This window comes from Acinetobacter sp. WC-141, from assembly GCF_000313935.1.
GTDB lineage: Bacteria > Pseudomonadota > Gammaproteobacteria > Pseudomonadales > Moraxellaceae > Acinetobacter.
Map to the genome: position 1 here is coordinate 115,344 of NZ_AMSS01000050.1, position 57,671 is coordinate 173,014.

At 40.1% G+C, this 57,671-nt stretch carries 56 protein-coding genes (2 of these 56 cut by a window edge); 13 read left to right on the forward strand and 43 right to left on the reverse strand.

The window, feature by feature from the left end:
* Nucleotides 1–366, reverse strand: the 5' end (the start) of a protein-coding gene (locus tag ACINWC141_RS10185) for a heme oxygenase-like domain-containing protein (RefSeq protein ID WP_009390766.1). It extends 498 nt beyond the left edge of the window; 366 of the gene's 864 nt are visible here — the first part of the coding sequence; it begins with the start codon at nt 364–366; the stop codon falls past the left edge of the window.
* 323 nt (nt 367–689) lie between these two features.
* Between ACINWC141_RS10185 and ACINWC141_RS10190 the strand changes: the two genes are divergently transcribed.
* Nucleotides 690–1,262 (forward strand): TetR/AcrR family transcriptional regulator, encoded by a 573-nt coding sequence (locus tag ACINWC141_RS10190; protein WP_009390751.1) that lies wholly within the window; start codon nt 690–692, stop codon nt 1,260–1,262.
* A 273-nt stretch (nt 1,263–1,535) separates the two neighbouring features.
* Here ACINWC141_RS10190 and ACINWC141_RS10195 read toward each other — a convergent pair whose 3' ends face one another.
* The 5 genes from ACINWC141_RS10195 to ACINWC141_RS10215 form a co-directional block, all read right to left on the reverse strand.
* A complete protein-coding gene (locus ACINWC141_RS10195; protein WP_009390861.1) occupies nt 1,536–2,096 on the reverse strand; it encodes a TetR/AcrR family transcriptional regulator in 561 nt (186 codons plus the stop codon).
* A 603-nt stretch (nt 2,097–2,699) separates the two neighbouring features.
* Nucleotides 2,700–4,754, reverse strand: coding sequence for a bifunctional diguanylate cyclase/phosphodiesterase (locus tag ACINWC141_RS10200; RefSeq protein ID WP_009390830.1), 2,055 nt, complete (start codon nt 4,752–4,754; stop codon nt 2,700–2,702).
* Between the two features lie 459 nt (nt 4,755–5,213).
* The gene (gene ilvC / locus ACINWC141_RS10205; RefSeq protein WP_003654954.1) at nt 5,214–6,230 is read right to left on the reverse strand and encodes a ketol-acid reductoisomerase; all 1,017 of its coding nucleotides are present in this window, start codon (nt 6,228–6,230) and stop codon (nt 5,214–5,216) included.
* A gap of 32 nt (nt 6,231–6,262) precedes the next feature.
* Nucleotides 6,263–6,754: an acetolactate synthase small subunit gene (gene ilvN / locus ACINWC141_RS10210; protein ID WP_001215920.1), complete on the reverse strand. Its 492-nt coding sequence runs from the start codon at nt 6,752–6,754 to the stop codon at nt 6,263–6,265.
* A complete protein-coding gene (locus ACINWC141_RS10215; RefSeq protein WP_009390847.1) occupies nt 6,754–8,478 on the reverse strand; it encodes an acetolactate synthase 3 large subunit in 1,725 nt (574 codons plus the stop codon). The genes ilvN and ACINWC141_RS10215 overlap by 1 nt, the downstream gene beginning before the upstream one ends.
* A 533-nt stretch (nt 8,479–9,011) precedes the next feature.
* Here ACINWC141_RS10215 and leuS point away from each other — a divergent pair.
* The 6 genes from leuS (at nt 9,012) to ACINWC141_RS10245 (ending at nt 18,040) form a co-directional block, all read left to right on the forward strand.
* Nucleotides 9,012–11,636, forward strand: coding sequence for a leucine--tRNA ligase (gene leuS, locus ACINWC141_RS10220; RefSeq protein ID WP_009390798.1), 2,625 nt, complete (start codon nt 9,012–9,014; stop codon nt 11,634–11,636).
* Between the two features lie 27 nt (nt 11,637–11,663).
* Nucleotides 11,664–12,173, forward strand: coding sequence for an LPS-assembly lipoprotein LptE (locus tag ACINWC141_RS10225; protein WP_009390692.1), 510 nt, complete (start codon nt 11,664–11,666; stop codon nt 12,171–12,173).
* Nucleotides 12,174–12,191: 18 nt separating this feature from the next.
* The gene (gene holA, locus ACINWC141_RS10230; protein ID WP_009390791.1) at nt 12,192–13,181 is read left to right on the forward strand and encodes a DNA polymerase III subunit delta; all 990 of its coding nucleotides are present in this window, start codon (nt 12,192–12,194) and stop codon (nt 13,179–13,181) included.
* 107 nt (nt 13,182–13,288) lie between these two features.
* Entirely contained in the window at nt 13,289–14,626 is a 1,338-nt protein-coding gene (locus ACINWC141_RS10235; protein ID WP_009390736.1) for a MacA family efflux pump subunit, read from the forward strand.
* Between the two features lie 2 nt (nt 14,627–14,628).
* A complete protein-coding gene (locus tag ACINWC141_RS10240) occupies nt 14,629–16,623 on the forward strand; it encodes a MacB family efflux pump subunit (RefSeq protein ID WP_009390666.1) in 1,995 nt (664 codons plus the stop codon).
* Nucleotides 16,624–16,645: 22 nt separating this feature from the next.
* On the forward strand, nt 16,646–18,040 hold the full coding sequence (locus ACINWC141_RS10245; RefSeq protein WP_081400106.1) for an efflux transporter outer membrane subunit: 1,395 nt from the start codon (nt 16,646–16,648) through the stop codon (nt 18,038–18,040).
* A 68-nt stretch (nt 18,041–18,108) separates the two neighbouring features.
* Here ACINWC141_RS10245 and ACINWC141_RS10250 read toward each other — a convergent pair whose 3' ends face one another.
* The 3 genes from ACINWC141_RS10250 to orn all read right to left on the reverse strand — a co-directional run bounded on the left by ACINWC141_RS10250 (nt 18,109) and on the right by orn (nt 20,503).
* On the reverse strand, nt 18,109–18,912 hold the full coding sequence (locus ACINWC141_RS10250; RefSeq protein ID WP_009390813.1) for an enoyl-ACP reductase FabI: 804 nt from the start codon (nt 18,910–18,912) through the stop codon (nt 18,109–18,111).
* Between the two features lie 137 nt (nt 18,913–19,049).
* Nucleotides 19,050–19,781, reverse strand: coding sequence for a Bax inhibitor-1/YccA family protein (locus ACINWC141_RS10255; protein WP_009390706.1), 732 nt, complete (start codon nt 19,779–19,781; stop codon nt 19,050–19,052).
* 155 nt (nt 19,782–19,936) lie between these two features.
* Nucleotides 19,937–20,503: an oligoribonuclease gene (gene orn, locus ACINWC141_RS10260; protein WP_009390807.1), complete on the reverse strand. Its 567-nt coding sequence runs from the start codon at nt 20,501–20,503 to the stop codon at nt 19,937–19,939.
* Nucleotides 20,504–20,628: 125 nt separating this feature from the next.
* On the opposite strand from orn, the gene rsgA reads away from it, so the two are divergent.
* The 4 genes from rsgA to secB all read left to right on the forward strand — a co-directional run bounded on the left by rsgA (nt 20,629) and on the right by secB (nt 22,954).
* On the forward strand, nt 20,629–21,690 hold the full coding sequence (gene rsgA / locus ACINWC141_RS10265) for a small ribosomal subunit biogenesis GTPase RsgA (protein WP_009390770.1): 1,062 nt from the start codon (nt 20,629–20,631) through the stop codon (nt 21,688–21,690).
* 98 nt (nt 21,691–21,788) lie between these two features.
* Nucleotides 21,789–22,205, forward strand: a complete 417-nt coding sequence (locus tag ACINWC141_RS10270; protein WP_004794673.1) for a rhodanese-like domain-containing protein — start codon at nt 21,789–21,791, stop codon at nt 22,203–22,205.
* An 11-nt stretch (nt 22,206–22,216) separates the two neighbouring features.
* Nucleotides 22,217–22,474 carry a glutaredoxin 3 gene (grxC, locus tag ACINWC141_RS10275; RefSeq protein ID WP_009390671.1) on the forward strand — a complete coding sequence of 86 codons (258 nt, stop codon included), beginning with the start codon at nt 22,217–22,219 and terminating at the stop codon, nt 22,472–22,474.
* Between the two features lie 27 nt (nt 22,475–22,501).
* The gene (gene secB / locus ACINWC141_RS10280; RefSeq protein ID WP_009390836.1) at nt 22,502–22,954 is read left to right on the forward strand and encodes a protein-export chaperone SecB; all 453 of its coding nucleotides are present in this window, start codon (nt 22,502–22,504) and stop codon (nt 22,952–22,954) included.
* A 69-nt stretch (nt 22,955–23,023) separates the two neighbouring features.
* On the opposite strand, the gene ACINWC141_RS10285 is transcribed toward secB, so the two are convergent.
* From ACINWC141_RS10285 to ACINWC141_RS10445, 33 genes are all read right to left on the reverse strand, one after another.
* Nucleotides 23,024–23,680 (reverse strand): 4'-phosphopantetheinyl transferase family protein, encoded by a 657-nt coding sequence (locus ACINWC141_RS10285; protein WP_009390691.1) that lies wholly within the window; start codon nt 23,678–23,680, stop codon nt 23,024–23,026.
* A 24-nt stretch (nt 23,681–23,704) separates the two neighbouring features.
* A complete protein-coding gene (locus tag ACINWC141_RS10290) occupies nt 23,705–24,139 on the reverse strand; it encodes a hypothetical protein (RefSeq protein ID WP_004794675.1) in 435 nt (144 codons plus the stop codon).
* An 11-nt stretch (nt 24,140–24,150) separates the two neighbouring features.
* Nucleotides 24,151–25,377: a beta-ketoacyl-ACP synthase gene (locus tag ACINWC141_RS10295; RefSeq protein WP_009390735.1), complete on the reverse strand. Its 1,227-nt coding sequence runs from the start codon at nt 25,375–25,377 to the stop codon at nt 24,151–24,153.
* Nucleotides 25,377–26,102 carry a 3-ketoacyl-ACP reductase FabG2 gene (locus ACINWC141_RS10300; protein ID WP_009390701.1) on the reverse strand — a complete coding sequence of 242 codons (726 nt, stop codon included), beginning with the start codon at nt 26,100–26,102 and terminating at the stop codon, nt 25,377–25,379. Before ACINWC141_RS10300 ends, ACINWC141_RS10295 begins: the two co-directional genes overlap by 1 nt.
* Before the next feature lie 23 nt (nt 26,103–26,125).
* A complete protein-coding gene (locus tag ACINWC141_RS10305; protein WP_009390898.1) occupies nt 26,126–26,551 on the reverse strand; it encodes a hotdog family protein in 426 nt (141 codons plus the stop codon).
* Nucleotides 26,551–27,753: a beta-ketoacyl-[acyl-carrier-protein] synthase family protein gene (locus ACINWC141_RS10310; protein ID WP_009390742.1), complete on the reverse strand. Its 1,203-nt coding sequence runs from the start codon at nt 27,751–27,753 to the stop codon at nt 26,551–26,553. Before ACINWC141_RS10310 ends, ACINWC141_RS10305 begins: the two co-directional genes overlap by 1 nt.
* On the reverse strand, nt 27,750–28,295 hold the full coding sequence (locus tag ACINWC141_RS10315) for a DUF3261 domain-containing protein (protein WP_009390803.1): 546 nt from the start codon (nt 28,293–28,295) through the stop codon (nt 27,750–27,752). Before ACINWC141_RS10315 ends, ACINWC141_RS10310 begins: the two co-directional genes overlap by 4 nt.
* Nucleotides 28,296–28,297: 2 nt before the next feature.
* Nucleotides 28,298–29,593: an NAD(P)/FAD-dependent oxidoreductase gene (locus ACINWC141_RS10320; protein WP_009390719.1), complete on the reverse strand. Its 1,296-nt coding sequence runs from the start codon at nt 29,591–29,593 to the stop codon at nt 28,298–28,300.
* Nucleotides 29,594–29,622: 29 nt separating this feature from the next.
* Entirely contained in the window at nt 29,623–31,938 is a 2,316-nt protein-coding gene (locus tag ACINWC141_RS10325; protein ID WP_009390678.1) for an MMPL family transporter, read from the reverse strand.
* Entirely contained in the window at nt 31,913–32,542 is a 630-nt protein-coding gene (locus ACINWC141_RS10330; RefSeq protein WP_009390796.1) for a LolA family protein, read from the reverse strand. The genes ACINWC141_RS10325 and ACINWC141_RS10330 overlap by 26 nt, the downstream gene beginning before the upstream one ends.
* Nucleotides 32,542–32,970, reverse strand: coding sequence for an acyl-CoA thioesterase (locus tag ACINWC141_RS10335; protein ID WP_009390721.1), 429 nt, complete (start codon nt 32,968–32,970; stop codon nt 32,542–32,544). Before ACINWC141_RS10335 ends, ACINWC141_RS10330 begins: the two co-directional genes overlap by 1 nt.
* A 9-nt stretch (nt 32,971–32,979) precedes the next feature.
* Nucleotides 32,980–34,515 (reverse strand): HAL/PAL/TAL family ammonia-lyase, encoded by a 1,536-nt coding sequence (locus ACINWC141_RS10340; protein WP_009390732.1) that lies wholly within the window; start codon nt 34,513–34,515, stop codon nt 32,980–32,982.
* A 1-nt stretch (nt 34,516) separates the two neighbouring features.
* Nucleotides 34,517–35,443, reverse strand: a complete 927-nt coding sequence (locus ACINWC141_RS10345) for a lysophospholipid acyltransferase family protein (RefSeq protein WP_009390734.1) — start codon at nt 35,441–35,443, stop codon at nt 34,517–34,519.
* A gap of 2 nt (nt 35,444–35,445) precedes the next feature.
* Nucleotides 35,446–36,186, reverse strand: a complete 741-nt coding sequence (locus ACINWC141_RS10350; protein WP_009390860.1) for a glycosyltransferase family 2 protein — start codon at nt 36,184–36,186, stop codon at nt 35,446–35,448.
* Between the two features lie 2 nt (nt 36,187–36,188).
* Nucleotides 36,189–37,853 (reverse strand): ApeI family dehydratase, encoded by a 1,665-nt coding sequence (locus tag ACINWC141_RS10355; protein ID WP_009390811.1) that lies wholly within the window; start codon nt 37,851–37,853, stop codon nt 36,189–36,191.
* A 9-nt stretch (nt 37,854–37,862) separates the two neighbouring features.
* Entirely contained in the window at nt 37,863–38,417 is a 555-nt protein-coding gene (locus tag ACINWC141_RS10360) for a COG4648 family protein (RefSeq protein WP_009390862.1), read from the reverse strand.
* On the reverse strand, nt 38,414–38,668 hold the full coding sequence (locus tag ACINWC141_RS10365; RefSeq protein ID WP_080649511.1) for an acyl carrier protein: 255 nt from the start codon (nt 38,666–38,668) through the stop codon (nt 38,414–38,416). Before ACINWC141_RS10365 ends, ACINWC141_RS10360 begins: the two co-directional genes overlap by 4 nt.
* Nucleotides 38,669–38,673: 5 nt before the next feature.
* Nucleotides 38,674–38,934, reverse strand: a complete 261-nt coding sequence (locus tag ACINWC141_RS10370; RefSeq protein ID WP_009390745.1) for a phosphopantetheine-binding protein — start codon at nt 38,932–38,934, stop codon at nt 38,674–38,676.
* Nucleotide 38,935: 1 nt separating this feature from the next.
* Nucleotides 38,936–39,739, reverse strand: coding sequence for a lysophospholipid acyltransferase family protein (locus ACINWC141_RS10375; protein ID WP_081400101.1), 804 nt, complete (start codon nt 39,737–39,739; stop codon nt 38,936–38,938).
* Entirely contained in the window at nt 39,724–40,338 is a 615-nt protein-coding gene (locus tag ACINWC141_RS10380) for a beta-ketoacyl synthase chain length factor (protein WP_009390733.1), read from the reverse strand. The genes ACINWC141_RS10375 and ACINWC141_RS10380 overlap by 16 nt, the downstream gene beginning before the upstream one ends.
* 196 nt (nt 40,339–40,534) lie before the next feature.
* Entirely contained in the window at nt 40,535–41,944 is a 1,410-nt protein-coding gene (der, locus tag ACINWC141_RS10385) for a ribosome biogenesis GTPase Der (protein WP_009390858.1), read from the reverse strand.
* Between the two features lie 187 nt (nt 41,945–42,131).
* Nucleotides 42,132–43,277, reverse strand: coding sequence for an outer membrane protein assembly factor BamB (gene bamB, locus ACINWC141_RS10390; protein ID WP_009390750.1), 1,146 nt, complete (start codon nt 43,275–43,277; stop codon nt 42,132–42,134).
* On the reverse strand, nt 43,277–43,975 hold the full coding sequence (locus ACINWC141_RS10395; RefSeq protein WP_009390863.1) for a YfgM family protein: 699 nt from the start codon (nt 43,973–43,975) through the stop codon (nt 43,277–43,279). Before ACINWC141_RS10395 ends, bamB begins: the two co-directional genes overlap by 1 nt.
* A gap of 27 nt (nt 43,976–44,002) precedes the next feature.
* Entirely contained in the window at nt 44,003–45,295 is a 1,293-nt protein-coding gene (gene hisS, locus ACINWC141_RS10400; RefSeq protein WP_009390769.1) for a histidine--tRNA ligase, read from the reverse strand.
* A complete protein-coding gene (gene ispG / locus ACINWC141_RS10405; RefSeq protein WP_004698760.1) occupies nt 45,292–46,407 on the reverse strand; it encodes a flavodoxin-dependent (E)-4-hydroxy-3-methylbut-2-enyl-diphosphate synthase in 1,116 nt (371 codons plus the stop codon). The genes hisS and ispG overlap by 4 nt, the downstream gene beginning before the upstream one ends.
* A gap of 21 nt (nt 46,408–46,428) precedes the next feature.
* Nucleotides 46,429–47,220, reverse strand: a complete 792-nt coding sequence (locus ACINWC141_RS10410; RefSeq protein WP_009390759.1) for a helix-turn-helix domain-containing protein — start codon at nt 47,218–47,220, stop codon at nt 46,429–46,431.
* Nucleotides 47,211–48,011, reverse strand: coding sequence for a type IV pilus biogenesis/stability protein PilW (pilW, locus tag ACINWC141_RS10415; protein ID WP_204389104.1), 801 nt, complete (start codon nt 48,009–48,011; stop codon nt 47,211–47,213). Before pilW ends, ACINWC141_RS10410 begins: the two co-directional genes overlap by 10 nt.
* A gap of 15 nt (nt 48,012–48,026) precedes the next feature.
* Nucleotides 48,027–49,262, reverse strand: coding sequence for a dual-specificity RNA methyltransferase RlmN (rlmN, locus tag ACINWC141_RS10420; RefSeq protein WP_009390728.1), 1,236 nt, complete (start codon nt 49,260–49,262; stop codon nt 48,027–48,029).
* A 123-nt stretch (nt 49,263–49,385) separates the two neighbouring features.
* On the reverse strand, nt 49,386–49,817 hold the full coding sequence (gene ndk / locus ACINWC141_RS10425) for a nucleoside-diphosphate kinase (protein WP_003654870.1): 432 nt from the start codon (nt 49,815–49,817) through the stop codon (nt 49,386–49,388).
* Nucleotides 49,818–49,930: 113 nt separating this feature from the next.
* A complete protein-coding gene (gene iscX / locus ACINWC141_RS10430) occupies nt 49,931–50,131 on the reverse strand; it encodes a Fe-S cluster assembly protein IscX (protein WP_009390748.1) in 201 nt (66 codons plus the stop codon).
* 99 nt (nt 50,132–50,230) lie between these two features.
* Nucleotides 50,231–50,782 carry a phosphatase PAP2 family protein gene (locus tag ACINWC141_RS10435; RefSeq protein ID WP_009390670.1) on the reverse strand — a complete coding sequence of 184 codons (552 nt, stop codon included), beginning with the start codon at nt 50,780–50,782 and terminating at the stop codon, nt 50,231–50,233.
* Between the two features lie 24 nt (nt 50,783–50,806).
* Nucleotides 50,807–52,096, reverse strand: a complete 1,290-nt coding sequence (locus ACINWC141_RS10440) for a glycosyltransferase family 4 protein (protein ID WP_081400103.1) — start codon at nt 52,094–52,096, stop codon at nt 50,807–50,809.
* Between the two features lie 137 nt (nt 52,097–52,233).
* Complete coding sequence (locus tag ACINWC141_RS10445) at nt 52,234–54,417, reverse strand: carboxy terminal-processing peptidase (protein ID WP_009390682.1); 2,184 nt, start codon at nt 54,415–54,417, stop codon at nt 52,234–52,236.
* A gap of 192 nt (nt 54,418–54,609) precedes the next feature.
* Between ACINWC141_RS10445 and nagZ the strand changes: the two genes are divergently transcribed.
* Nucleotides 54,610–55,629 carry a beta-N-acetylhexosaminidase gene (gene nagZ / locus ACINWC141_RS10450; RefSeq protein ID WP_009390873.1) on the forward strand — a complete coding sequence of 340 codons (1,020 nt, stop codon included), beginning with the start codon at nt 54,610–54,612 and terminating at the stop codon, nt 55,627–55,629.
* An 80-nt stretch (nt 55,630–55,709) separates the two neighbouring features.
* Nucleotides 55,710–56,552, forward strand: a complete 843-nt coding sequence (locus ACINWC141_RS10455) for a class I SAM-dependent methyltransferase (RefSeq protein WP_009390772.1) — start codon at nt 55,710–55,712, stop codon at nt 56,550–56,552.
* Between the two features lie 55 nt (nt 56,553–56,607).
* Here ACINWC141_RS10455 and ACINWC141_RS10460 read toward each other — a convergent pair whose 3' ends face one another.
* On the reverse strand, nt 56,608–57,671 hold the 3' portion of the coding sequence (locus ACINWC141_RS10460) for an alpha/beta fold hydrolase (protein WP_009390826.1). The gene runs 250 nt beyond the window's last position; the window shows 1,064 of its 1,314 coding nt (coding positions 251–1,314); its start codon lies beyond the right edge, outside the window; the stop codon is at nt 56,608–56,610.

The following is a 57,671-nucleotide window of genomic DNA, read 5'->3' on the forward strand; positions in this document are numbered from 1 at the left end:
TCTAAAACCGAATTCATCAAGTACATTTAAACTTAATAATACCCGTGGAAACATTTTAGCTCCAGAATGGAGTTTTGGTTCCAGTTGTTTTGTTTGGAACTGCGCTTGTAATAAAGCATCAGTAAAAATCTGTACAATTGCATGACGATATTCTAAATGAATATGAGTTAAAGTATTCTTATCTAGATATCCATTATTTAACATTTCAATTGCAGGGTGTTTACAAACTGGTAACTCAGCAATTTTATTTCTTAACTGTTTGAGAAACTTTAGATTTTCATCCCATTGTTGTGCAGGAATACTATTTCTCATCCCCTGCAATGCTTTTTCTCGTGGATTATTAAAATCTTCAAATTTTTTTGACATAATCATTCTCAATAAAAAGTTTTTTCTTATAGTTAAGTTGGGGATTCCCTTTATTTCAAGTTGCATTCAATTGCTAAAATAAAATTTATATACCCATCCTTAACAAGCTGATATTATGTCTATTAACTCAACAAATCAATGGATTAATTAATAATATTTAAAAAAGTAAATTATTGCCAATTAAATACATAAAATATTATTTTTTAAGATTAACCAAACTATTGAATAAATATGATTTTTTAAATATCATAAAATAAGTTTTATTTAAGCTTTAACACATACAATAGCAAAGTTAATCAAAAATATTCGCGATGGTGTACCCAATGACAAAAAGAGAAAATATTATAACAACAGCAACATCCCTTTTTAACCAAAAAAGCTATACATCTGTTGGTGTTGATAAGATTATTGCTGAGTCCAATGTTGCGAAAATGACTTTTTATAAGTACTTTTCGTCTAAAGAAAACTTAATTGAAGTGTGTCTTCACGAAAGAAATTTAGAAATCCAATCTTCAATTTTTGAAAAAATTAATAATATTAACAATCCGTTAATTAAAATTAAAAGTATTTTCAATTGGTATATAGATTGGATTAATACAGATGATTTCAATGGTTGCTTATTTAAAAAAGCGACTATAGAAGTTCTACAAATGTACCCGTCCGTTAAAGATCAAGTTAATGAATATCGAGACTGGATTTACAAATTGGTTTTCTCAACATTTCTAGAATTAGAAATCAAAGATGCCCATACGCTTACCAGTCTTTTTCTTAATATTATTGATGGCATCATTATTGATGGCACAATAAATAAAACAAAAATTAATTCTGAGCAAACATGGTCTTATATCAACAAACTTATTAATTTTGAAGCAACCCAAGCGTATGCAGCCGCTTAACATATCAATTTAATAATTTTTTAGGTGTTTTGTAGAAGAATTAAAATATCATTAAAAAAATGAGTAGAGCATGAACTACAGCTCTACTGATAAAACTTATCTAACTTATTTCTACAACCCTACAAAAGCAAAGCCTTTGCTAATTTAAATGCATGAGCTATTGTCAGCTTTTTCATTTTAATTTTTAAACCTATATATTTGAGTAGTTTCAATAAAAGATTTATTAAGAATAACTAAATTTTTACTGAGTATAAATATATACTTTATATATTATTAAACCATAGCGATATTCTTTAAAATATATTCTAACAATACCTCTCTATCATCCACACTGTTGTCACCCAAAAGCTGAACCATTGCCCCGTCAATCACAAATAAAAACATATATGCATCTTTTTTTGAGGCATTTGGAATCTTGGTCAAAAGCAATGTATAAATTTCATTAATCAGCCAGTTTCGGTATTCAACTACAACCTGATAGGCTTTTGGATATAGCTTTTCAATTTCAAAAATAGCCTTAAACGGCAAATGGTAAAGACCCTCTAAGTTGGCATGTAAAAAGAAAATTCTTTTAAGTTTTTCATGCAGGGTTAAATCTTCATGTGTGTAAATAACCGAAGACACCTCTTCTTTAAGTGCATCTTTTTGAAAGGTCAGGCTCATTTCAATGAGTCGTGCTTTAGAGTGAAAGTAGTTATAGAAAGTTGCTTTAGGAATTTTAGACAGCTCAATAATTCGGTCTACTCCTACGTTATGAAACCCATGTCTATTAAAGAGATATCTTGAAGTGTGAAGCACGCTTAAAGCACGAGAAGAGAGATTTAAATGTGGCATATATTGACCGTTATAAAATAAATTTTTGTTGTATCTAAATGAGATAAGACTGCCGCAGTTCTAACAAGCAAAAAAGGCATACGAAGGCCCTAAGATAGCCCTAGCGCATCTCAAGTTTTATTGTTGATATGATTTTTTAGTCGTGACGAACTAAAGTCTGAAAACTCAAAAGTGATCAAACCCTGTTAACGACTAATCTGGTGGTATAAAAATAGTATGCATAGCCAACTCCTTAACTTGGGAGTTCTGCCAAAGCATTAATTTAGAATTATGGTGGCAGAACGAGCAAGGGTTAGCAGACTGATAGTAAGAACCAGCACACCCAAAGGTGTCCCTCACTCGCCCTACCGCAGCAAGCGAGGGACGATTGTATACATAAGACTACTCCTCAGAAGGAATAATCTGATGCTCTTACTATGCGGTCTGCTAAAACCGGCTGGCAATGTAGGCCAGCAGGCAAAGCATAATCTGAGAGTTTAGAAGTGTCAATGTGGAATTTATGCCAAGTTTTTAAATTTCTTATTATTTTTCATTAGATTAACTAAATTATGGTTTTAGATATTATATAATTTAGTATTTTTATAATTTAATTTAATTTTTAGTTTATGCAAAATGAGCGCCTTGAGACTCAATGAGTTGATCAACCTGAACAGGCATTCCTAATAAATAACCTTGGAATTGCTGGCATCCTAAACGGGTTAAAATCTCGACCTGCTGCTGAGTTTCTACCCCTTCTGCCGTTACGGTTAAACCTAACTTTTTAGCTAAATGAATAATACTTTCTAGAATAACTTCTTCTTTTGAACCTGGTTTTAAATCAACAATAAAGCCACGGTCAATTTTCAATTCATCTACAGGCAAATCTTTTAAATACAAGAAGCTCGAATGCCCTGTTCCAAAATCATCAATGGCAACTCGAATTCCCATGTCACGTAGCCGCTCACAGGCTCGAATACTCAAATCGATATGCCGCATTGCGGTTGATTCAGTAATCTCAACAATTAAGTGGTGAGGTTGAATTTGATATTTTTTTAATAATGCTTCGAGCGTACTAAATAATTTTTTATTTTCAAATTGTAGGGCCGATAAGTTCACAGCGACTGGATAAAATGGTGTGTTGGTGCGTTCCCATTCCTGAATTTGCTGGCAAGCTTGCTCAAGTGCCCAATATCCCATTGGAATGATCAAACCAGTCTTTTCCGCACCTTCTATAAACATATGCGGAGTAAGTATGCCTAAGGCTGGATGGTTCCAACGGATAAGTGCTTCAACACCGCAAACTTCAAGATTCGTATTAAATTTTGGTTGGTAATATAAGATGAACTGTTTTTCTTCTACTGCTTTATAAAGATCATTGATCAGTTTTGACTGACTTCTTGTTTCTTGTTGATGGGTTGAATAACTAAAGATGGTATATGTGTTCCGGCCTTGTTCTTTAGACATCAACATGGCGGCATCAGCGTTCATGAGTAAGTCCTGAACATTCTGTCCATGCTCAGGAAAGAGCGCCACGCCCAAACTTGCAGAAATATTAATTTCCTTGCCAGAAATTTGGTAACTTTCTTGAATCAGTTGTAAAACCTTCTCGGCTAAAACAACCGCTTCTTCTGCATTTGTATTTTCTGCAATAAGCAAAAACTCATCGCCACCGATTCTAAGCAGTTTACATTTTTCATTGAGTTGCCAATGTAAACGGTTCGCCATTTGAATGAGTAATTGGTCACCGACATGATGTCCAAAAGCATCATTTACCGATTTAAAACGGTCTAAATCAATATATAAAAAAGCAATTTTCTGGTCTTTATATCGATGATCCGAGAGTAATACTTCTGCATAATCAACTAAATAAAGGCGGTTTGGTAATTTAGTTAAATTGTCTTGTATCGAGAGGTTTGCTAACTCTTTATTGGCCTTACGCAATTCTAAATTTTGTTGAGTGAGCCGCTGCTCCAACATCGCAACAATAAAACTTGCTACGAGCACCAAACACGTGACTAAAATAATCGTAAATAATAGTAGGTCATGTTCAGCCTGATATTGGCTAATAAATTTATCAGTAATATTCGTCGCAATGAGCGCCGTATAGTGCATCCCCATAATACTTAAGGTCATCATAACCGAAAATGCGATTTTTAAAGTGAGGCGATGACGTTCGGTATCTTTTAATTTATAGGCCAATAAAAATGCCAGTCCGGAACCGCTCATCGCAATTAATATAGAAAATAATAGCAAAAAAGAGGTGTAATCTTTTTTATAGATATTAATATTCCAGCCCAACATACTGATGTAATATGAAGCCGAAATTCCAATTCCCATAATAATAGAGCTTAAAATGAGTCGGAATAAAGGGAGCGTAAAACGCGAAGTCAACCACATGGCAATGCACGATAGCAGTGCGCTAATGGCAAATGAAACTGTAATCAAAGGAATATTCGAGTTGACTGATTCAGACAGATGATAAGCTTGTATACCGATAATATGAACAATACTAATTGCTGATGCGAGTAATAAGCCGTTGATAAATAAAATTAAGGACTCAAATTTCTTATAGTTTTTTTTAAATATTAATTGCTCCATGGAAATTACGAGATAACAAATCAAGCCAGCTGCAATAAAAGAGCCGACGATCAATGTGCTATCGTAATCAACATGACCCATATTGGACTTCCATGATTATTCAATACTTTTTTTTATTTTGTTCAACTCATTGCCCAAAATACAATTAAACATGTTAAAAAATTTCGTAAATTTGACTTTTTTAGTCAGTTATAAACAATAACATTATCTATCTTTTGGTCAAGTATTTTTTACTTTATAAATCAATAGAGTAACCAAAAATTAAGCAGCCAATTATATGAAAAATATAGAATTTCTATAATCTATTCAAGTTGACCAAATCGCCCTTTTTCATATTAAAACAAAAACAGTATAAAAAAGACCCTGCACTAAGCAGGGTTCTTTTCAAGCTTTAGAAAAAGAAGATTAGTTCTTTTCTTTGTCTACAATTTTGTTCGCTTGAATCCAAGGTATGAACGAGGACTAGTAGAGCACCGCTCTGCCCGAGTGCAAGAGCGAAGTTTTACTTCGCTAACGCACGTTTCAAGCTAAAGAAAAAACTTAGTTTTTCTCTTTGTCTACGATTTTGTTCGCTTGAATCCAAGGCATCATCGCACGTAATTTATTACCAGTTACTTCAATACCATGTGCAGCATTTTGACGACGACGAGCAGTCATAGATGGGTAGTTTAATGCACCCTCTTGAATGAACATCTTCGCGTATTCGCCAGATTGAATACGTTTCAACGCATTACGCATTGCTTCACGAGACTGTTCGTTAATTACTTCAGTACCAGTTACATATTCACCGTACTCAGCATTGTTAGATACTGAGTAGTTCATGTCAGCGATACCGCCTTCGAACATCAAGTCAACGATCAATTTAAGTTCGTGTAAACATTCGAAGTAAGCCATTTCTGGAGCATAACCAGCTTCAACTAAAGTTTCGAAGCCCATTTTCACGAGTTCAACTGCACCACCACAAAGAACTGCTTGCTCACCGAATAAGTCAGTTTCAGTTTCTTCACGGAATGAAGTTTCGATAATACCAGTACGGCCGCCACCTACGCCTGAAGCATAAGAAAGAGCAACGTTACGTGCATTACCAGAAGCATCTTGGTGAATTGCGATAAGGTCAGGAACACCTGAACCACGTTGGTATTCAGAACGAACTGTGTGACCAGGTGCTTTCGGAGCAACCATGATTACGTCTAAGTCTTTACGTGGAACAACTTGGTTATAAAGAATTGAGAAACCATGAGCAAATGCAAGAGTTGCACCTTCTTTGATGTTTGGCTCAATCACGTCACGGTAAAGTTGTGATTGGAATTCATCTGGAGTCAAAATCATTACGAGGTCAGCTTGCTTAACAGCAGCAGGCACTTCTGCAACTTTAAGACCAGCATTTTCAGCTTTCTTCCAAGAAGCTGAATCTGCGCGTAAACCTACAGTTACGTCTACGCCAGAGTCTTTAAGGTTAAGTGCATGAGCATGACCTTGAGAACCGTAACCAACAATCGCTACTTTCTTGCCTTGGATGATTGATAAGTCACAGTCTTTATCGTAAAAAATTTGCATTTGTGTTCTCCGCTAAAATACTTTTTAAAAAATTAAATGGCTAATACTTTTTCGCCACGGGCGATACCAGATACACCTGAACGAACGACTTCTAGAATAGTGTTTTCTGCAAGTGCATCGATAAAACCATCTAATTTTTCAGTTGTCCCTGCTATTTGAATGGTATAGGTAGTTGGTGTCACGTCTACAATTTGCGCACGGAAAATATCCGCTGTTCGCTTAATTTCAGCACGTGAAGCACCTAACGCTTTTACTTTAATCAACATCAGTTCACGCTCAATGTGTGAACCTTCTGATAAATCTACTACTTTTACAACTTCAACAAGTTTGTTGAGCTGCTTTGTAATCTGTTCAATCTTATGGTCATCACCATAAGTGGTTAACGTCAAACGTGATAACGTTGGGTCTTCGGTTGGAGCTACATTCAACGTCTCAATGTTATAGTTACGTTGACTGAATAAACCTACCAAACGAGAAAGCGCACCAGCTTCATTTTCAACGAGTACAGAAATAATATGTCTCATTATGTACGCTCCCCTTTACCTAACCACATATCCTTCATGGACTGACCTGCGATCAGCATTGGATAAACATGTTCCGTACGATCAACCATAACATTAATGAATACACATTTATCATTAATTGCCATTGCCTCAGCAAGCTTAGACTCTAGTTCATCAGCATGATCAATTTGAATACCAACATGACCATATGCTTCCATTAACTTGCCAAAGTCAGGTAACGATTCAACATATGAGCTTGAGTGACGGCCTTCATAGTTCATATCTTGCCACTGTTTAACCATACCTAAAGCACGGTTATTCAAGCACAAGATCTTCACGTTCATGCCGTATTGCTTACAAGTTGAAAGCTCCTGAATACACATCTGAATTGAAGCTTCACCAGTAATACAAACCACTTGTTGATCAGGGAAAGCAAGCTTCGCAGCCATTGCATAAGGTAAACCTACGCCCATGGTGCCCAATCCGCCTGAGTTAATCCATTGACGTGGACGTTTGTACTTGTAATACAACGCGCCAAACATTTGGTGTTGACCCACATCAGAAGTAATGATGGCATCACCATTGGTCGCTTTATATAAAGCTTCAACAACTTGCTGTGGCTTCATTGTGCCATCAGCTGGTGTTTCATACTTCAAGCCATGAACTTTACGCCATTCATTAATTTGATCCCACCATGCAGCAATTGCTTCAGGATTAGGCTTAGACACATTCAATTGTTTCAATTGCGTCAACATTTCCTGAAGTACAGGCTCAACCGCCCCTACAATTGGAATGTGCGCCATGATCGTTTTTGAAATGCTCGCCGGATCAATATCAACATGGATAACTTTTGCATTCACACAGAATTTTGCAGGGTTATTGGTTACTCGGTCATCAAAACGAGCACCAATTGCAAGAATGACATCAGCATTATGCATCGCCATGTTTGCTTCATAAGTACCGTGCATTCCCAACATGCCCACAAACTGTGGGTCATCGCCAGGGAAGCCACCAAGACCCATAAGTGTATTTGTCACTGGGTAGCCCAACAAATGAGCCAACTCAGTCAATAATGCTGATGCATTACCTTGAACAACACCACCACCCGTATAAATTACAGGGCGCTTTGCACTTAAAAGTTCATCAATCGCTTTGCGAATTTGACCAGAATGACCACGTGAAGGTGGCTGATAAGAACGCATCTTCACTTTTTCAGGATATTCGTACGCAAATTTTTCTGCAGGATTTGTCGCATCCTTAGGAATATCGACCACAACTGGGCCAGGGCGACCACTAGATGCGATATAAAATGCTTTTTTGATAATTGCAGGAATTTCACTTGCGTGACGAACTTGGAAGCTGTGTTTCACGATAGGACGTGAAATACCCACCATATCAGTTTCCTGGAAAGCGTCTTCACCAATAAGATGTGATGCAACCTGGCCAGACAAAATCACCATTGGGATTGAGTCCATATAAGCTGTTGCAATTGGAGTCACAGTATTAGTTGCGCCAGGTCCAGAAGTGACCAGTACTACGCCAGTCTTACCTGTAGCACGCGAGTAAGCATCTGCCATATGACCAGCAGCTTGTTCATGACGTACGAGGTAATGATTAATTTTGTCTTGTTGAAATAGCGCATCATAAATATGTAATACAGCGCCGCCTGGATAACCAAAAACATGTTCAACGCCTTCGTCCGCAAGAGCACGAACGAGCATTTCACCACCAGATAAAAGTTCCAACGTGATTCACCCTAAAATCTTTATCACTATTTATGGAAGGCACAAATAGTGTTTCATTCATTGAATTGTCTGCACTGTTATAGCACACATATTGTCTAGTTTTCGTTGCAATAGAAAAATTTCTGTTTTTCAGCCGTATAAGCTTTTTTAACATTAATAAAGCATGTCTGGATATACATACTTTAAGTAAAATCAATCTCTCGGCTAGAGAGAATGTCTATTACAAAACATGACGGTTATTCGAAGGGTGATCAAATAATCGCATATAAAACTAAAGGAGCATTTTTGTTGTTTAATTCACTAAAGTCAAGATTAAAGAAACACTTTTCTATGATTATTTTTTAACTGTCTATTTTTTCATCTTATTTGATTTTTCCACTTTTCTTTTTTTATGACTGCCCTGCTTTTTTCAGGTTTATTCCTGTTTAATTTTTAGCGGAAAATAAATCCATCCCAAAACTGCATTTTTGTCGATTTTGCGCTATGCTGTGCAACAATCTTTAATATCAATTTTTGTTGTATAGCTTACGTCTATGACTATTTCTCACATTGACCCCGAATATCAAGCAAACACGATTGAACCATCAGTTCAACAAGATTGGGAAAATCGTAAAGTCTTTAAAGTTGCCGACACTGTCGAAGGTAAACATCGCTACATCCTGTCAATGTTTCCTTACCCAAGCGGCAAGCTGCATATGGGGCATGTGCGTAACTATACAATTGGCGATGTAATTAGCCGTTTTTATCGTTTAAAAGGTGAAACTGTGCTCCAACCTATGGGTTGGGATGCATTCGGTTTACCAGCGGAAAACGCTGCAATTGCCCATAAAGTTGCTCCGGCAAAATGGACATTTGAAAACATTGCCTACATGCGTGACCAATTAAAAAAATTAGGTCTATCTGTAGACTGGGACCGCGAGTTTGCAACCTGTACACCAGAGTACTATCACTGGGAACAATGGTTATTTGTTCAGCTTTATAAAAAAGGCCTGATCTACCGTAAACTTTCAACAGTAAACTGGGATCCGGTTGACCAAACAGTTTTGGCAAACGAACAAGTTGAAAATGGTCGTGGCTGGCGTTCAGGTGCATTGGTTGAAAAACGCGATATTCCAATGTACTACTTCCGTATCACGGATTATGCACAAGAATTATTAGACGACCTTGACACATTACAAGATGGCTGGCCTCAACAAGTGTTGACCATGCAACGTAACTGGATTGGTCGCTCTACTGGCATGGAAATTACTTTCCCATCTGCCAATACAGAAATCTATGCTGATGGCTTAACTGTTTATACAACACGTGCTGACACTTTAATGGGTGTGACGTATGTTGCTGTTGCAGCAGAACACCCTCTTGCGCTTAAAGCTGCTGAAAACAACCCTGAATTGGCTGCATTTATCGAAGAATGCCGCATGGGCTCAGTTGCTGAAGCGGACTTGGCAACAGCCGAGAAAAAAGGCATGGCAACAGGCTTGTTTGTAAAACATCCTGTAACTGGTGAAGAGCTTCCTGTTTGGATTGCAAACTACGTATTAATGTCTTATGGCTCTGGCGCGGTAATGGCTGTGCCTGCACATGACGAACGTGATTTTGAATTTGCAAACAAGTTCAGCTTGCCAATTAAACAAGTGATTGATGCCAAAGGCACTGACGATGCAGATTACTCTGCAACTGAGTGGCAAGAATGGTACGGTTCTAAAGAAGGTAAACTTGTTAACTCTGGCGAGTTTGACGGCTTAGAGTTCCAAGCTGCGTTTGACGCATTCCTTGCGAAATTAGAACCACAAGGTTTAGCAAATTCTAAAGTTCAATTCCGTTTACGTGACTGGGGTGTTTCTCGTCAACGTTACTGGGGTTGTCCAATTCCAATGATTAACTGTGACACTTGTGGTCAAGTCACAGTTCCAGAAGACCAACTTCCTGTTGTATTACCAACAGACGTTGTACCAGATGGTTCAGGCAATCCACTTAACAAAATGCCTGAGTTCTATGAAACTAAATGTCCTTGCTGTGGCGGCGATGCTCGTCGTGAAACAGATACTCTAGATACATTCGTAGAGTCATCTTGGTACTACGCACGCTATGCTTCTCCTGACTTCACTGGCGGTATGGTTAAACCTGAAGCTGCTCAAAACTGGCTTCCTGTAAACCAATACATCGGTGGTGTTGAGCACGCAATTCTTCACTTACTTTATGCACGTTTCTTCCACAAATTAATGCGTGATGAAGGCGTAGTACAAGGTAACGAGCCATTTACTAACTTGTTAACTCAAGGCATGGTGCTTGCAGATACGTTCTATCGTGAAGCAGAAAATGGTAAGAAAACTTGGTTCAACCCTGCTGACATCGAATTAGAGCGCGATGAGAAAGGTCGTATTCTTTCTGCAAAATATTCAGGTGACGGTCAAGAAGTTGTCATCGGCGGACAAGAAAAAATGTCTAAGTCGAAAAACAACGGTATTGACCCACAAGCGATTATTGATCAATACGGTGCAGATACTGCTCGTGTATTCATGATGTTCGCTGCTCCACCAGATCAATCTTTAGAATGGTCTGATGCAGGTGTTGAAGGTGCAAACCGTTTCTTGAAACGTGTATGGCGCCTTGTAGCTGGCTTCCTTGAAAAAGGCAACTCAGCTTCTACAATCGATACAGCTAATTTATCTAAAGAAGCTCAAGATTTACGTCGTAAAACACACGAAACCATTCAAAAGGTAAGTGATGATATTGAACGTCGTCATGCATTCAATACTGCGATTGCTGCTTTAATGGAGTTATTAAATGCAAGCAACAAGTTTGAAGCAAAAGATGACAACGACATTGCTGTAGAGCGTGAAGCGATCACCACACTTTTAACTTTGCTTGAACCGTTTGCACCGCATTTAAGCCAAACTTTATTGGCTCAATTTGGTACAGATGTAACTAAAGCAACCTTCCCTGAAGTGGATGCTTCTGCGTTAACACGTAATACGCAAACGATTGTTGTACAGGTTAACGGTAAACTTCGCGGTAAACTTGAAGTTTCTGTTGATATTTCTAAGGAAGATCTATTAGCTCAAGCTAAAGCTCTACCTGAAGTTCAACAATTCTTAACTGGACCAACAAAAAAAGAAATTGTGGTTCCAAATAAATTAGTTAACCTCGTGGTTTAATTAAAATTATTGATGAGAGGATCAAGCATGCACTTAGCCAAACGTTTAGCCGCTGTTGTTTTAACCTTAGGCCTTAGTGCAGGCTTAGTCGGGTGTGGATTTCATTTAAAAGGAACCAACCCGACTGCGACTCCGCTTGTTTATAAAAAGTTAAGCCTTGAATTACCAGCTAAAACTGATGATTTGGAAACGCAGTTAAAAGTATATTTGGCTGCCAATGGTGTTCAATTCAGCAATGATAATGATGCCTATGTACTCCGTGTTTTAGAGTACACACCACGTCGTCAGCTTTTAAACGGAAAACTGACAGAAGTATTATTACGCTTAACTGTAACCTTCCAGATTGAAGATCGTCAGGGTAATAAAATTACTGAACCACGCTCATTAACTGCATCTCGTAGTTATCAATATGACTTGGCAACAGTCAACACTGAAAATCAGCAAGAAAGTTACTTACAACGTCTTGTGATTGATGATATTGCACAACAGATTACTCGTCAGATTTCAGCAAATCGTTTACCAAAAGCTCAGCCTTAATCTGTATTTTTGCCCGCAATGAAAATTGACTATTTACAAGCCTTAAAACGTACTCCGGAAGCTCGGGGTGCGTGGATTTTGCATGGGCAAGAGCCCTTACTAGAACAAAATTTATTAGATGCTTTTCGCAAAAGCTGGCAGCAACAAGAAGTTGAAAGACAGCGTTATGATATTAGTAGCGTGAGCGACTGGAAAAATGTCTTTAACGCACTGAATAGCTTATCTTTATTCTCTCAGCAGCTTGCTATTGAAGTACATGGCAATATAAAACCTGATGCGAATGGCTTAAAACAACTTAAAAGTTATATACAACATAATGAACACAACCTGCTGTTAATTGTTTTACCCAAACAAGATAGTAGCAGTTTAAAATCTGCTTTTTTTCAAGTTGTTGAAGCAAATGGCGTAGTTGTTTCCTTAACAGCAAATTACCCACAAGACCGTCAACGTATTTTAAACGTAGAAGCAGAAAAGCTTGAGATCGAGCTCGATAACGATGCTTGGCAGTGGTTAATGCAACATCATGAGCACAATTTGCTCGCAGCTAAAAACAGCTTGATGCGTGTAAGAGATACCTTTCCAGATCAAAAACTGATTTTGATTGAGCATTTATATGCTTGTCTACAAGATCAGTCACGCTATACCACCTATGATTTAAGTGATGCATTATTAGAAGGCAACCTTGGCCAATCTATTAAGATTTTTCAATATTTAATTGCAGCAGGCGAACCTGATAGTCTGATTTTATGGACTTTAAGTAAAGAAATGCGCTTGTTAATGCAATTGTTTGAACAGCCTCATAATGCCTTACAGCTTGGCATATGGAAAACAAAGGTGGGTTTATATCAACAAGCTTTGAGAAGATTAAATCCACAACAGTTTTTAGGCTGGTCTACCCTGCTATTGCAAATTGATGCAGCAATTAAAGGAATGTCGAACGAAAATGCAGAACATTTAATGCAGCAAGCGATTGCTGAATTATGTGGGAAAACATTATTTATACATTAATTCGGCTGAATCATTTTTCTTCATTCCTGAAATATCATAAAAATTCACGTTTTATCCTCATTTCGCTTTTATACTTAATTAAATTTTAAACTTTTCGACCTCTCGCCATGCCAAAAATAAAGCCAATCAAACTTGTTATTATCATCGTCTGTATAGTCATTATTGCTGTATTAGCGTGGAAGTTTTTAAAACCTAAACAACAGCAGCCCCAATATATTACTGCTGAGGTGACACGTGGGGATATTGAAAATAATGTACTTGCGACAGGAACACTTGATGCAACCAAACTTATTAGTGTCGGTGCACAGGTATCAGGTCAGGTCAAAAAGATGTATGTACAACTTGGCGATCAGGTTAAGCAAGGCCAACTTATTGCACAAATTGACTCAACCACCCAAGAAAATAGTTTAAAAACTTCTGATGCAAATATTAAAAATTTAGAAGCACAGCGTCTTCAACAAGTTGCTTCTTTAAATGAAAAACAACTTGAATACCGTCGTCAGCAACAAATGTATGCGCAAGATGCAACACCACGTGCAGATTTAGAATCGGCCGAGGCAAGCTATAAAACAGCTCAGGCACAAATTAAAGCTTTAGATGCGCAAATCGAATCTGCAAAAGTTACAAAATCTACGGCACAAACCAATATTGGTTATACGCGTATTGTTGCGCCAACTGATGGTACAGTGGTCGCAATTGTGACCGAAGAAGGCCAAACCGTAAACGCCAACCAAAGCGCACCAACCATTGTCAAAATTGCAAAATTACAAAACATGACGATTAAAGCGCAGGTCAGTGAAGCTGACATTATGAAAGTTGAAAAAGGACAACAGGTTTACTTTACAACTTTAGGTGATGAAACTAAGCGCTACGCAACGTTACGTCAGATTGAACCTGCTCCTGACTCAATTTCAAGCGAATCAACAAGTAATACAAGCTCAACGACCAGTTCAGCTGTTTACTATAATGCCTTATTCGATGTGCCAAATACGGATGGTAAATTGCGTATTGATATGACAGCACAAGTTTATATCGTATTAAATTCAGCTAAAAATGCCTTACTCGTTCCGTCATCTGCACTGAGCTCTAAACAATTTTCAGGCCAAAGAAAATCAGGTCAATCTACAGATAAAGCTGCTTCGGTTCCAAGTACAGAACGCAAACATCAAGGTAATGGTGCTCGTTTAGAACGTTTAAATTTAACTGCTGAGCAAAAACAATTAATTGAACAAGGCAAATTAACTTTAAGTGTTGTACGCGTATTACAAGCTGATGGTACAACCAAACCGAAACAAATTTTGGTTGGTATTAACAACCGTGTAAATGCACAAGTGCTTGCCGGATTAAAACAAGGTGACCAAGTTGTGATTGCAGATAGTTCAGAAAATTCTGCTGCTTCTGCAAATAGTGGTAATAACCGTCGCCGTGGCCCAATGGGAATGTAAGCATGACAAAACAAGCTTTGCTTGAAGTCAGCAATCTGGTCCGGGAATTCCCTGCTGGCGAAAGCACAATACAAATTTTAAAAGGGATCGACCTTACTATTTATGAAGGTGAACTGGTTGCCATTGTTGGACAGTCTGGTTCTGGTAAATCAACCCTCATGAATATATTAGGTTGTTTGGACCGCCCTACTAGTGGTAGTTACAAGGTGAGTGGGCAAGAAACCGGAAAACTTGAACCAGACCAGCTCGCTCGACTACGCCGTGAATATTTTGGTTTTATTTTCCAGCGCTACCATTTACTCGGTGACTTATCTGCTGAGGGTAACGTTGAAGTTCCAGCGGTTTACGCAGGTGTTACACCTTCTGAGCGTAAACAACGTGCAACGGCCCTACTTACCGAATTAGGATTAGGCACTAAAACACTTAATAGACCAAGCCAACTTTCTGGTGGTCAGCAGCAACGTGTTTCGATTGCCCGTGCGCTGATGAATGGCGGTGACGTTATCCTTGCGGATGAACCAACGGGGGCGCTCGACTCTCATAGTGGTGTTGAAGTGATGCGTATTTTGCGTGAACTTAATGCCGCAGGTCACACTATTATTTTAGTCACCCACGATATGCAAGTTGCAAAAAATGCGACTCGTATTATCGAGATTAGTGACGGAGAAATTATTAGCGACCGTCCTAATGTTCCTGATCAAGCAGCAGAGCCCATTAAATCTGATCCAGATGCTGCTCCAGCATTACAAGGGAAACAGAAGAAAGGCAAAAGTATTTCTGCATGGCGCTCGACTTTAGACCGCCTGTCAGAAGCATTCCAAATGGCTTTACTGTCTATGAATGCCCATCGCATGCGTACTTTTTTAACCATGCTTGGGATCATTATTGGTATTGCCTCTGTTGTTACGGTGGTTGCGCTAGGCAAAGGTTCTCAACAACAAATTTTAAGTAATATTAGTAGTCTCGGAACCAATACGATTACGGTATTTCAAGGCCGAGGATTTGGTGACAATTCTAAAACCGCCAGTTTTAAAACCTTGGTGCCTGCCGATGCTGATGCATTAATGACCCAGCCGTATGTCAGTGCTGTCAGCCCAATGGTCAGCACCTCAAAGACCATGCGTTATCAGCAGAATGAAGCAAATGCGACCATTAATGGTGTGAGTAACGATTATTTCGATGTAAAAGGTCTTGTTTTTAAAGATGGACAAACTTTTGATCAGCGTAGTGTTCGTGATCGCTCACAGGATGTTGTGATTGATACCAATACTGAAAAACAATTCTTTAGTGACGGTACCAACCCAATTGGCCAAGTGGTACTACTTGGTAGTGTACCAGCGCGTATTATTGGCGTTGTAGAACCACAAACAAGTGGTATGGGTTCAGACGATACTTTAAATGTCTATATGCCCTATACAACCGTAATGAGCCGTATGCTGGGTCAGTCTAATGTACGCAATATCGTGGTCCGCATTAATGACAAATATTCAACTACAGCCGCAGAAAATGCGATTGTAAACTTATTAACCCAGCGCCATGGTGCACAAGATATTTTCACCATGAACAGTGACAGTATCCGTCAAACTATCGAAAAAACAACCAGTACCATGACTCTTCTAGTTTCAGCAATTGCCGTAATTTCACTGGTCGTTGGTGGTATTGGGGTGATGAATATTATGTTGGTTTCTGTGACTGAACGTACTCAAGAAATTGGCGTGCGTATGGCTGTGGGTGCGAGACAAAGTGATATTTTGCAGCAATTCCTGATTGAAGCAATTTTAGTGTGTTTAATTGGTGGTGTGCTTGGCGTCTTGCTATCGCTTGGCCTTGGACAACTCATTAATAAATTTGCCGGCGGGAACTTTAGCGTGGCTTATTCAAGCACCTCTATTATTGCAGCATTTGTCTGTTCAACACTGATTGGTGTCGTATTTGGCTTCTTGCCTGCCAAGAATGCCGCGAAACTTGACCCTGTTGCCGCACTATCACGAGAATAAGGAAAATTGCATGTCTTTCTCTATGACTAAACTCAGCACAGCACTTCTCCTCACGAGTTCTCTTGTAGGATGTGCAGCTGTAGTAAAAACCCCTTATGAAACACCTGCGGTACAAGTTCCGGGTAGTTTTCAATATGACACAGCAAAAGCAAAAAACATGTCTGCCGATCAATATTCTGATCGTTGGTGGACGCTTTTCAACGATGCACAGCTTAATCAGCTTGTAAGCAATGTATTAGAACGTAACAGCGATTTAGCAGTTGCTGGCATTACCTTAAAACAAGCCCGTCTACAAGCTGACCTAACAGCAAATAAACAAGGCTTACGTACTAACTCTAGTGTTTCAACTGGACACTCTTTTGATTTGAACTCAGGAGATGACAGTTCTAAAGGGCTATCAATGAGTGCGGGTGTAAGCTATGAGCTTGATTTGTTTGGTAAGCTTGCACGTCAAACTGAAGCAAGCAAATGGGAAGCTTTGGCGACTGAACAAGACCTGCAAGCCACTGGGCAAAGTTTAATTGCAACCACTGCTAAACTTTATTGGCAACTGGGTTATCTAAATGAGCGCTACACAACTGCACAGCAAAGTCTAGCAACCTCTCAAAAGCTTTATGACTTGGTACAAATTCAATATAAAGCTGGTGCTGTTTCAGGTGTAGATCTGACTCAAGCAGAACAATCAGTACAAAGCCAGAAAGCGAGTTTAAGCCAGATTGAACAACAATTGGTTGAAACACGAACGGCTATTGCGGTGTTATTGCATGAGCCATTGCAACAATTAAACATTCAAGAGCCAAAGCGCTTACCACGCACTGCTCTACCTGCAATTGGTGCTGGTTTACCTGCTGATATTTTATCGCGTCGTCCCGATTTACAAGCCTCTGAGCTTCGTTTGAAAAAGGCGCTAGCGACTAAAGATGCAACTAAAGCAAGCTACTACCCATCAATTAGCTTAACCAGTAGTTTGGGCTCAAGCAGTACATCGTTGACAGAACTGTTACGTAACCCTGCCCTAACTTTAGGTGCAAGTTTAAGCTTACCATTTTTGCAATATAATGATATGAAGAAAGATATCGCGATTAGCAATCTGGATTATGAAAAAGCGATTATTCAATATCGTCAAACGCTTTATCAGGCTTTTGCTGATGTCGAAAATGCTTTATCGAGTCGTACCGAACTGGATAAACAAGTAGCCTTACAAGAACGTAATGTTGAACTTGCAGAAAAAACTGAACGTTTAACTGAAGTCCGCTACCGTTATGGTGCTGTTGCTTTAAAAACACTTCTCGATGCTCAGCAAACCACACGCACCGCAAGATTAAGCCTTGTTGAAACCAAACAAAGTCAATACAACGCGTATGTCACCCTCATGCAAGCTTTAGGGGGTTCCTCTGTAAAAGAACTTCCTCAATAACTTGCACCAATTTAAAAAGCCGTAGTCCTTCAACTACGGCTTTTTTATGGCTGAATAAATTTTAAAACTTATTCATCATCCATCATAGATTGGCTCATACCTACAGTATTGAAACCAGCATCTACATATAGAATTTCACCAGTAATACCTGAAGCCCAAGGTGAGCAAAGGAACAATGCAGCATTACCCACTTCGTCAATGGTTACATTGCGTTTTAACGGAGCAACTTTTTCATTGGCATCTAACATTTTACGGAAAGATTTAATACCAGAAGCAGCCAAAGTACGGATTGGACCTGCAGAAATCGCGTTTACACGAATACCGTCAACACCCAAGCTTGATGCCAAGTAGCGAACACCCGCTTCTAAAGAAGCTTTTGCCATACCCATAACGTTGTAGTTAGGCATAACGCGCTCAGAACCTTGATAAGTCAAAGTCAACAAACAACCTTGGCGAGCTTGTAATAATGGTTTTGCAGCACGTGCCATTGCAATAAAGCTGTATGCACTGATGTCATGAGCAACTTTAAAACCGTCACGGTCAGTCACGTCAGTAAAGTCACCATCAAGCGTATGTGCAGGAGCAAAGCCAATAGAGTGAACTACGCCATCTAGACCGTCCCAATGTTTTGCAAGTTCTGCAAATGCATTGTCAATTTCACTATCAACTGCAACATCACATGGAAACACAAGCTTAGAACCGAATTGCTCAGCAAACTCATCCACACGTTTTTTTAATTTTTCGTTTGGATAAGTAAACGCAAGCTCTGCACCTTCACGGTGTAATGCTTGGGCAATACCAAAAGCAATTGATAATTTACTAGCAACGCCTGCAATCAAAAAGCGTTTACCTACTAAAAGTCCTTGTGTCATGCCGATCTCACTCAAAACAATTTAAAGCATAATGCCAATATTCAACGTTTTTCGAAATTGCATAATGCATCTTTTTTCAAAAATCGCACGAAAAAAAATCGCTCCACATGAGGAGCGACTTCTAGATGAATATAATCTTAGTCGTCAGATAACAAACCAATCAAACGTAAAAAAGAGATATACATCCAAACTAAAGTTGAGAGTAACGCAATACCACATAACCACTCCATAAACTTTGGAGCACGGTAAGCTGCGTTGGTTTCAATTAAATCGAAGTCTAAAATCAGGTTAAGTGAAGCAATGACTGCAATAAATGCAGCAAAACCAATGCCTAACCAGTTACTTTCAAAAATATAAGGAATGCTTGAACCAAACGCTAAACGCATGATCATCTGCACAATAAATACAAGAAAAATAGCCAAAGACGCAGAAATCACGACTGACTTAAATTTTTCCGTTGCACGTACAATCTTAAATTTATATAAACCAAACATCACCAAAGTCGTAACGAAGGTTGCTAATAAGGCCTGTAACGGTACACCTGGGTATTTCATTTGAAAAGTAAATGAAATACCACCTAAAAATGCGCCTTCAAAGAGTGCATATGGAATTGCCAAGGTGGGTGCAGTCGTCGGTTTGAATGTTGCAATTAAGGCTAAAACCAATCCGCCAATTGCACCAACAATTGAAGCGGCGTAAGCAATACCCACATTTGCAGTAAAAGCTGCGTATAAAAATAAAGCAATGCCCACAGTCGCTGCAATGACTGTCAACATAATAGATTTTTGAATCGCACCTTGCACAGTCATCGGTTGACTATAGTCACTGACCGTTTCAACACGCGTCAGTATCGGATTATTACTTTGCATAAATGCTCTCTTTTTATAATAAAAAAATTTAAAACATCATTTTAAGCAAAATGAATATGAAAGCCAAATCAGAGGGTCGGCATTATTGTAACAATGTCCTTTAAACAGTAAAAAAGGAGGCAATAGCCCCCTTTCATATCACTTGGGCAAAGTTATTAATCTTTACCGTCAGTGTTCATAATAAAAAAGTATTCACGGTAATATTTCAACTCGGAAATCGAATCACGAATATCATCCATTGCCAAATGTGATGCATTCTTTTTCAGACCGCTCATGATTTCAGGACGCCAGCGTTTTGAGAGTTCTTTTATCGTAGATACATCAAGATTACGATAGTGGAAGTACTGCTCTAGTTCAGGCATAAGACGGTGTAAGAAACGGCGATCCTGACAAATCGAGTTACCGCACATCGGTGAAACTTTTGGATTGACCCATTTTTTTAGGAATTCTAAAGTCTGTAACTCAGCATCACGAGCTGTTAATTTGCTGCGACGAACTCGTTCAACCAACCCAGATTGCCCATGTTGGCGGGTATTCCACTCATCCATTGCATTTAAAATACGGTCAGGCTGATGAACGGCTAAAACCGGACCTTCGGCAAGTACATTTAAATGATCATCTGTAATAATTGTTGCGATTTCAATAATTTGGTCATTATCGGTATCTAAACCGGTCATTTCCAAATCAATCCAAATTAATCGTGTATTTAAAGTACTGCTCATGTATGTACGTTCTAAAATGCCGTAAAAACATCAATAGTAGCAAATTTCTTGCATCTGCGCTGTAATTCTATAGCCGCTTCATGCTATTTTTGCCATCTTCAAACAGTGGTTTTTTTGGGATATGAATGGCTTTAATTCGTAAGCGTCGTTTAACTGAACAACAGCAACGTCGTATTGAAAAACAGCACAAAACTCGCCAAGAAGAGGCCGATACTTCACAAGATTTGGACGGACTTGTTGTACAACATTATGGTCGCCAACTCGAAGTACAGGCACTCTCTGTACCTGAGCATCACCCAGAAAAACCTCAAGTCGCCGAAGGAGAACCAGAACCCTTCTGGAAACCTATCGAGCTCAAAAGTGTATGGCGCTGCCATACTCGAACAAACCTTGAGTTACTTGTGACTGGTGACCGAGTTAAATGGCAAGCTGACCCAAACACGGGGTTAGGCATTATTACAGCCATTCACCCTCGTACCTCTTTACTTACCCGTCCAGACCGTTATCACAAGGTTAAACCAGTTGCAGCAAATATCAGTTTGATTGTAATTGTATTTTCTCCACTTCCTGAGCCTGCGCCAACGTTAATTGATCGATATTTAGTTGCTTGCGCAGATGCTAACATTCCGGCACTTTTAGTCTTAAATAAATCTGATCTATTAACCGAGAATGACCCAATTCTTACGCTATTAGAAGAATATAAAACTTTGGGTTATGAAGTGATGATTTGTCAGTCTAAACAGGGAGATATTTCTGCTTTATCTGAACGTTTAGATGGTGAAACAGTAGCTTTCGTTGGACAATCAGGTGTAGGGAAAAGCTCTTTAATTAATGTGCTCATTCCAGATGCAGAGCAAAAAACAAATATTATTTCTGAAAACTCTGCACTCGGTCAGCACACAACCACCTCTACACGTTTAATGAATTTCGGTAAAAATGGCGCGTTAATTGACTCTCCGGGAATTCGTGAGTTTGGACTTTGGCATCTTGATTTAGAAAAAATTCGTATGGGCTTTCCAGAAATTGAAGCACATTTGGGTTCTTGCCAATTCCGTAATTGCACCCATACCCATGAAAAGAACTGTGGGTTAAAACACGCTGTAGAATCTGGTGAAATTTTACCACGGCGCCTAGATAGCTTTTTGCGTTTAAATGATGAGATTCAAGAAGCACAGCAAAAAAACTAATTTTCTGCCCGCTTTGCCCTTGAAGTGGTGATTTTGATCACCATCTATATACGCTATACTCTAGGTCAATTTTGTTTTTAATTTTTTTTAGGTGACTTGTGGAACGCTGGTTAGAGTTTATGGGGAATCACCCCATTTTGTTTGGTACGCTCGGAGTCTTGGTCGTGTTGTTCTTCATTTTTGAAGGTCAACGTAACGGTCGTAAAATTTCACCACAGTCGCTTGGTATTTTAGTGAAAGCGAAAAATGCCATACTCATCGACTTGCGCGATAGTAAAGACTTCCGTGAAGGTCATATTAGCGGCAGCCGCAATATTCCTTTCAGTCAAATTGCAAGTCATGCTGATGAATTAAAAGCAAGTGACCGTCCATTGGTATTTATTTGCAATCTGGGGCAAGTTGCTGGTAGTGCTTTGCAAAAAGTTGCTCACCATGACAGCTATCGTCTTGATGGCGGTATTAGTAACTGGAAAGCACAAGGCTTACCTCTTGTTAAAAGCAAACCAAAAGCTTAAGGAGAATTATTATGGCTGCAAATGTCATTGTTTACTCAACTTCTGTATGCCCGTATTGCGTTCGTGCTAAACAGTTACTTGAGCGTAAAGGTATTGCTTACAAAGAAGTAAATCTTTCTGTCGAAGCACCGGAAGTACGTGTTGAATTAATGCAACGCACTAATCATCGTACTGTCCCACAAATTTTTATTAACGATCAGTTTATTGGTGGTTTTGACCAACTTTATGCTTTAGAGCGTGAAGGTAAACTCGACGAATTATTGGCTTAATCTCGCATCCATATTAAGGAAAAAACAATGAGCGAAGAACAACAAGTTCAACCACAATTAGCTTTAGAGCGTATTTATACAAAAGATATTTCTTTTGAGGTTCCTGGGGCGCAGGTTTTTACGAAACAATGGCAACCTGAACTCAATATCAATCTTTCTTCTGCTGCAGAAAAAATTGATCCAACTCATTTTGAAGTTTCTTTAAAAGTTGTGGTACAAGCCAATAACGACAACGAAACAGCGTTCATTGTAGATATCACTCAATCAGGTATTTTCTTGATTGATAACATCGAAGAAGACCGCTTACCTTATATTTTAGGCGCTTATTGCCCAAATATTTTGTTCCCGTTCTTACGTGAAGCGGTAAATGATTTAGTGACTAAAGGTAGCTTCCCACAGTTACTTCTTACACCAATCAACTTTGATGCAGAGTTCGAAGCTAATATGCAACGTGCTCAAGCTGTTGAAGGTCAAGCTTAATTTTATAGCTTGCTCTAGACTAAAAAAACCGCGTAATTCGCGGTTTTTTTATGTCTGCTATTTCGCTTATTAAGCATCAAGTGAATGAAGCTGTATTGTAGGAAACTGAAAACCACGGCAAGATAATTCTGAGCGCCATGCCACTGTTAGAATCATGTTACCCACAACGAAGTTTTGATAAGCAAATGTCCCGATCAGTGGATGAGAACATATTCCGCCACGGTCTGTAGGATGTGCTTGAGTATTTAAAGTATTTAAATCTAAACGGATACCAAGGCCTGAAGCTTTTAGAACAGCCTCTTTAGTCGTCCAGACTTTAAACCAATATTCTCTATCTTGGTCTAGACTTTGCCATGTTGCATATTCATCAGGATGAAATGCATGCTGAGCTAGAGCTTCCAAACGTACTTTACGGTCTAACTCTTCGACGTCTATACCGATATCTTTAACATGCTGACTCATCGCTAAAGCATAATACTGTTGGCTATGAGAGTGATTAAAATCTAAATCGTGATTCAATAAATATGGTTTGCCATGTTCATGCTTTGCAAACTCTAAATCCGTTATTGTAATTTGTAATTTCTGCGCTATAAGCTCATTTCTAATATCATGTATTTGCTGTTTTTTATAATGATTAAATGTACGAAAGTCCGGGAAATCTTGTTTAGATTTTAAAAGAAGCTGGGACAATGTTTGTGTATAGACTTCAATATTACGCTTAGACATTGTCCCGACCTTACTTAAAATTAATTAGAATTTAACCACGTCGCCTTTTAAGGTAACACCCGCCATCATGGCACCTTTATAGCAATCGTAAGTTGTCGTACTTGTAGTTTCATTGGCTTTAAAATAGCTCACAATATTGGTAACAGCATTTGCACCTTGTGCTTTAGCATTGTTTTGCATTTGGATCAGTGCTGAACGTAAAACCCAGTCACAAGACGTTGCTGCTGACTTACCAAAACCATTGGTCTTTTTATTGGTCACCGCATCTTTTTGAATAATTTTACCGCCAGACTTTGTACCCTTTAAATAAAACTTTACTGAACCATCTAAAGTCCCATCTGCAACTGCACGGTCTACAGCTTCTTTAAAATTTAACTGATGTACTTCATCTCCAGCCTGAACAGTTGCAGTAAAACCCGCACTTAGCATTGCTACAAATAAAAGTTTTTTATTTAACATTGTTGTGTTCCTTATTGTTTAACACGTTTAAAAATAAGCGAAGTATTAATTCCGCCAAAAGCAAAGTTATTGCTCATAATAATGTTCGCATCCAAATTTCTCGGCTGCTGAACGATATAATCTAGATCACCGCACAATGGATCAATTTCATCTAGGTTTAAAGTTGGAATAAAGCGGCCACGATTCATCATTTCAATGCTCAGCCAAGCTTCAATAGCTCCACACGCCCCCAGCGTATGTCCAAAGTAGCTTTTTAAAGAGCTGATCGGTTTACGTCCTAAAACTGTTGCTGTCGCCTGACTTTCAGCCACATCCCCCTGATCAGTTGAGGTGCCATGCGCATTTACATAAGCGATGTCCTTCGCTTCTACAGATGCATCTTTCAGGGCTAATTGCATACAACGGCCCATCATCTCAGCATCTGGTTTGGTTACATGTTGGCCATCAGTATTGCTACCATAGCCAATCACTTCTGCATAAATATGAGCACCTCGAGCTTTGGCATGTTCATATTCTTCTAAAATTAAACAGCCTGCCCCTTCACCAATCACTAATCCATCTCGCTTAGCATCAAATGGACGTGGTGTTTTTTCTGGTTGGTCATTCATTCCACTAGTCGCGAACAATACATCAAAAACTGCCGCACCTGCTGCACTGAGTTCCTCTGCACCACCCGCAATCATGACCTGTTGTTTGCCATATTTAATTGCTTCATAGGCTTGCCCAATGGCCATAGAACCAGAGGTACATGCACTTGAGGTCGGTAAAGTTAACCCTTTTAGGCCAAAATATACGGTCATGTTTACCGCGCTTGTGTGGGCCATCATACGGATATAGGTTGTTGCATTGATCTTACTCATGCTCTGATGAAGTAACATGCTCGCAAATTCACCCACGGCATCTACACTACCCGCAGATGAACCAAAAGCAACCCCGGCTTCGCCACTAGATAAAATTTCGTGTCCAAGCAAACCAGCATTTTGTAAAGCAGTTTCGGCACAAACCACAGACATTAAGGCCACGCGTCCCATGCCACGGGTAACTTTACGGTTAAAATGTTTTGGGACATGGAATGTTTCAACAGGGCCAGCAAGCTTAGTCCGAAGGTCAACATATTGCTCCCACTCTGGCATGTAGCGTATACCACTTTTAGCAGCGTCAAATCGAGCAAAGATCTCATCGGAAGTTTCACCTAAAGAGGTAATTCCTGCCATTCCCGTCACGACCACACGTTTCATCAGATGAGTCCCCCATTTACAGAAATAACCTGTCGAGTTACATAAGAGGCTTCATCTGAACACAAGAATTTCACCACGCTCGCCACCTCATCGACCTGTCCCATGCGTTGCAACGGAATCATTTTAAGCGCATGTTCTTTGACTTCATCTGTCACCATTTCAGTTTCAATGAGCCCTGGTGCAACACAATTCACAGTAATTTTTCGCTTCGCCAATTCGAGTGCCAAGGCTTTAGTCGCACCAATCAGACCTGCTTTTGCAGCACTGTAGTTGACCTGACCACGGTTACCCATAATCCCAGAAACTGAAGATAAGGTGACAATACGACCACCTTTACGTAAGTGAATCATTGGCATAACTAATGGTTTTAATACGTTATAAAAACCGTCTAATGAGGTTGAGATAACTTCATCCCAATCTTGATCGGTGAGTGCTGGGAAAGCGCCATCATGAGTAAGACCAGCATTCAAAACAACACCATAGAATGCGCCATGCTGCTCTACATCTTGTTCTAAAATCTGTTGAACGGTTTGGCGTTCAGTTACATCAAACATTAGATAATGGCTATTTTGTCCTAACGCTTGAATCTCTTGTACAACTTGCTCAGCATCAGCCTGACGCGAACGTGCATGCACTGTTACATCAAAACCACCCTTTGCCAGTTGTAAGGCAATCGCTTTCCCAATTCCTCGACTTGAACCCGTTACTAAAATTCGTCTTGTCACAATGTATTCCTAATTCTTTGTGGTTATTCAAATGGTGATTCTGTTGGCTCAAATACACTTAACGTTGCCTGAATGCAGTGCTCAGCATATTGAATTTCACAGGAAAATTGCCCAAGGCCTTCATGAAAATATTGTTGTTCTATTTGAATGATCAATCGTGAACCCAAGGCGAAATAAGGGATCGGCAAATTTAACTTACGCGTTCCCAATAAAAAACCGATTTTTGGCGCTTCTTTTGACTGCTGACCTTGCCAGCCTGAATAAGCACTAATTGTTTGTGCCATAATTTCAATGCTTGCCCATGTCGGCAAACCTTCTGCTTCACAAAACATGAGCTCTGGCGTAATCGTAAGTTCTGCTTGCGCCCGCCCTTCTGCAAACTCGGTTAAATGGTCAATAAATACCATCGGTTGTTCATGAGGAATATATTGAATTGCATCTAGTTTCATCAGGGCTTCACTCCAAAAACAAGACTAATATTACTTCCGCCAAAAGCGAAAGAATTACTCATGACATAGCGGATGGGCTGTTTTAGCTCAGCATCTTGCACATAGTTTTGGTCGGCCAATTCTGGATCAACCTCAACATTTTGATGTAAAGGCAACCAATTTTGATCTTTTAAAACTTGCTCACAAATAAAAGCTTCTATGGCACCAGCAGCGCCGAGGCAATGTCCAGTTTTATGTTTTGTACTACTTAAAGCAACTTGGTAATCACCAAAAACTTGTCGTACAGCCTTAATTTCCATTGCGTCATTTTGTGGAGTTGCTGTTCCGTGCAAGTTGATATAACCAATCTCTAGAGCTGAAATTTGAGCCATATCTAATGCACGTTGCATAGCTAAAGCGGCACCTTCACCTTCAGGATGCGGGGCCGAAATGTGCCATGCATCCATAGATTCACCCGCTCCTATTAACATGACAGGTGCTTGTTCTTTACTTAGTACAAAAAACGCAGCGGCTTCACCAATATTAATACCATCACGGTTTACACCGCAGGGTTGGCAAACATGTTCAGATAAACTCTCTAGGCTATTAAATCCATTTAGGGTCAACTTGCACAAGGTATCGACGCCACCAACCAGCACAACATCGGCTAAATCTGCGTGAAGTAATCTCTGCCCTGCGGCTAATGCTTTAGCGCTTGAAGAACAAGCTGTTGAAATCGTATAGGCTGGCCCTTCCCATCCTAAGTACTGCTGCAATGCTTTCGCTAAACAGCTCATTTCTTGGGGATAATGAGATATCGATAGATCGGTTTGCCCTTGAAAATATTGCTTAAGCAATAATTCATTATCTGCAATACCAGAAGTGGATGTGCCCACCACAATGGCCAAACGTTTATTTTCAAAGGATGCCGTATAGGCTTTTAACTCTGTTTCAATTTCAGATAATGCGGTTAATGCAAAACGTAGATTACGTGAATCTACAGACTGTAAAGCATGAGGTACGCTCGAACATAATGGATGCGTATATTGTCCCACCCAAACATCACGATCAGCGATTAAATCATCTCGCAAACTCAAGGTTTGCTGCGGCTGTTGTAATGCCTGTTTAATTTGATTAAGTTCGCAGCCTAATGCAGATAAACCAACACTAAATTGTATGCCTACTGCCATTGGAGCTGCATTTTCTGAAGGTAAATGTTTCATGGCGTAGAACTTTCTTCTGTCTGCAAGGTGTTCTCAATCGAACTCAGCGTCATGGTATAAGGGACTTGTTCATTAATCAATTCAATGCTTCCTTGCCCCTGTTTAAGCTGCAACACAGGTTGCCTTTCAATATAAACAACCTGCTTGTCTGCTTGTTGTTTCATCTCTACAGCTTGTTGTCCTAAATGTGAAAATTGAGGATATGTTGCGAACAAAAGGTCACGTACCACAAACTCAAAAGGCAATAAACGCATTTGATCAATACGCTGTTCAACATGAACCCGATGCCCATCAAACTGTAACTTAAATAATTGCTGGCCTGTCAGGCTTAAAGCGACCATATCCAGTACAGCACCTTTTTGCTGTTGATATAACAAGAAGCTAAAACTTTGCTGCTTCCACTGAACTTCAACTTGATCTTGCCTTTGATAAGTCTGAGCCTGCCATAGAGGACTTTGTAGCCCTTTGGCATGTGGCATGACCTGACAACCATTTAAAAATAAAAAGCTGCTGAGTAATATCGTTGCCCATTTGCGCTGCATGGTTATCCCTCAAGTACCTGTTCTTGCGTCAAGCCTTCACGACAATATTCTGCCAAGGTGCTGAGTCTACGCTTAGCATTTTTATGAATCGGATTTTTTTCATCCCACGCATAACCAGCCAATAATGAAGAAATCATACGGCGAATACCTTCATTCTGATTTTGCGAGAACACCACATCTTGGAACTCGCCTTCGTACCATGATTCAACATAGGCACGAAATACCTGAATACCACGGCGTAATGGTTTTTCATACTCTTGTAACCAGTCAACTTGCTCACCTTGTAAAACTCGTTCAACCAAAGGAACCGCCAAACTTGAAGATTTAAGAGCAATCGTCACACCTGATGAAAAGACTGGATCAAGAAACTCACCCGCATTACCTAATAGCGCATAGTTGCGATCTGCCAAGTGTTTTACATTTGCTGAGTAGCCCACTAAAGTTCGCACTGGTGTATCAAACTTTGCACGGTGCAAAACATGTGACAAGCTTGGTTCATCAGCCAAAATACGTTTGAACATTGCTTCAGGTTCATTATCCGAAGCATTTTCGACCGTGTATTTGTCAAAAAAGTCTTGTTCTGCAACGATACCAAAAGAAGCCCGTCCGTCTGCAAATGGAATGAGCCAATACCATGCGCGATGATCTTTTTCATGCACAGTAATTAAAATTTTATTGCGGTCAAACTCCGGATCATCGGCAATACCATCTTCAATATGGGTAAACAGCGCACGTCGTACTGGAAAATTTGATGGGCTCTCTAAATCTAAAAGCTTTGGTAAAATGCGTCCAAAACCACTCGCATCTAACAAAAATTTAGTTTGAATCTGATAACGCTGTTGCTCTTCATCTAATACAGTAAGCAAAGGCTGTTCAGATGCAACATCAACATCTAAAACCTCATGTCCAAAACGAATGTCTGCGCCATAAGCTTGAGCTTGTTTTGCAAGCAAGTTATCGAAATCTGCACGACGAACTTGCCAAGTCGTTCCCGGCCCATCCGTAAATTTTTCTGTAAAATCATAAAAACTACGCTGTTTGCCACGTAAAAAAGCTGCCCCATTTTTAAATTGAAAAGCATACTGCTCAACATGCTCACGGACTGTTTCTAATAAGCCAGCCTCTTCTAAAAACGCCATAGACTGCGGTAGCAATGACTCACCTATCGAAAAACGAGGGAAATACTGTTTTTCAATGACTGTAACGGTATAGCCCTTTTTTCGAAGAAGTGCAGCAGCAGAACTACCTGATGGCCCAGCCCCAATAATCACGACATCAATTTTTTCTAAAGTGCTCATAGCACAACTTCCTTTTTAATTTATTCAAATTATGAATGGTCTTGTAAATTCACGATATGTTTTTCATCTGCGGGGGTTAACAACGTCGCATAGATAAATGAGAAAATAACTCCAAATAAAACCGTTAAACCAAAACAATGAATTGCATAAGTATGGCTAAATGAAAGTAATCCAAAGCCGAGTAAGGTCGACATCATACATAAAAATAATGCCATTCCAACCACTTGCGGGTGATCATGTCCATGTCGGTAGAAAATTGCATAATCGACGCCGATCCCAATAATCAGGAAAGTCGCCATAATACTAAACAGGTTAATCTCCACACCTAACCATGCTTGAACAGCAAAAGTGCTCAGTAATGCCAAACTGACTGGCAAAACCAAAGGCACAATTGAACTTAGACCATAAATAAGCGCTAAACCAACCGCCAGACCAATTAAGGCATAAATGAGAAGATGTTGAGCCTGTACTCGATGTTCAGCAAACATTTGCGACATTTCGGTAATGGGTTGCTGGAAATGTATGTGATCATTCTGAAGTTGCTTTAACGCTTCAGGTTGTTTCACCCCTGTCACCATCACTAATCGTTCATTAGCTTGAGGCTGTAAAAAAGCTAAAGGGTGATCTTTAAATACAGCAAAATCTAATAGTGGTTGTGTCGCCAGTTGCTGTTGCCACTGTAAAACATCATTAAGATTTAGCCCCATGCTTTGTGCATATTGCTGCAAAGTCGCTTTTGGAATATTTCTTAAGAGTTGTACATTCTGTTGTTGGGCCGCCAATGGTGGAATCCATTGTCCCAGAGCTTGAAATGCACTGATTTTCCCTTGTGACTGTAACTGTTGCAAATGTCCAATCAGTTGCTGCTCTTGTTGCTGCATTTCATTTGCAGATGCTGCACGCACCACAAAATAATCACTACTTTGTTGCTGGCCAAATTGCCCACGCACTGCTTGGTCCTGCTGCTTTAAACTCGCGTCCATACCTTGTAAGTTACGGATGTCATCATTACTTTTAAGATAGAAAAGACTCGCTGTACCTACGACTAAAATGACTGCAATCAAGCCATAACGTATCTTGGTTCGCTGTTGAAACCATAACCGTGCTTGTCCAATCCAAGACAATGCTCGTATGGCTGGCTGGGCATTGAGTGCAGGTAGTCTTGGCAATAAAAGTACACTGCTGATCCACGCTGCAGTTAATCCTACAATTGAAAAGACCGCAATCTGCTTGAACCCAGGAAACGGAGTAAAACTCAAAAAGATGTAAGCAACCAATGTGGTCATTAAGCCCATAAACAAACTTGGTAATAGCGGTTTTAAAATTTGAAAACCACCAAGCTTTCTATGCTGCGATTGCATCGCCATAAAATAAAATGAAAAGTCGACACAGACACCAATCAGACTTGCACCGAAAACCAATGTCATCAGGTGAATTTCACCAAACACCCAATGTGTGACCGCAAACGCCACAAAGCTTCCAGTCGAAACTGCAATAAACTCGGTCGCCAAAGGTCGCAGTGAACGAAAGCCAAACCAAACCAGAAAAATTAAGCCCAGTGTTGAGCCAACACCAATGGTTGAGATTTCCTGCTTAGCCGATTGCGTCCCAAAATTTGAAAATAAAATAGTTCCAGTCCAATGAGATTTTAATCCCATTGCCGCTAGCTTTTGCTTAGTCTGCTCAATCCAAGTAGAGGTCTGTTCTTGGTAATCAATATTGTATGGGCTTTGCATCAACTGTAATACGAAAAGCCGAGAAATGCCGTGCTCATGATGAATGGTGGCAAAGCCCTGCTCCATTTCAATATCTTGTTGTGAGGGCGATGCTAACTGCATGGCATAACGAGGAAACAACAATAGCGGGTCTTGCTTAAGTGACTCAGCAGTGACAGGCATGCCTGGACTCATCATCTGCATCAGACTTTGTTCAGTCAGCGCAGCATAATCCTTTTTTTGCAATAAGGCTTGATCTTGAGCACTCAACAAGCCTGCGCGATGTTGGTACAACTGTTTTGCAAATTGATCAAAATCAAGTTGTGGCTTCAGCGGTTGCCACAACTGGCTTTGCTTGGCCTGCGCTGTTAAGAAATGAGTCGCTTGTTGTATCGCAGCTTCATCTTTGGCATCTACCACCACAAATACTTTATTGTTGAGTTGCTCATTCATGTACTGCTGAGTACGTGCCAGCTCTGGGTCTTGTTGAACTTTGGGCAATAACGCAAAAATGTTGGTCTGAATATGAATGTCTTTTTTCAGCCAAGTCACGCCAAGCCCCACAGCAATCAGTAGCAGAGCAATTAACCAAAGTACAGTGAACTTATTTTGCCAGTTGGAAAATCGCATGCTCGGCAGCCGTTAGAGTCGTCGGTTGAGAAGTCTGGTGACTAAAGCGAATGGTCGTCAAATTATTCGCTTTCTCGGTAATCACGATTTGGTTGACGTACTGTTGGCCTTGCGCATCAATACGCACAAATAACTTTTTAAATAAGCTACTTTTCGGAGTTAAGCTCATGCTCCAACCCGCTGGACTATAATTCGCACTTACTACATTGAAATTCTTTGCTAAGGCCTGTTCATTACCAGACATGAGCTGCAAAAATAAAGTCGCGACTGAACTATATGGTGATTGATCAACTTGTATTTGGCTAAATGTACGCTGGGTCTTTTGTACCAATTTGGTCGGAGTAACAATTAAATCTGCCTGTACTGGGCGTTTGATTTGCCATGCCACACCATCAGATTTTGCAAATAATAAAGACCCGTTCGATACAAAAGTTTTATTCAACGATGGTAGTTTTTTTTGCTGTTCGAAATCAGCACGAACGGTAGGAGACTGCGACAATTGCTGAAAAATTTGCGTGATCTGGGTTGGTGCTGCATAGACTGTATTTAAACTACCCATCCAAATCGCAGTACCTAAACCTAAGGTTTTGATAAATTTAGACATCATACGCCCCTCGTCGGCTGAAACTCAGACCAAGCATTTAAACGATCAAATAAAACCTGCGGTGATTGCAAGCACATTTCACGAGCTTCAATATTTACCGCTACTTGTGTGGTATAACCTTTGGTTAAACGTTTTCCTGACTCAGCATCAAAAATCAAATAATCAATTTTCAAACGGTTTTCCCATTCTTTTAAAATGGCTCGAACCCGAATCTTTTGTTCAAACTCAATACCGTATGCATAGCGAACATGGCTTTCAATCACAGGCCATGCATAGCCCGATTCTTTCATCTGCATATAGTTGTAATGAAATTGATCGAGCAATTTACAGCGCGCAATCTCAAAATATTTTAAATAGTGTCCATGCCAAACCACATTCATGGTATCGACATCATGAAATGGAATTTCAATGATTACATCTGCATGCATTGGCTCACCTTATCCCATAAATTCTGGTTGATTAAACAATTCAAGTTGGTCTAAACGATCAACAATCTGTTGTAATTCGGTTTGTAATGGTCGGTCTTCTTCGACAAATGCAAAGCTTTGTAAGGTCCATTGCATAAATGCCTGCAATGTTGGACTTAACTGTGTGGTGAGGCCTTTCAAATGAATCGCCTGCACACTTGCACAGCAAAGCGCTGCAATGACTTGCTGTGTCAAGGTAATCACACGGCTCGCATCACGCGCAGCAATGGTTCCCATACTGACTTTGTCTTGATTATGACATTCGGTTGAGCGTGAAAAAATTGACGCGGCCAAAGTGTTTTTCAAGGCTTCAGCCGTCCACGCAGACACTCCGATTTGTACCGCTTTAAAACCATGATTCAATGGTAAACGTTCGGCTGTTGCACCTGTTAAATTGCGTGGTAAACCATGATTCATTTTATGATCAACCAACTGTGCAATCTGTCTATCCATCAGGTCGGCAATATTGGCAATCATAATTTTTAAGCTATCCATTGCTTGTGCAATGTGTCCGCCGTAAAAATGTCCACCATGCAACACACGCATCCCTACTGGATCAATCAATGGATTGTCATTACTCGAGTTCAACTCATTTTCAATAAACTGACGTAACCATACTTTTGAGTCTTCAAACACACCAATAATGTGTGGTGCACAACGAAGCGAATAACGGTCTTGCAAGCGTGGACTTTGATGTGCTGTTTGTACTTCACTGTTCAGCCAGTCACGTAATTGCTTGGCAATTTGCTGCTGCCCTGGATGAGGTTTTTGTGCAAACAGGACTTCATCAAAATGACTAGGATTACCTTCTAAAGCCAATACATTTAGAGCCGTAATCAAAGTACTCGCAAGTGCAATCTGCTCTGCTTTTTTATAGTTTAAACAAGCAATCGCCGTCATTACCGCAGTGCCATTCATGAGCGCCAAACCTTCTTTAGGTCTGAGCGTTAAAGGCAGCATATTCTTTTCAATATAGACTTCTGAAACCGGAACAATATGTCCATCGACATAGACATCACGCTCACCGACTAAAGTTCCTGCAATATAAGACAACGGTGTTAAGTCACCACTTGCCCCGACTGAACCTTCAGATGGAATGACTGGAATTACATTTTCATTCAGTAACCAAACCAAGCGTTCAAGTAGTGCTATCGACACGCCTGAATAACCACGAGCTAACGAGCATAAACGCGTCACCACGACTGCACGTGCAGTGATGACATCTAAATTTTCACCTAGACCGCAACCATGAAAACGTGAAAGATGCAGCGGCAACTCATTAACCTGATGTAATGGCACTTCAACCAAACATGAATCACCATAACCCGTGGTCACACCATAGATAACACCTTCTTCTTCAAGTAACTGATCGAGAAAATCAGCGCCTTTTTGAATCAGTTCACGCCACGAAGATGATTCAGGTAAAGTCACCTGACATTCGCCTCTTGCTACAGAAACGACATCTTCAATACTCAGTGGCTGTTCACCTACGGTTAACACACGCATGTTATTTCGTCCAAAAATTATAAAAATTAAACCATTGATAAGGGGCACGCATGCAATGCTGTTCTAATATAGCAACATAAGTTTTAGTTAAAGATTGCATGCCTTCAACACGATTAGCGCGGGGTAAATTCACCTGCTCGGCAATTGAATGAATATGCACCTGAAACTGCTGCTGCATGCGGTAGCAAAATACGGCAATGACAGGCACTTTAAGTAAATTTGCCAGAATCCATGCACCTTGTGGGAAAGCTGCTGGCTCCCCTAAAAAATCAATGTGCTGTACACGATCTGACTGCACAGGTACTCGATCTGCCGCCACGATGACCCACTCACCTTGCTGCATTTTATCTTGCAGCAACATCGCGGTTTCAATGCCCAGCTCATCAACAGATAAAAGACAGACATCAGCTTTATCGTTGAGTTTCTTTAAAAACTCATTAAATTTTGTCGCATGCTTTTGATAAACCAGCACGTTAATTTTCTGTGGATGCTCAGACTTAATTGCCCGAAGCAATTCAATATTGCCAAAGTGCGAGACAATAATCAGAGCACCTTTTTGATAATGCTGCGAGAAGTTTTCATGTCCAAAAACTTCTAGATTTTGCTCGGAGATATGACCTAGCCAACCTTCAATTTTGTCTAAGATACATTCGCCAAATTGCATAAAATGCGCATAGCTATTTGCCCAAGTAGGCTGATGGCTAAAAGGTGACTGTGTGCCAGCAAAATGATGCAATTTTTGTAAATAAAGTAAAGAAGCCTGTCTTGCTGTGGCAGCGAATAACCAGTACCACATAATGACAAAGTACATCACCAACTTGCATAACCAACGTCCACCAAAACGGTAAAACCACAATACGAGCATGAGGGGCAACATGCCTCCTCGCTCTTTAATATCATTCCATTTTGGAGAAGCTGATTGTGTCATGGTTAACCTTGCAGCTTTTGTTTTAACAGCTTCGGTAAGCGAATCAGCATGCCCATAAACAAAGTTGCGTGTGCTTTACTTAGTCCTAAGTTATCTCGCCAAACATGAAAATGAGAGATACCCTGCTCTGGATAAACCACAGGTGTCGGGACATTAATAAAAGGGATATTTTCCCATTTTAAACGCACTAAAATCTCACTATCAAAGCCCATACGTGGCTGGAATTTAGCACTGTTCAATACCTTTATCGTGCTTTCAAGCGGATATACTCGAAACCCACACATACTGTCTTTAATTTCAAAAGATAAACTATTCAGCCACACCCAAAAATGGGTGATGTAACGGCCATATAAGCGCTTTTTGGGGATAGATTCATCGAAGTATGGCTGACCAATCACCATGGCCTCTGGATGTTTCTGAGACTGCTCAATAAATTTTGGAATGTCATCCCAGCAATGTTGACCATCTGAATCGAGTTGTAGCGCATGGCTTAAACCAAGCTGATGAGCCGCACGTAACCCCGTCATTACGGCTTGGCCTTTGCCTTTATTCACTTCATGTTCAATTAAATGAATTTGCGAATATTGTTCTGTCAATGCTCTTAAAATTTGGCTACAAGCATCCTCACTTCCATCATTTACCAGCACAATCGGTAGATCAAAACTGTCCAGATAAGCAATCAAATCTGCTAAATAATGTGGATGATTATAAACTGGGATAACAAAGCCATAGTTGGTCTGCATTTTTAACCCTCTACTTCCGTTTGCAAAGCGAATAATAAACGCCCAGAAGCCAAAATCTGTTCTGAATCGCGTAGCTCAAAACTCACTTTATGCTCTTTTCGAGAAAGCTTAAGTTGTACAATTGCATAAGGACGGATCAGGTTTTGAAATTTTAGTTGTTCATAACCCTGACACCAATTTAAGTCCGACCAAATTGATTTAGCAAAATGTTGTAAAAAACCTATTTGCCCGACCCCTGGATAAATAGGTTGTGTTGGGAAATGTCCTTTAAAACAAGCTAACTCAGGTGGAAACTCAAGACTAAAAATAGAGTCATCTGAACTTTGAGACTGAGACAGCACCACCGGTTGTAACATAGGCTTAAATAGAGTCTGCAAATAGGTTTTATTGAGTTTAGACTGCGAGTTTTGCGGTAGCTGACTGAGGAACCGCCATTGACGTGGAATCGCGATCGTTTCCAAGTGATCTTTCAACTGTTGTTTTAAATGACTAACAAAAGTTGACTTTCCTAGATGCTGTAACTGTTCCCGAGCCTGTTCTTTTAAAACAACAATACATCCCAATATTTGACGATGCTCATGTTCGAGTACCAGTACATGACATTGTTGGATCACATCTAAAGCTTGAATGCTTTGCTCGATCACGTCTAGACTCAAACGCTTTTCTTCAAGTTTTACAATTCGATCTGTACGTCCCATCAGCTTAAAGGTCTGACACGTTTCATCTGACCATGCTGCACCATCACCTGTGATAATCCAGTCATCTTCATAGGCATGATTACTCTTCACCATGAGCTTTTGGGCTTCAATACGAATTGCTACATTGCTAAAAGCAGTCCAAGCATCATCATCTTTAGCGCGATGAGCAATACCACCTGTTTCAGAACTTCCCAAAACTTCAATAATCGGACGATTTAATAAAGGACGAACACCACTTTCCAGTTTGCCACCAGAGCTAAAAACCATCTGACACTGTTGTAAAATAACATCGGTTGTCCAACGTTTTAATAATGCAGGACTTGAGATCAAATAATTGCTTAAACTCAATGCTTCTAATTGTTTTTGGGCTTGTACCACATCCTCAGGGAATGCCATTTGAGGCACATAAAAACTTCGGCCTGTAGCAAGTGGGAGCAATAATTTAAATAGCAATCCATAGATATGCTGATGACTGACCGTTGCAATCGCAATTGCATGTTCACCAAAACTAAAGCTCTGATTCAACCCTTGAACTTCGTTAAGTAATTGTCTGAGGGTTCTTGGAATTTTTTTAGGTTCACCCGTTGAACCTGATGTATAAAAATAGAGTTGCGCATGTTGTAGAAATGCCTCATCTAGAACCACAGCAACTGGAGTCACATGTTCATCAATCTTTTGACGTTGCAGAAAATAAATCTGCTGTGCTGCAAATTGCTGCTCTAGTTCACGCACTCGATTTGGTGGTAAAAGAATCTGCTTTTTCGCGAGCAGCGCGGCAAAGAATAAAACCAGAAATTCATAGCTATCTGCGTCCCATAATGCCCAAGTTAAATTTTCCATTTGAGCAATTGCAGCAGCTTGTAAAGCAACGTCCTGCCAAAATTGAGTAAAACTAGTCGAATGCAAAGCACTATCTATACAAAGTGGCTGAGCTGAATCAATGAATTTCTGAAAATGACAATGCTGCATAGTTTTTAATTAATGATTTGAAGAATGTAAACGCTGATGTCGCTTACGTAAAATAAATTCACCAAGGAACAAAATGCCCATCAGCACATAAGAAATAAAGCCATTATAAATGACCCAAACCTGCATCGAAGTAAAAAGCACAGTGGTCAAGGCAATCAATGCATTACACAAAAAGAAAATACACCAGACCTTAGTGACCTGTCTGGTCCACTGCACGCCAGATGCAGGTAAATCGGGTTCAACGATTCGGGCAAAGCGTTCAATCATAGACGGCGGTTTGATGAGTGTCAGCGAAAAAATAATTAATGCGCCTAAACTCATACCAACTGGATATAACTTCAACCAAGTATGATTATGTGACAGCAAGCTCAGACTGCCACAAATAATGGCAAAACCAGTTAAAGGCCATAATAGCGAGTTGCTTTTACCCAAAAGTCTAACTACACCCAACCCGATGAGTAAAAGACTTACCCAAACAAATTGTCCGTGTGTCAAACTCCAGCCTACAATAAAGGGATACAGCACAAAAAGTACTGCAATTATCCCCTTAAGAAGAAACTTCATTCAGCAGTCATGTTCTGGATTACCGTTACAACATCAAGTACGGTTCTCACATTTTTAAAGTCTTCAGGTTTGACTTGCTTGCCCGTTAACTCTTTAATTTTTACAACTAAATCAACAGCATCAATACTGTCGACATCAAGGTCTGAATAGAGGTTCGAATCGAGTTGAACAGACTCTGGTTCAATTTCAAACAAATCTTCCATCCATTCGCGGAGTTTAGTTAATACTTGTTCTTGAGATAACATCATCACGCTCCTTATGACTTCTGTTGAGCTTCAACTAAAGCAACTAAACTCTGGATTGATTTAAAATGCTGTTTGGTTTCATCCGACTCTGCATTTAAGTGAATGTTGTAACGCTTTTTCAAAGCCAGTCCCAACTCAAGTGCATCAATCGAGTCTAATCCTAGACCTTCTCCAAATAATGGAGCTTCTGTTTCAATATCCGCAATAGTGATATCTTCTAGTGCTAAAACATCAATAATCATTTGCTTCAGTTCATCAGCAAGATTGCTCATTTCAAGATAACTCTTCATCAAAAATTTTATAAAAACTACGACTTAACTGACGAACTTGTTTAGGTCCTACTGTTAAATCATCTAACAGATCTGATACCTGCACAGCATCGAGTACTTTCACTTCAATATGAAAGGGTTGAGATGGCACGTGGTACCATTTTTCATTCTTGGTTAATGTCGATGGCGTACAGGTAATAATTACTGGGCGAATTGGTACATTTGCGCGAATGGCAATGTTGGCTGCACCGCGCTGAAATTCATTTAGGGTCATTCCCTTTTCAGTGCGCGTTCCTTCCGGAAAAATTAAAAGAGAAGCCGCATTATTTTCTTTCAGACGCGTCACACAGTCTTCAACAAACTGCTGAGAACCTGCGTTTAAAATATAACCTGCGCTTTGTACGGGTCCTTTGGTAAATGGGTTCGACCAAAGAGACTGCTTCACGACACAATTAGCCTGCTGCATCATACCAATTAGTACTACAACATCAATTAAAGTCGGATGATTGGCAATGACTAACTCTTGGCGACTATTCTGTAGCTTTTCCAAACCTTCTACCGAATAAGTCATGATGCCAAGTTTAACCATCATTTCGGTAAAGCCTTTAAAGCTATACTTAATCACATTCTGCGCACGCTGCTGACGCTTGTCAGAATCAGAGGTTGTGGCATTCAGCACTGGTGCAATGACGGTGGCAATTGCCATACCACCCAGACCGAAACTGGCAAAACTAAAGCCAGTTGCCGCTACACGCCAGCAATAATTGCCTTTTCGTTTCAGATTTTTAAGATTTAGCATTTGTTCCACCCAAATGCAGATATTAACTGGTCAGCATCCTGCCAAAAATGAGCAAAAGCAGGAGCATCTGCTTCATCTGTATGCGTCCACGCAGTAATTTGTAAATTAGGTTGCTCTAAAGTAACGACCGCAGCTAAAGCATAGGCAGGAAAATCAACTGCCTCAGCATAAATATTGGGTAAAGGTTCATCATAGGCAACCACTAACACCCGCTGAATATCTTTCATTGACTTTAAAAGAGCATAGGCCTCAATCAAACCTTCAGTCCATGAACAGCTTAGGCTTGTAGAGGGAGTATCATCCTGACATAAAATAGAATAAAGCCCGGAAATTGCATTATGAACAGACGTTGAAAATTGTGTAGGTGATGGAGTTTGCTCACTTAGAACATCTTGCAAGATATTCAAAGTTTTAGACTCATCACCATATCGTGACACCCAAACAATATAATCGGCTTTACTACCATTTAATGCGCCAAGCGCGCTGGTCAACGCAAGTTTAGCTAATGGCGATAATCGTCTACGTTGCATTGCTGGAATACAATCAAGAGCTGTATATGAGGGCTGAGCATGTGTAAATGTAAGCTGAGCAAGATGTAATGTTACCATGCTAAAAGTGAACCCTAAGCAGCGTTATTCTGTGGAAATATAAATTATTTTATAAAGATGCTGATTATAGCATTCGTTATGAAATTTACAAAAAATTACGTTTATCATTCACACTTTTTCATAACTCTTGGCACAGGCTCATTTATTTGCAATAAAAAACCCAAAGAAGACTTTGGGTTTTTGAATTTTAAAAAACTTAACGTTTAAACTTTTTCTCAGCTTTTTTGAATTTCTGAACATAACGACGTTTACGTGCTGCAACGCGTTCATCCACTTGTGACTTACGTCCTTCAAATGGATTTTCCGACGTTTTAAAATCGACGCGTACTGGTGTTCCTTCGAGTTTGTAAACTTTACGGAACACATTCTCAAGGTAACGACGATAATCTGCTGGGGTTTTGTCGACTTTATTACCGTGAATTACGATCGTTGGTGGATTTTGTCCACCCATATGCGCATAACGCATTTTAATACGCTTGCCACCAATCATCGGTGGTTGATGCGCTTCAGTCGCATCATTTAAGATTTGGGTTAATTTCGCAGGTGAAACTTTTAAGTGCGATGAATCATAAGCACGGTGGATGGTTGGGTACATATCCCCTACGCCAGTGCCATGCAATGCCGAGATTAAATGAACTTTCGCCCAAGGGATAAAGTCAAATCGGCGATCAACATCCAACTTACACTGTTTACGATCGTATTCAGTCATGTTGTCCCATTTGTTAATGGCGATCACCATGGCACGACCAGCTTCAAGTGCGTAACCAATCAAATGTAAATCTTGTTCAACTACGCCTTCACGGGCATCCAACACCACCACAATCACATGCGCATCTTTAATCGCTTGTAGTGTTTTCACGATTGAGAACTTCTCAATCATTTCATCAACTTTACCTTTACGACGCACACCCGCTGTATCAATGAGGGTATATTGACGACCATCACGTTCAAATGGGATATAAATCGAATCACGAGTTGTACCAGGTTGGTCAAATGCAACCACACGGTCTTCACCCAGCAAACGATTGACCAAAGTCGATTTACCCACATTCGGACGACCAATAATCGCTAAACGTAAGCCTGTTGCCTTGTCATGCTCTTCTGGATTTTCATCTTCAGGTACATCTACCAAGACGTCCTCAAGCATTTGCTGTACACCGCGTCCATGGCTGGCAGCAACTTGTAAGGGCTCACCCATACCAAGTTTGTAGAACTCAACCAATGCAGCTTCCGCATGGACACCATCAACTTTATTGGCAACCAAGTAAACTTTTTTACCCAAAGTACGCAGTTCACGTGCAATTTGCTCATCGGAAGCCAATAAGCCAGCACGCGCATCTACCACAAAAATGATGATATCTGCTTCATTGATCGCTGTTTTTGACTGCTCGGCCATGTAGTTATCAATACCGCCTTCATTTTCACCAATACCGCCAGTATCAACAACAATGAAAGACTTATTCTGATAAGTCGCATCACCATATTTACGGTCACGAGTCAGGCCCGCGAAGTCGGCTACAAGTGCATCACGACTCTTGGTAATCTGGTTAAATAACGTTGATTTTCCGACATTCGGACGACCAATGAGCGCAATAACGGGTTTCATACAATAACCTTAATTCAAGACCAGCCATATCTCATGGCATGAGCATTAAAAACAGTACAGGAGATATATTTTAAGGTCAGAGATGACCATAATAAAAGACGGGGCTTTGAACTGATTTAATTCAAACACCCCGATATTTTTAACAGCATAATTTGTTAAGCGCTTATTTTAGCACAAGCGAACGAAATTAACGATTCTGCCAAATACTTAAATCGCCTTTTCTAGTCGAAACATAAAGTTGATTCTCGATAACACGTAATGTGTTAACTTCACCACTTGTTTTTGAACGACCAATTAATTTACCTGTTGACGGCTCAACAAGATGCAATACACCATCTAAATCGCCGACAACAAGATCTTGTCCTAGCACAACCGGATTACTTAAATGACGGTTTAACAAACTATCATTTTCCCAGATTTTTTCACCAGTTGCTAAATCGTAAGCTGTTAACTTACCATCTGTTGAAGAGACAAATACTTTGTTGTCATAAACTTCTGGACGTTTAGTACTGCTCGAATCTTCACTCCAAACTACACGTTGAGAAGCAAGATCGGTTACAGTCACTTGTCCTTGGAAACTGGTTGTTACCATATATTGTCCAGCTACCGTAGGATCGCCTTCGATATCAATCAAACGTTGAATATCAGAACGACCTTCGCTGACTGCAACACGGCGTTGGAAACGTGGAATACCACTAATGGTATCAATTGCATATACATACGCATTCGCAGATGCAATTAATACAGTACGAGGATCAAGGCTCACTGGTGATGCCTGACCACGCAAACTAAATTGAACATTTGGTAACTTATAAGCCCAAACTTGTTGGCCTGAAGCAGCATCATGCGCAAATACAGTACCATCATTCGCAATGGTAATCACACGTCCAGATTGAACTAATGACGGACTTAACAATGCGCCAGATAACTGTGCAGTCCACTTCTGTTCGCCTGTTGCCTGATCTAGTGCAAAGAGTTGCCCTTTACTATTACCAACAACAACAATTCCTTCAGCAGCTTCAACACCAGAGCTCAAGCCTAATTTGCTAACTTTCTTTTCCCACATGCGTTGTTTACCACGATATGCAGCCACTTCGCCTTTTGGATCAAGAGTGAAAACCACACCGTCGCTTGCATCAAGTTGCAAACGTAATGGATCAGCCTTATCAGTAGAAGAAACACTACGCGAAAACACTGGCGTTAAGGTCTTTTTCGACTCGGTCAATTTCGGTAACGGGTTAGGTTTAACTTCTTTTACTTTATTACTCGAACATCCCACCAGTACAGCCGATGCGATTGCAATTGCCAAAGGCAGTTTGAATTTCTGATTCATTAAGACTCTTCCACCTGTGTTTCCAAAATTGGGCGCTCAATCTGTGGATCTTCAACTAAAACGCCAACACTTTCGAGTTTAATTTGTAAAATTTGTCGCTCTTGTTTACGTTCTAATAACGAATTCCACGCTGCCTGATACGCTTTTTTAGCAGAATCAACATCTTTTTTCGCAACAAAGATATCACCACGTAACTCTTCTACCGTTGCTTTAAATGCAGGATCGACGTTACCAGACAGAGTTTTTAGTGCTTCATCATATTTGTTTTGCGCCAATTGTGCATCTGCTAAACGCAATTTTACAACCTGAATCAAACCTTCATCTTTAACTTTTGAATTTTCAACTTTCTTTAAAGCTTTTTCGGCAGCAGCATAATCCTGTTTTTCATAGGCTAATTTTGCTAATACAAACTGAGTCTGTATGGCCTGAACAGAATCGATATCATCTTTTACAATTTTATCAGCCGATGCAGTTACTGAACTTAAAGCATTAGGATTATCGGCACTCGTATTTGCCTCATCCATTAACTGCTGTACTTTTGCAGTTTCTACTTGGCTAGTTGCCAAATTCCTTTTTTGCCAGTAAGTCCATCCAAAAAAGGCAATCAACGCAATGAGAATTCCGCTAATCATGGCAGAACCATATTTTTTGGCGAACGACTTTAAGCTGTCGAATTGTTCTTCATCACTTAAGCTCATGTGATTGTCCTTTTCCAGATGTTTAGTTTATTTTGTAAATTTTTGGATTAAAAATGGTACGAGGTCAGCAATTGCGACTTGTGTCTGTTCAGCTGTTGCTAGCTCTTTAAGTGCAAGCTGCTGTGCATCCCACTCTCGTTCCCCTAAAATCAAAGCAAAGATTGCTCCAGCCTGATCAGCTTTTTTCATCTGGCTTTTCATGCTGCCTTGTGAACCTGTTTTGATTCGAATACTGCTATTTGCAGTTTCAAGCTGGTCACGTAATTGTTCCGCTAAAATCAAAGCATTCGTTTGATAAGCAGGTTCTGCAACCAAAAAGACTTCACAATCACGAATCACTTCGGCTTGTTCAACTTGCTCAAGCAGAAGCAATAAACGCTCCATACCCATTGCAAAACCAACTGCTGGTACAGATTGATCTGGCTTACCTTTTAACTGGCCAACTAAACCGTCATAGCGTCCACCAGCACATACTGTACCTTGCGAACCAAGTGCCGTAGTCGTCCATTCAAAAACAGTCTTGTTGTAATAATCTAGGCCACGCACCAGCTTTTGATTAATTACAAATTGGATGCCAGCAGCAGTCAAATAATCTTGTAACTGCTTAAAATGATCCAAACTCTCTTCTTTTAAGAAGTCATGCAATTTCGGTGCATTTTCTAAAATTTTCTGAGTAGATTCAATTTTAGAGTCTAAAATGCGCAGTGGATTTGTTGTTAAGCGACGCTGAGAATCTTCATCCAACGCATCTTTATGCTCGTTTAAAAAAGCAACCAATGCATTACGATATTCTGTACGTTCATCAGTCTCACCTAAAGTATTCAACTCAAGTTGAACCTTATCCGCAACACCCATACGTTTCCATAAGCGTGCGGTCAACATAATCAACTCAGCATCAATATCAGGAGTCGCAACGCCGAAAGTTTCCACGCCAAATTGGTGGAATTGACGATAACGCCCTTTTTGTGGCTTTTCATAACGGAACATAGGTCCCATATACCACACGCGTGGCGTAGCACCGCGCAACAAGTTATGTTCAACCAAAGCACGAACACAACCTGCTGTACCTTCCGGACGTAAGGTTAATGACTCAGGTGGATTGCCCTTGTCGAAAAAGGTATACATTTCTTTTTCAACAATATCAGTAGCATCACCAATAGCACGTTTGAATAAACCCGTTTGTTCAACGATCGGCAAACGAATTTGTTGATATCCATAAGCATCCATTAAAGATGCTAAATGTTGCTCGAGACGTCTCCACGCTACTGTTTGCGTTGGCAAAACGTCATTAAAACCTTTGATTGCGACAATTGAACTCATGATGAACTACGAATAATTTCTTTAGATTTAGCTTCTTCAAGCTCTTGGACACGTTGACGAACCATTGTTTCGATTTCATCAACCAATTGATCGGTATCGATTAAATGGCTTTTTTCACCATTACGATAAACCAATGAGCGAGGCGCTGCCCCAACGACCCCGATATCGGCTTCTTTTGCTTCACCTGGGCCATTTACCTTACAACCAATCACTGACACATCCATTGGAGTACGAATATCTTCTAAACGCTCTTCCAAAGCTTGCATCACCTGAATAACGTTAAATTCTTGACGCGAACAACTCGGACAAGCAATAAAGTTAATTCCGTTAGAACGAAGCCCTAGTGATTTTAAGATATCAAAACCGATCTTGATCTCATCTTCTGGTTCAGCAGCAAGCGAAATACGCATCGTATCGCCAATACCTTCCATCAATAATCCACCAAGGGCAATTGCTGACTTCACAGTACCTGTACGGTAAATACCCGCTTCGGTAACACCAAGGTGTAATGGATTATCAATTTGCTGAGAAAGCAAGCGGTAAGCATCCATGGTTAAAAACACATTTGAGGCTTTTACGCTAACTTTAAACTCATGAAAATCAAGGCGGTCTAAAATATCAATGTGACGTAAAGCTGATTCAAGAAGTGCTTGCCCAGTAGGCTCGCCATATTTTTTCTGTAAATCTTTTTCTAGAGAACCCGCATTCACACCAATACGCATAGAAATACCGTGATGACGTGCCGCAGCAACGACTTCACGAACTTTCTGGTCTGACCCGATATTCCCCGGATTAATACGCAAACAATCTGCACCATAATCTGCAACTGCTAAGGCAATTCTATGGTCAAAATGAATATCGGCAACTAATGGTACTGAAACGCGCTTACGAATTGCGCCAAATGCCTCAGCAGCCTCCATAGATGGGACCGAAACACGCATAATATCAGCACCTGCATCAACGCAACGCTCAATCTGAGCAACGGTTGCATCAACATCGCAAGTTTCAGTGTTTGTCATACTTTGCACACTAATAGGTGCATCGCCACCGACATACACCGAACCAACACGGATTTTACGTGTTGGTCGACGTTTAATTGGGTTCTCTATCATTGTATCGCTCAACTCATGGTATTAGCGGGATAAACGGAATTCAGCTTTACCGTTTACCGTATATGGAGACAATGAAATCTGTTCTTGGTTTAAACTTAATGACACAGCAGTTGCATCATCAAGACGAATCTGAAATGGAGACTCACCATTTAAGGTTAAAGTTGATGACTGACGACCTGTCGCCAAAACTTTACCTGTTGCATCAACAATATGAACAGAAGTTGGTCGGTTAAAGTTTAGCACCAATTGATCGCCCACTGTTGAGGTCGCATTTCCTTTCATAGGTAAAACTTCAACATTAGATTGATTTACTTTAGGTAAATCAGCATCTTCTTTCTTTGAGGTCCATTTTTGAACACCCATGACAATCAATGACACAACAGCAATAACGATAATTGCAAGAAGTGCACGCTTTAACCATTTCTTATTACGGTCACTATTAGAACCCGGGAGTTTACCCATGATTTTAATCGGTGAGTTATTTAAGGCATGGTTCGGTAAAAGGCCAGTATCATTTGCATAAATCTCATCAAAGCGCTGAATAATTGCCGTCGCATCTGTATTTAGATATTTTGCATATGAACGGTAATAACCCTTAATAAAAGTCGCTTCTGGCAATGACTTATAATCATCTTGCTCTAAAGCGGTTAGAGTCTTAACCGGCATGTTTAGGTCTGAAGAAACTTGCCCTAACTCTTTATTCTGAGCAACTCGAATTTGACGTAAATACTCACCAGGACGTTGAATATTTCCTAAAGCAGAAGTCGGTAAGCTTGAGCCAGTTGGCTGCTGTGAATTAGGATTTATTTCCATACGGCCTCAGTACTATACTGTAATTGCAAATAACGTTGATATTCTGGACTTTCTGGGAACAAGGCACGTAATTGATTTACTAACGCTTGCATTCCCATTTTATCCGCATTGGCTCGAGCCACTCTTACACCAATCCAAAGTGCTCTTGCACCCTGATTTTTCTGCCCCACTGTACGAACATATTGATCATACATTTGTGTAGCAGCCGGAATCTGCTGCTGCAAATAAAAAATTTCCGCTAACTCTAACATTGAAATATAAGAGTCGCGGTTAGCAAGGAGTGCTTGTTTGAATGTTTTTTCAGCATTCGCAACATCACCCAATTTTAAATAAATACGCCCCAGATTTTCTAACGCCTGATAGCGTTGGTCATAACCTAATGTTGTGCCAGCGATACGAAATTGCTCAATCGCATCATTATAGCGCTCCATTTGGTATAAATAAGTACCATAGTTATTATGAGCTTGAGCATTATCTGGTTCAGATGAAATTGCTCGTTTAAAATAATGTTCTGCTTTTTCTAAGTTCGGCTTACTACCTTCTTGCTGTAGCAAAATTCCCATCATCATATTTGCCGTTGCATCACGACTATCTACACTTAAAGCTTGATCAAGAGTTCGCTTTGCCGAATCCAAGTCACCCGAACGGATATGTTCAGCAGCAAGTTGTGTACGCACTTTTACCGCTTTTTCTGGGTCTTTCTTTTGCATATGCGTTGTCTGGCAACCACTTACCAAAAATGCAACTGCAATCCCCATACAGAATACCGTTTTTAACTTTGGAGTACTCAAAGCCTGCCCTCAATTTTATCCTTGTGTACGCAAAATCTCTTGACGCTGTGTCACTTTTTTCTGCCACTGTTCAGCACGACGAGTTCTATCAGCCACTTGTCCGACTAACTGTCCACATGCAGCATCAATATCATCACCACGTGTTTGACGAATCGTACACACAAATCCAGCATCAGACAAAGTTTTTTGGAACGAGATAATTCGATTTCGGCTTGAGCGACCATATGGTGCATGCGGGAACGGATTAAATGGAATTAAATTAATTTTACTTGGTAAGTTTTTTAATAATTTAATCATTTGCTGTGCATGTTCAGGCTGATCATTTACACCCTCTAACATCACATATTCAATGGTCACATGTTTACGCGTACTTTCATTACCATCTTTGGCAATATAACGCTGACATGCCGCAATCAACTGAGCCAATGGATATTTTTTATTAATTGGCACTAATTCGTTACGTAATTCATCGTTTGGTGCATGTAAAGAAATTGCTAAAGCAACATCAATGTCTTTTGCAAGTTGGTCAATTTTTGGTACAACACCTGATGTTGATAAAGTCACACGGCGCTTAGACATGCCATAAGCAAAGTCATCAAGCATAATCTGCATTGAGCTTAATACGGCATCATAGTTGAGCAATGGCTCACCCATACCCATCATCACCACATTAGTCACTGAACGCTCGCGCTCGGCAACCGGCACTTCTTCCATATAAGAATAGTTTGCCATCCAGAGTTGTCCAATAATTTCATCTGGCGTTAAATCGCGTTGGAAACCTTGTTTACCCGTTGAACAAAATGAACAGTCCAATGCACAACCCACTTGTGACGAAATACACAAAGTTTTGCGCAAGCCTGTTTTATCTTCGGCAGGAATCAATACAGTTTCAACTAAAGAACCTGCACCATCGCCCACACGGAAAACCCACTTACGTGTACCATCTTTTGAATAGTGACGGTGAACGACTTCAGGAGCCTTAATTTCACAAATCTGTTCAAGCTTCGCACGCAATTTCCCTGAAATATTGGTCATTTCAGCAAAATCAGTAATGAAGTATTGATGTATCCATTTCATGACCTGTCCGGCACGAAACTTTTTCTCGCCAATATCTTCAAAGAATTTTTCTAATTCAGTACGAGACATGCCGAGTAAATTCACTTTATTTTCGGCAGCAGGCATGACCAGCGTGGACGAAGATTGCTGCTGTCCATCAAGATTTTCAGATGAAACGACCTCTGCAGAACTCATGTGTATTTACCTAAACCATGTCAAAAAACTGAAGATATTGTTCAAGAATCAAACAATATTCTCTTGAGAGAATAAAAAAACCAGATAAGTAGTATACCACTTATCTGGTTTGAATGCTTTCGATTAACGAGTGCGTGGGCAGATCTCGTTGTCAGCAAAGAAGTAAGCAATTTCACGCTCTGCAGAAGCAACTGAGTCAGAACCGTGAGCAGCATTTTCGTCGATGCTTACAGCGAAGTCAGCACGGATCGTACCAGGAGCAGCTTCTTTAGGGTTTGTAGCACCTAAGATTTCACGGTGTGCAAGAACTGCATTTTCGCCTTCAAGTACAGATACTACAACTGGACCAGAAGTCATGAATGCAACTAAGTCACCAAAGAAACCACGTTCTTTATGCTCAGCATAGAAACCTTCAGCATCAGCTTGAGAAAGGTGTTTCATTTTAGTCGCAACAATTTTTAAACCCGCTTTTTCAAAACGAGCAAAAATATCACCGATGTGGTTTTTAGACACTGCATCAGGTTTTACGATAGACAAAGTACGTTCAATAGCCATGAGTGGCTCCTTTATTTTAAGATTTAAACTTTAAAAAATTTGCCGCATTATACCGATGTCATAGGCAATAATCAGCTTTGAATGTGTAAAAGTTGCGATTTTTTCTACTGTTTTTAGCGAACTTCGTCTATCCAGGCCATTTGAATCCCTTCTAGCAATCCTTCTGTCGATTTATTTGGGTCATCATTGAAGTCTGGTAATGCGCACACCCATGCATGTAAATCGGTAAAACGAATCCATTGCGGATCAACATCTGGATGTGCTTCTGACAATTCAATCGCAATATCAATCGTATCTGTCCAACGTAAGCCCATAGCGGCTCCTATCTGTTTAATCTGCTAAATCACGAACTGTGTACTTTAGCAAATCCACAAACCTAATCGATAGCTTAAGCTGATAAAAATTACCGATGCTTATAAAGCGATGTTCAATAATGGCGCCATAAAAATAATCATACTCGCAACCGCCGCCCCAATAAGTGCACCGACAATCACATCACTTGGGTAATGAAGACCAAGCACCATACGAGACAAGGCTACAAGCACCATAAATGGGAACATCGCCGCAAGTAAAGCCGGCTGGACATAACCCAACACAATTGTCACCATCACCGCATGAAGTGTATGACCAGATGGAAAGCTGAAATGATCGAGTGGTCTCTCACCGAGCACAATTACCTGATGCACTTGATAAGGACGAGGTCGCGTTGTTTTATGTTTTAAGAATTTATAGATTGCTGTGCCAACAGAACCACCTAATAACAAGTAGATGATTTGAAGACTATAGGTGATGCCTTGCATGCCCCACACGATTGCCAGCATTAGATACCAAAATGGACCATCACCCACACGACTAATGATTTTGAAAAAAAGGGCAACACGTTGGGAGTGAGAGAAATTATTAAGATATAAACAACCTCTCAAATCTAAATCGAGTATTTTTATTTTTGCATTCTTAAGTTTCATGGTCATTCTCCTATTTTAGGATACTTAGGTGAAGTCCACCGAGGGCTCCTTCACTACCTGATAAAATGCCTGCTCCAATTGCTGAACCGGAAGTTGCCAACCGCTTTGCTGTACTTTATGACAGGCTTGTACGCCCATTTCTCTAAGTTGTTGTAATGAAGGAAGCTGATAAATTTGTTGTATAAAGTGGCTTTTTTGTCCAAGTGGGCTTAACCAGCCATTCACACCATGAGTTAAATATTGATGTGCACATGCATAATCATACGCGATAACTGGTAAACCGCTTGCCATCGCCTCTAAAACTACGTTACCAAACGTTTCAACTTGACTCGCAAATACGAATACATCTGCACTCGCATAGGCTGCCGCTAAATCTTGACCTCTTAGACTTCCGGTAAAGATAACACCCTTCGCTTCAGGCAATGATTTTAAGCGAGCAAAATCTGGGCCATCTCCCACAATAATCAATTTCGTTTTAAGTGGCTGGACAGTTTGTAAGCTGGCATAGCTTTCAATGAGCACTTGCACTTCTTTTTCTGGCGATAAACGCCCGACATAAAGCATAACGCGAGTATTCTCATCGGCACCCCATTGTTTTCGCAAATTTTCAGAGCGATGCTTTGGTGAAAATCTTGTGGTATCTACACCGCGCCCCACCACAACCAGTGGACAAGTAATACCAAAACCTCGTAATGCTTCTTGTGTATCTTTACTCGGTACACAAGTCACTTGCGTATTATTATGGAACCAACACAGGTATTTTTGGATTGGTTTAACTAAAAAAGCCAAATCAAAAAATCGACTAAAGTCTTGAAATGGTGAATGAAACCCACTCGAAACAGGAATAGCTTTTGCCTTAGCAGCCTGCATGGCAGTTAAACCTAACGGCCCTTCTGTCACAATGTGAACCACATCTGGCCCAAACTTTTCAAAAGCTTTCGATACTTTTAAATATTGGGGCCAGCCAAACTGCAAAGTCGGATATTTCGGAATAGCCTGCGACATTACCAGACATTCTTGCTCTGGTGTAAAGTCATGGCATTTGGCTTTTTGTTCTGGGCGAATTAGTAAAATTTTATGTCCCTGTTTTTGTAAACCTTGGCATAGTTGTAACAATGAAAGAGCCACACCATTAATTTCAGGTGGCCATGTCTCGGTAACAATCGCAATTTTTAAACGCGGGCGCACCAAATCATGCAGTGAATGCGTATTAGATAGCTGCTGCTTTTGTTTAAAAAAGAATTGGAAGCTTTCAGGAAGTTGCTGTTGTTTTAATAGTGCTGTCGCGTATGAGCTTTGCATAGCGCCATCCATCAATGTATTTATTTTCATGCTTAAAGATTAAGCAGTTTTTTTGACATTTTGATGATAAATGCATGACAGTTTACTGACATGAAAATAAAAAAAGCACACTGATGACAGTATGCTTTTCTCTTAAAACTTAATAACGCTTAACGATTTTGCAATTTTGCATAGTCCATAAGTACATTTGCAGCTTCAGTCACAAAAGTTTCTTCTTCTGGTAATGCAGGACGCTGTGATGCTTTCATTTTAGCGCGAGATTCAGCTAAAGCATCTAATGACGCTTGATAGCTTTCCCAGTTTGCAAAAGGTTTTTGACCACTTGCTGCACGGCGTTCATTTTCTGCATCTAACGTTTGTTTCTCTAAAGCAAGTAATTCTGCACGGCGTTTATCAATATCAAGTACGACTTGCTTTTGATCACTCGTAACTTTAGCAATCGCAGTACGTTTATTTAAATATTTAAACTGAGCATCATTAGCAACACGTTGTTCAGAGAATTGAGACAACTTTGCCACATAAGGTTGCACAGAGCCTTCGCGTTTAAATGGTGCTGTAGGAATTGTGTCCCATTTCAATGCATTCTTCGATTTGCGCTCACCAAACTCTTCGTTATAGATATCGACGAGTTTAATGTCTGGCACTACACCTTTATTTTGTGTACTACCACCTGTAATACGGTAGAACTTACGCTGAGTTAAAGTCGCTTGACCGTATGCCAGAGTATCAAGTTGCACCTGAGCTGTACCCTTACCAGTCGTTGTGCTACCAATAATAATACCGCGCTCATAGTCTTGGATTGCAGCAGAGTAAATCTCACTTGCAGATGCGGATGCCAAGTTCACCATTACAGCGAGTGGACCTGTGTAAACTTGCTGACCACCATCATTGTCTTCAAAAATACTTACGTTGCCATTACCATCACGAATTTGAACCACTGGACCAGACTTGATGACCTGACCCAGCATACGTGCAACTTCTTCTAATGAACCACCTGGGTCATTACGCAAGTCGATAATAATACCTTCTACTTTCTTCGCTTTTAACGCTTCAAAGGCATTGGCAGTATCTTCAGAAACTGAACGGTATTGTTGACCCGCACGACGTGAACGATAGTCAAAATAGAATGATGGAATTTCAATCACACCCAACACATGCTTTTTACCATCACGTGTCACTTCAACTGTACGTGAACGAACACCAGCATCTTCTTCTTGAATCACATCACGCACTAAGGTCACATTACGTGCTTGACTCATTGATGCGCCAGCACCAAGAAGTTTTAACGTGACTTTGGTTCCGCGCTTACCACGAATGAGTCCAACAATTTCAGAACTTGTCCAACCAACCACATCAATCATTTTCTCGCCTTCTTGGGCGACACCAACGATTCGATCTCCTGATTTCACTTGACCAGACTTACTTGCAGGACCACCTTCTACAATGGTTTCAATCTTGGTGTAATCTTCATTACCACGCTCTGGACGAATCGATACACCAATACCTTCAAGCTGCAAGGTCGTTTGGCGATTCAGTTCTATCGCATCAATTGGCGGGTAATAGTTACTGTGTGGATCATATGTTGCCAACATTGCATTTAATGTTTTGTCCAACACATCATCGCTTTTCACACGACTAATTCTTTCAAGCTGACGTGTATAACGTTTAGTCAACGTCTGAGCTGGAGTTAAATCTTCTGGGCCAGTTAAGTCTTGACCATCAGCAAGTGAAGGATTTTCTTTAAGCGCCTTTTGTTTCGCCTGCTCTTCTTCACGGCTAATCGTTAAGTTGATTAACTGCGAAACCAACATTTTGCGCCAGTGATTTTGTTGCTCAGCAGACGTTTTAAAATACGGCGCTTTTTCACGGTCAACTTCAATATAGCTATTTGGCTGTTTTAAATTTTGCTGCTGTTTCAGCTCGGCTAACATGAACTCATAAAATTGTTTTAAGCGTTCACGATATTGCTGATGAATTGCAAATGGACCAGTTAAGTTCCCCGCTTTTAATGAAGCACCAAAATTTGAACCATATAGTTTTTTATAATTTTGAACTTCAGCGTCTAAAAATAGTGAGTGATCTGGGTCAAGGCTATCTAAATACATATCGAGAATACGGTTTGATGTCGTCGCATCTAAACGCATATTCAAATAATGTTGGCGATCAACTAAAGTTGCCAGTTGGCGAGCCACCAAAGCCTGTTCTTGCGTTGGCTGGATCGATTGAGAAACCACAGCAGTATTGGTTGCTGCTCTCGCTTCATTCATCGTATGAGAGAAGAATAAACCGCCAGTCGCGATCGCTACTGCACAAGCTATAGTTTGAAGTTTCATAAATTTTTAATACTTCCTTGGGTATTCCTATCTTACACGCTCTGTTTTCGATATGAACTAAGCAGATTCAAAATCTTAACCAACTAAATTGTTTATACCGTGTAGTTTTATCATATTCTGTACTGACAAAATGTAGCAAAACATTGCAAAATTCGCTTATTGTTTTTCAATCAAAATTCAAATGGAACCAATATGATTGGCGCATTGATGCTGGACATCGCCGGCACAGAACTTACTCAAGAAGATATTGAACTATTACGCGCTCCGCAAGTCGGTGGCATGATTTTATTTGCACGAAATATTGAATCTCCACAACAAGTCCGTGCATTAACGGACCATATGCGTCAAATTCGTCCAGATATTTTAATTGCTGTCGACCAAGAAGGTGGTCGAGTTCAGCGCCTAAGATCAGGTTTCACTCTATTACCGGCCATGGGTCGTTTCGGTGAACTCTATATTACCCAACCTCAAAAAGCACTTGAACTGGCTGAACAGTGCGGTTGGTTAATGGCAACAGAAGTCCTTGCAGTCGGCATCGATTTTAGTTTTGCACCCGTTTTAGACCTTAATGCAATTAGTGACGTGATTGGTGACCGTGGTTTCTCTAAAAATATTGAGGACATCGCCCCGCTTGCTGGCGCATTTATGCAAGGCATGAAAAAAGCTGGAATGGCAAATACGGGCAAACATTTCCCAGGCCACGGTTCTGTGAAAGCCGACTCTCATGTCGCAGCGGCAATTGACAGTCGTAGCTATGACGAAATTTACACCCATGACATGCAAAGCTTTATTAAGCTTATGCCTCAGCTTGATGCACTCATGCCTGCGCATGTAATTTATGATCAGATTGACCCAAATCCAGCAGGCTTCTCACCTTTCTGGATTCAAGAAGTTCTACGCAATCGTTTGAAGTTTGATGGTGTACTTTTCTCTGACGACTTAAGTATGCAAGCTGCTTGCGTAGCAGGCGGTGCAGATGCTCGTATTCAAGCAGCTCTATCAGCTGGTTGCGACATGGGGCTTGTATGTAATGACCGTAGTGCAGCATGTACAGCACTTGAAGGTATTACGAACTTAGAACTACCAAACCAAGAGCGTTTAGAGCGCATGCGTGGAAAAATTCCACAAATTCAGATTGGTGAAACTTTATCGCTTGGAAATGAGTGGCAAGCTGTCAAAACAGCCATTGAAGAGTTTAAAAATTCGATCTAAATTGAGTTAAACGTATATTTGACTGATGGTCTCGATCATCAGTCAAACCACAGAAAAACAATAAATCGAGCTCAGGACGAATGACACAACAACTTTCAAAACACCGCCATATCTCTTTTACAGCCCATTATACAGGCTATATCTGGTATCAAATGGGGATCTCTCATGAAGCACTTGCCACAACCAAAGGCAAATCACTGGCATATTTGGTTCATCCGATAGAGTCTTGGGCTGAGAAATATGTGGGTGGTAGCATGCGAACCACACTCAAACAACGCCACACCATGCTTGATCATCATTTAGAACAACTCATTCAAGAAAGTTCTGATTTACAAGTTCTAGAAATAGCATGTGGCCTGTCTCCACGTGGCTGGTGGTTTAGACAGCATTACCCTTCGATTACCTATCGGGAGCTTGATTTACCCGATATGGCACAAACCAAACAAAATGCGTTACAGCAAATTGAAAAAAATGCACCTGAAGTTTTATCAGTTGATTTATTTACCGAAGCTTTTTCACAAGCATTTGAAGTATTTGACCCGAACCGCCCATTGGTTGTGATTAGTGAAGGTTTAATTAATTACTTTGATAAAGATTTATTAAAACAACTGCTTCAATCGATTGCTCACTATGGCGCTTCTTTTAAAAATTTTCATTATTTAACTGACCTCTACCCTGAACCAGTTAAAAACAAACTTGCCGGCATCATCTGGAATAGCAGTAAATTATTGAAATTAATGTCTCGAAGCTCGTTTAGTTTTCACTTCAAAAGCCCCAAAGAAGTTGAAGACTTTTTTAAAGATACAGAGTTCGATCAAGTTAGCGTGGAACAACCACAAATTTACTTTGGACAAGCTTCTCAAGATAGTCATGAGCAGCATTTAGGTGACTTGGTCTGGACCATTCACGCGCAAATAAAATAACCAATATAAAAAATGGAAGCTCGAAATAAACGAGCTTCCATCTATAACTATACTATTAAACTGCTTGTTTTTGACGAGCAATAAAACGGCTTAAACGATCAGCAAGTTCAAAACTACCATGTTTAAATAAAGCTCGAATACCATGAACTGTACTCTCAAAAATTAAGCATTCAATTGCAAAAGTACCTTCTTCATCTTCTAAATGCAGTGCCAAGTCACGTGGATGGTCACTCACAAAATCAAGCTGCGAAACATCATCCATTTTTAAATACATACCGAAGAAAGTGACATCAACAATCGTTACAGGAACCTCTACATCAAACTCTCGATGAGTAAGTTGAGTTTTTGGCTGCAAAACCCGAACTCTTTCTTCCCCTCGGCGTTCCATATTTTGCATTTGTTCACGTGTCATAGGAATAATGCCGTCCAGATTTTGGATAGATTCACCTTTTAAAAATGAAGTGAACAAACTCATGGTTTCTTTACGACGCTGCAATTGAGGCACATGATCGGCATTCGCAATCAGTGCAAATTCCATATCTGGGCACTGCAAAGCAAAATTGGCATTTTCATGAGGCAAAGTAAAACTATCGTACTGCCCTGCTGCAACCAGCGTTTTACACTCTGGAATGGGTACATCAGTTAACCGCAAAAGACGATTACAGTTAATTTCATAACGTTCTCGCTCTGTGCCCGTAAACTCAGCCATTTGCCTAAAAAATAATTTTTTGGCTGTTGGCGACATGCGGGTTTTATCTAATTTTGCATGATTAACTAAATATAAAATTACAGCTTGCCCAAACTCTTCCATGCGGTTTTCTTGCATGAGCTTGAGCGACTCTTCCAAAATCATTCGCCAACTTTTTCGGGTCTTTTGCATGACACCCATCAAAATCATGCGGTCCATTAATTCTGGACGATGATAAGCAAAGCAAGATGCGATTACTGACCCCAAAGACATTCCCATTACAGAAACTTTTTGTAGTCCAACAATATCTAACCAGCGCCCCAAAATTTTAGATAAATCAGGTAGCTCTAAAATACCCGCAGATACGCCCGTATCCCGATTAGTAATTTGCTGATTTGCGCCCATAGAAGGTAAATCAATTAAAATGACCG

Excerpts from the sequence above, each read along its gene's own strand:
- ACINWC141_RS10190 (WP_009390751.1), top strand. The coding sequence starts at position 690 with ATGACAAAAAGAGAAAATATTATAACAACAGCAACATCCCTTTTTAAC.
- ACINWC141_RS10195 (WP_009390861.1), bottom strand. The coding sequence starts at position 2,096 with ATGCCACATTTAAATCTCTCTTCTCGTGCTTTAAGCGTGCTTCACACT.
- ACINWC141_RS10200 (WP_009390830.1), bottom strand. The coding sequence starts at position 4,754 with ATGGGTCATGTTGATTACGATAGCACATTGATCGTCGGCTCTTTTATT.
- ilvC (WP_003654954.1), bottom strand. The coding sequence starts at position 6,230 with ATGCAAATTTTTTACGATAAAGACTGTGACTTATCAATCATCCAAGGC.
- ilvN (WP_001215920.1), bottom strand. The coding sequence starts at position 6,754 with ATGAGACATATTATTTCTGTACTCGTTGAAAATGAAGCTGGTGCGCTT.
- leuS (WP_009390798.1), top strand. The coding sequence starts at position 9,012 with ATGACTATTTCTCACATTGACCCCGAATATCAAGCAAACACGATTGAA.
- ACINWC141_RS10225 (WP_009390692.1), top strand. The coding sequence starts at position 11,664 with ATGCACTTAGCCAAACGTTTAGCCGCTGTTGTTTTAACCTTAGGCCTT.
- holA (WP_009390791.1), top strand. The coding sequence starts at position 12,192 with ATGAAAATTGACTATTTACAAGCCTTAAAACGTACTCCGGAAGCTCGG.
- ACINWC141_RS10235 (WP_009390736.1), top strand. The coding sequence starts at position 13,289 with ATGCCAAAAATAAAGCCAATCAAACTTGTTATTATCATCGTCTGTATA.
- ACINWC141_RS10240 (WP_009390666.1), top strand. The coding sequence starts at position 14,629 with ATGACAAAACAAGCTTTGCTTGAAGTCAGCAATCTGGTCCGGGAATTC.
- ACINWC141_RS10245 (WP_081400106.1), top strand. The coding sequence starts at position 16,646 with ATGACTAAACTCAGCACAGCACTTCTCCTCACGAGTTCTCTTGTAGGA.
- ACINWC141_RS10250 (WP_009390813.1), bottom strand. The coding sequence starts at position 18,912 with ATGACACAAGGACTTTTAGTAGGTAAACGCTTTTTGATTGCAGGCGTT.
- ACINWC141_RS10255 (WP_009390706.1), bottom strand. The coding sequence starts at position 19,781 with ATGCAAAGTAATAATCCGATACTGACGCGTGTTGAAACGGTCAGTGAC.
- orn (WP_009390807.1), bottom strand. The coding sequence starts at position 20,503 with ATGAGCAGTACTTTAAATACACGATTAATTTGGATTGATTTGGAAATG.
- rsgA (WP_009390770.1), top strand. The coding sequence starts at position 20,629 with ATGGCTTTAATTCGTAAGCGTCGTTTAACTGAACAACAGCAACGTCGT.
- grxC (WP_009390671.1), top strand. The coding sequence starts at position 22,217 with ATGGCTGCAAATGTCATTGTTTACTCAACTTCTGTATGCCCGTATTGC.
- secB (WP_009390836.1), top strand. The coding sequence starts at position 22,502 with ATGAGCGAAGAACAACAAGTTCAACCACAATTAGCTTTAGAGCGTATT.
- ACINWC141_RS10285 (WP_009390691.1), bottom strand. The coding sequence starts at position 23,680 with ATGTCTAAGCGTAATATTGAAGTCTATACACAAACATTGTCCCAGCTT.
- ACINWC141_RS10290 (WP_004794675.1), bottom strand. The coding sequence starts at position 24,139 with ATGTTAAATAAAAAACTTTTATTTGTAGCAATGCTAAGTGCGGGTTTT.
- ACINWC141_RS10295 (WP_009390735.1), bottom strand. The coding sequence starts at position 25,377 with ATGAAACGTGTGGTCGTGACGGGAATGGCAGGAATTACCTCTTTAGGT.
- ACINWC141_RS10305 (WP_009390898.1), bottom strand. The coding sequence starts at position 26,551 with ATGAAACTAGATGCAATTCAATATATTCCTCATGAACAACCGATGGTA.
- ACINWC141_RS10310 (WP_009390742.1), bottom strand. The coding sequence starts at position 27,753 with ATGAAACATTTACCTTCAGAAAATGCAGCTCCAATGGCAGTAGGCATA.
- ACINWC141_RS10315 (WP_009390803.1), bottom strand. The coding sequence starts at position 28,295 with ATGCAGCGCAAATGGGCAACGATATTACTCAGCAGCTTTTTATTTTTA.
- ACINWC141_RS10320 (WP_009390719.1), bottom strand. The coding sequence starts at position 29,593 with ATGAGCACTTTAGAAAAAATTGATGTCGTGATTATTGGGGCTGGGCCA.
- ACINWC141_RS10325 (WP_009390678.1), bottom strand. The coding sequence starts at position 31,938 with ATGCGATTTTCCAACTGGCAAAATAAGTTCACTGTACTTTGGTTAATT.
- ACINWC141_RS10330 (WP_009390796.1), bottom strand. The coding sequence starts at position 32,542 with ATGTCTAAATTTATCAAAACCTTAGGTTTAGGTACTGCGATTTGGATG.
- ACINWC141_RS10335 (WP_009390721.1), bottom strand. The coding sequence starts at position 32,970 with ATGCATGCAGATGTAATCATTGAAATTCCATTTCATGATGTCGATACC.
- ACINWC141_RS10340 (WP_009390732.1), bottom strand. The coding sequence starts at position 34,515 with ATGCGTGTGTTAACCGTAGGTGAACAGCCACTGAGTATTGAAGATGTC.
- ACINWC141_RS10345 (WP_009390734.1), bottom strand. The coding sequence starts at position 35,443 with ATGACACAATCAGCTTCTCCAAAATGGAATGATATTAAAGAGCGAGGA.
- ACINWC141_RS10350 (WP_009390860.1), bottom strand. The coding sequence starts at position 36,186 with ATGCAGACCAACTATGGCTTTGTTATCCCAGTTTATAATCATCCACAT.
- ACINWC141_RS10355 (WP_009390811.1), bottom strand. The coding sequence starts at position 37,853 with ATGCAGCATTGTCATTTTCAGAAATTCATTGATTCAGCTCAGCCACTT.
- ACINWC141_RS10360 (WP_009390862.1), bottom strand. The coding sequence starts at position 38,417 with ATGAAGTTTCTTCTTAAGGGGATAATTGCAGTACTTTTTGTGCTGTAT.
- ACINWC141_RS10370 (WP_009390745.1), bottom strand. The coding sequence starts at position 38,934 with ATGAGCAATCTTGCTGATGAACTGAAGCAAATGATTATTGATGTTTTA.
- ACINWC141_RS10380 (WP_009390733.1), bottom strand. The coding sequence starts at position 40,338 with ATGGTAACATTACATCTTGCTCAGCTTACATTTACACATGCTCAGCCC.
- der (WP_009390858.1), bottom strand. The coding sequence starts at position 41,944 with ATGAAACCCGTTATTGCGCTCATTGGTCGTCCGAATGTCGGAAAATCA.
- bamB (WP_009390750.1), bottom strand. The coding sequence starts at position 43,277 with ATGAATCAGAAATTCAAACTGCCTTTGGCAATTGCAATCGCATCGGCT.
- ACINWC141_RS10395 (WP_009390863.1), bottom strand. The coding sequence starts at position 43,975 with ATGAGCTTAAGTGATGAAGAACAATTCGACAGCTTAAAGTCGTTCGCC.
- hisS (WP_009390769.1), bottom strand. The coding sequence starts at position 45,295 with ATGAGTTCAATTGTCGCAATCAAAGGTTTTAATGACGTTTTGCCAACG.
- ispG (WP_004698760.1), bottom strand. The coding sequence starts at position 46,407 with ATGATAGAGAACCCAATTAAACGTCGACCAACACGTAAAATCCGTGTT.
- ACINWC141_RS10410 (WP_009390759.1), bottom strand. The coding sequence starts at position 47,220 with ATGGAAATAAATCCTAATTCACAGCAGCCAACTGGCTCAAGCTTACCG.
- rlmN (WP_009390728.1), bottom strand. The coding sequence starts at position 49,262 with ATGAGTTCTGCAGAGGTCGTTTCATCTGAAAATCTTGATGGACAGCAG.
- ndk (WP_003654870.1), bottom strand. The coding sequence starts at position 49,817 with ATGGCTATTGAACGTACTTTGTCTATCGTAAAACCTGATGCAGTGTCT.
- iscX (WP_009390748.1), bottom strand. The coding sequence starts at position 50,131 with ATGGGCTTACGTTGGACAGATACGATTGATATTGCGATTGAATTGTCA.
- ACINWC141_RS10435 (WP_009390670.1), bottom strand. The coding sequence starts at position 50,782 with ATGAAACTTAAGAATGCAAAAATAAAAATACTCGATTTAGATTTGAGA.
- ACINWC141_RS10440 (WP_081400103.1), bottom strand. The coding sequence starts at position 52,096 with ATGGATGGCGCTATGCAAAGCTCATACGCGACAGCACTATTAAAACAA.
- ACINWC141_RS10445 (WP_009390682.1), bottom strand. The coding sequence starts at position 54,417 with ATGAAACTTCAAACTATAGCTTGTGCAGTAGCGATCGCGACTGGCGGT.
- nagZ (WP_009390873.1), top strand. The coding sequence starts at position 54,610 with ATGATTGGCGCATTGATGCTGGACATCGCCGGCACAGAACTTACTCAA.
- ACINWC141_RS10455 (WP_009390772.1), top strand. The coding sequence starts at position 55,710 with ATGACACAACAACTTTCAAAACACCGCCATATCTCTTTTACAGCCCAT.